Annotated in this window: 59 protein-coding genes and 1 pseudogene (2 of these 60 only partly in view); 31 read left to right on the top strand and 29 right to left on the bottom strand. The window is 66.4% G+C overall.

All coding sequences use genetic code 11. The features are described 5' to 3' along the window. Together ACFTSA_RS15380 and ACFTSA_RS15375 are read left to right on the top strand one after the other, a co-directional pair. A protein-coding gene (locus ACFTSA_RS15380) for an ABC transporter permease (RefSeq protein ID WP_377952355.1) crosses the window boundary here: on the top strand, window positions 1-59 show its 3' portion. Its footprint begins 805 nt before the window's first position; 59 of the gene's 864 nt are visible here — the last part of the coding sequence; the start codon falls outside the window, past its left edge; its stop codon occupies window positions 57-59. Continuing rightward, entirely contained in the window at window positions 56-1,105 is a 1,050-nt protein-coding gene (locus tag ACFTSA_RS15375) for a sulfate/molybdate ABC transporter ATP-binding protein (protein WP_377952354.1), read from the top strand. The genes ACFTSA_RS15380 and ACFTSA_RS15375 overlap by 4 nt, the downstream gene beginning before the upstream one ends. Before the next feature lie 180 nt (window positions 1,106-1,285). Here the strand turns inward: ACFTSA_RS15375 and ACFTSA_RS15370 are convergent, their stop codons facing one another. The 6 genes from ACFTSA_RS15370 to ACFTSA_RS15345 all read right to left on the bottom strand — a co-directional run bounded on the left by ACFTSA_RS15370 (window position 1,286) and on the right by ACFTSA_RS15345 (window position 8,639). After that, window positions 1,286-2,824 carry an alpha-N-arabinofuranosidase gene (locus ACFTSA_RS15370; protein ID WP_377952353.1) on the bottom strand — a complete coding sequence of 513 codons (1,539 nt, stop codon included), beginning with the start codon at window positions 2,822-2,824 and terminating at the stop codon, window positions 1,286-1,288. 65 nt (window positions 2,825-2,889) lie between these two features. Continuing rightward, on the bottom strand, window positions 2,890-3,783 hold the full coding sequence (locus tag ACFTSA_RS15365) for a carbohydrate ABC transporter permease (protein WP_377952391.1): 894 nt from the start codon (window positions 3,781-3,783) through the stop codon (window positions 2,890-2,892). A 2-nt stretch (window positions 3,784-3,785) separates the two neighbouring features. Further along, window positions 3,786-4,772 carry a carbohydrate ABC transporter permease gene (locus tag ACFTSA_RS15360; RefSeq protein WP_377952351.1) on the bottom strand — a complete coding sequence of 329 codons (987 nt, stop codon included), beginning with the start codon at window positions 4,770-4,772 and terminating at the stop codon, window positions 3,786-3,788. A gap of 36 nt (window positions 4,773-4,808) precedes the next feature. Beyond that, entirely contained in the window at window positions 4,809-6,140 is a 1,332-nt protein-coding gene (locus ACFTSA_RS15355) for an extracellular solute-binding protein (protein WP_377952390.1), read from the bottom strand. A gap of 247 nt (window positions 6,141-6,387) precedes the next feature. Next, window positions 6,388-7,389, bottom strand: a complete 1,002-nt coding sequence (locus ACFTSA_RS15350) for a LacI family DNA-binding transcriptional regulator (RefSeq protein ID WP_377952350.1) — start codon at window positions 7,387-7,389, stop codon at window positions 6,388-6,390. A 32-nt stretch (window positions 7,390-7,421) separates the two neighbouring features. Next, window positions 7,422-8,639, bottom strand: a complete 1,218-nt coding sequence (locus ACFTSA_RS15345) for a hypothetical protein (RefSeq protein WP_377952349.1) — start codon at window positions 8,637-8,639, stop codon at window positions 7,422-7,424. A gap of 120 nt (window positions 8,640-8,759) precedes the next feature. Between ACFTSA_RS15345 and ACFTSA_RS15340 the strand changes: the two genes are divergently transcribed. From ACFTSA_RS15340 to ACFTSA_RS15325, 4 genes are all read left to right on the top strand, one after another. Continuing rightward, entirely contained in the window at window positions 8,760-9,404 is a 645-nt protein-coding gene (locus tag ACFTSA_RS15340) for a VOC family protein (RefSeq protein WP_377952348.1), read from the top strand. Window positions 9,405-9,438: 34 nt separating this feature from the next. After that, window positions 9,439-10,350: an NmrA family NAD(P)-binding protein gene (locus tag ACFTSA_RS15335; protein WP_377952347.1), complete on the top strand. Its 912-nt coding sequence runs from the start codon at window positions 9,439-9,441 to the stop codon at window positions 10,348-10,350. 299 nt (window positions 10,351-10,649) lie between these two features. After that, entirely contained in the window at window positions 10,650-11,579 is a 930-nt protein-coding gene (locus ACFTSA_RS15330) for an alpha/beta fold hydrolase (protein ID WP_377952345.1), read from the top strand. A gap of 116 nt (window positions 11,580-11,695) precedes the next feature. Next, window positions 11,696-12,370 carry a helicase associated domain-containing protein gene (locus ACFTSA_RS15325; protein ID WP_377952344.1) on the top strand — a complete coding sequence of 225 codons (675 nt, stop codon included), beginning with the start codon at window positions 11,696-11,698 and terminating at the stop codon, window positions 12,368-12,370. Between the two features lie 23 nt (window positions 12,371-12,393). On the opposite strand, the pseudogene ACFTSA_RS15320 reads toward ACFTSA_RS15325, so the two are convergent. From ACFTSA_RS15320 to ACFTSA_RS15295, 6 genes and pseudogenes are all read right to left on the bottom strand, one after another. After that, window positions 12,394-12,668: pseudogene (locus ACFTSA_RS15320) on the bottom strand (polyphosphate kinase 2); the annotation flags it as partial. 82 nt (window positions 12,669-12,750) lie between these two features. After that, window positions 12,751-13,227 carry a universal stress protein gene (locus tag ACFTSA_RS15315; protein WP_377952343.1) on the bottom strand — a complete coding sequence of 159 codons (477 nt, stop codon included), beginning with the start codon at window positions 13,225-13,227 and terminating at the stop codon, window positions 12,751-12,753. Between the two features lie 78 nt (window positions 13,228-13,305). After that, window positions 13,306-13,710: a VOC family protein gene (locus ACFTSA_RS15310; protein ID WP_377952342.1), complete on the bottom strand. Its 405-nt coding sequence runs from the start codon at window positions 13,708-13,710 to the stop codon at window positions 13,306-13,308. Window positions 13,711-13,757: 47 nt separating this feature from the next. Continuing rightward, window positions 13,758-14,015 (bottom strand): hypothetical protein, encoded by a 258-nt coding sequence (locus ACFTSA_RS15305; protein ID WP_377952340.1) that lies wholly within the window; start codon window positions 14,013-14,015, stop codon window positions 13,758-13,760. 77 nt (window positions 14,016-14,092) lie between these two features. Further along, on the bottom strand, window positions 14,093-14,977 hold the full coding sequence (locus ACFTSA_RS15300; protein ID WP_377952338.1) for an aminoglycoside phosphotransferase family protein: 885 nt from the start codon (window positions 14,975-14,977) through the stop codon (window positions 14,093-14,095). Between the two features lie 22 nt (window positions 14,978-14,999). After that, window positions 15,000-15,797: an IclR family transcriptional regulator gene (locus tag ACFTSA_RS15295; RefSeq protein ID WP_377952337.1), complete on the bottom strand. Its 798-nt coding sequence runs from the start codon at window positions 15,795-15,797 to the stop codon at window positions 15,000-15,002. 122 nt (window positions 15,798-15,919) lie between these two features. On the opposite strand from ACFTSA_RS15295, the gene ACFTSA_RS15290 reads away from it, so the two are divergent. From ACFTSA_RS15290 to ACFTSA_RS15255, 8 genes are all read left to right on the top strand, one after another. Beyond that, window positions 15,920-16,423: a tripartite tricarboxylate transporter TctB family protein gene (locus ACFTSA_RS15290; protein WP_377952336.1), complete on the top strand. Its 504-nt coding sequence runs from the start codon at window positions 15,920-15,922 to the stop codon at window positions 16,421-16,423. 2 nt (window positions 16,424-16,425) lie between these two features. Further along, the gene (locus tag ACFTSA_RS15285; RefSeq protein WP_377952335.1) at window positions 16,426-17,928 is read left to right on the top strand and encodes a tripartite tricarboxylate transporter permease; all 1,503 of its coding nucleotides are present in this window, start codon (window positions 16,426-16,428) and stop codon (window positions 17,926-17,928) included. A gap of 53 nt (window positions 17,929-17,981) precedes the next feature. Next, entirely contained in the window at window positions 17,982-18,986 is a 1,005-nt protein-coding gene (locus ACFTSA_RS15280; protein ID WP_377952334.1) for a tripartite tricarboxylate transporter substrate binding protein, read from the top strand. Window positions 18,987-19,059: 73 nt separating this feature from the next. Continuing rightward, window positions 19,060-19,686, top strand: a complete 627-nt coding sequence (locus ACFTSA_RS15275; protein WP_377952389.1) for an RraA family protein — start codon at window positions 19,060-19,062, stop codon at window positions 19,684-19,686. A 15-nt stretch (window positions 19,687-19,701) separates the two neighbouring features. After that, window positions 19,702-20,487 (top strand): DUF1932 domain-containing protein, encoded by a 786-nt coding sequence (locus ACFTSA_RS15270; RefSeq protein WP_377952332.1) that lies wholly within the window; start codon window positions 19,702-19,704, stop codon window positions 20,485-20,487. Between the two features lie 79 nt (window positions 20,488-20,566). Further along, the gene (locus tag ACFTSA_RS15265) at window positions 20,567-21,901 is read left to right on the top strand and encodes a TRAP transporter large permease subunit (RefSeq protein ID WP_377952331.1); all 1,335 of its coding nucleotides are present in this window, start codon (window positions 20,567-20,569) and stop codon (window positions 21,899-21,901) included. A 12-nt stretch (window positions 21,902-21,913) separates the two neighbouring features. Beyond that, complete coding sequence (locus tag ACFTSA_RS15260; protein WP_377952329.1) at window positions 21,914-22,171, top strand: hypothetical protein; 258 nt, start codon at window positions 21,914-21,916, stop codon at window positions 22,169-22,171. Next, window positions 22,168-23,157 (top strand): cyclase family protein, encoded by a 990-nt coding sequence (locus ACFTSA_RS15255; RefSeq protein ID WP_377952328.1) that lies wholly within the window; start codon window positions 22,168-22,170, stop codon window positions 23,155-23,157. Before ACFTSA_RS15260 ends, ACFTSA_RS15255 begins: the two co-directional genes overlap by 4 nt. 94 nt (window positions 23,158-23,251) lie before the next feature. Here ACFTSA_RS15255 and ACFTSA_RS15250 read toward each other — a convergent pair whose 3' ends face one another. The 3 genes from ACFTSA_RS15250 to ACFTSA_RS15240 all read right to left on the bottom strand — a co-directional run bounded on the left by ACFTSA_RS15250 (window position 23,252) and on the right by ACFTSA_RS15240 (window position 25,905). Further along, window positions 23,252-23,866, bottom strand: coding sequence for an AAA family ATPase (locus tag ACFTSA_RS15250; RefSeq protein ID WP_377952326.1), 615 nt, complete (start codon window positions 23,864-23,866; stop codon window positions 23,252-23,254). Window positions 23,867-23,900: 34 nt separating this feature from the next. Beyond that, window positions 23,901-25,196, bottom strand: a complete 1,296-nt coding sequence (locus tag ACFTSA_RS15245; protein ID WP_377952325.1) for an MFS transporter — start codon at window positions 25,194-25,196, stop codon at window positions 23,901-23,903. A gap of 61 nt (window positions 25,197-25,257) precedes the next feature. Next, window positions 25,258-25,905, bottom strand: coding sequence for a bifunctional 4-hydroxy-2-oxoglutarate aldolase/2-dehydro-3-deoxy-phosphogluconate aldolase (locus ACFTSA_RS15240; RefSeq protein ID WP_377952323.1), 648 nt, complete (start codon window positions 25,903-25,905; stop codon window positions 25,258-25,260). 91 nt (window positions 25,906-25,996) lie between these two features. Here ACFTSA_RS15240 and ACFTSA_RS15235 point away from each other — a divergent pair, with 91 nt between their 5' ends. Continuing rightward, entirely contained in the window at window positions 25,997-26,794 is a 798-nt protein-coding gene (locus tag ACFTSA_RS15235; protein WP_377952321.1) for a DeoR/GlpR family DNA-binding transcription regulator, read from the top strand. Window positions 26,795-26,813: 19 nt separating this feature from the next. Here ACFTSA_RS15235 and ACFTSA_RS15230 read toward each other — a convergent pair whose 3' ends face one another. Next, window positions 26,814-27,683, bottom strand: a complete 870-nt coding sequence (locus ACFTSA_RS15230) for a helix-turn-helix transcriptional regulator (RefSeq protein WP_377952320.1) — start codon at window positions 27,681-27,683, stop codon at window positions 26,814-26,816. A gap of 198 nt (window positions 27,684-27,881) precedes the next feature. Then, window positions 27,882-28,769 carry an aldo/keto reductase gene (locus ACFTSA_RS15225; RefSeq protein ID WP_377952319.1) on the bottom strand — a complete coding sequence of 296 codons (888 nt, stop codon included), beginning with the start codon at window positions 28,767-28,769 and terminating at the stop codon, window positions 27,882-27,884. A gap of 102 nt (window positions 28,770-28,871) precedes the next feature. On the opposite strand from ACFTSA_RS15225, the gene ACFTSA_RS15220 reads away from it, so the two are divergent. Then, window positions 28,872-29,753 carry a helix-turn-helix transcriptional regulator gene (locus ACFTSA_RS15220; RefSeq protein ID WP_377952318.1) on the top strand — a complete coding sequence of 294 codons (882 nt, stop codon included), beginning with the start codon at window positions 28,872-28,874 and terminating at the stop codon, window positions 29,751-29,753. Between the two features lie 93 nt (window positions 29,754-29,846). Further along, entirely contained in the window at window positions 29,847-30,206 is a 360-nt protein-coding gene (locus ACFTSA_RS15215; RefSeq protein ID WP_377952317.1) for a hypothetical protein, read from the top strand. Window positions 30,207-30,228: 22 nt separating this feature from the next. On the opposite strand, the gene ACFTSA_RS15210 is transcribed toward ACFTSA_RS15215, so the two are convergent. Both ACFTSA_RS15210 and ACFTSA_RS15205 read right to left on the bottom strand, forming a co-directional pair. Continuing rightward, on the bottom strand, window positions 30,229-32,235 hold the full coding sequence (locus tag ACFTSA_RS15210; RefSeq protein WP_377952316.1) for a VWA domain-containing protein: 2,007 nt from the start codon (window positions 32,233-32,235) through the stop codon (window positions 30,229-30,231). A 43-nt stretch (window positions 32,236-32,278) separates the two neighbouring features. After that, on the bottom strand, window positions 32,279-33,667 hold the full coding sequence (locus tag ACFTSA_RS15205; RefSeq protein WP_377952314.1) for a sigma 54-interacting transcriptional regulator: 1,389 nt from the start codon (window positions 33,665-33,667) through the stop codon (window positions 32,279-32,281). A 92-nt stretch (window positions 33,668-33,759) separates the two neighbouring features. Here ACFTSA_RS15205 and ACFTSA_RS15200 point away from each other — a divergent pair, with 92 nt between their 5' ends. Together ACFTSA_RS15200 and ACFTSA_RS15195 are read left to right on the top strand one after the other, a co-directional pair. Then, entirely contained in the window at window positions 33,760-34,446 is a 687-nt protein-coding gene (locus ACFTSA_RS15200; protein WP_377952388.1) for an MSMEG_4193 family putative phosphomutase, read from the top strand. A 7-nt stretch (window positions 34,447-34,453) separates the two neighbouring features. Further along, complete coding sequence (locus ACFTSA_RS15195) at window positions 34,454-35,155, top strand: SCO1664 family protein (protein WP_377952386.1); 702 nt, start codon at window positions 34,454-34,456, stop codon at window positions 35,153-35,155. Between the two features lie 18 nt (window positions 35,156-35,173). Here the strand turns inward: ACFTSA_RS15195 and ACFTSA_RS15190 are convergent, their stop codons facing one another. The 4 genes from ACFTSA_RS15190 to ACFTSA_RS15175 form a co-directional block, all read right to left on the bottom strand. Continuing rightward, complete coding sequence (locus tag ACFTSA_RS15190; RefSeq protein WP_377952313.1) at window positions 35,174-36,646, bottom strand: NAD-dependent succinate-semialdehyde dehydrogenase; 1,473 nt, start codon at window positions 36,644-36,646, stop codon at window positions 35,174-35,176. A gap of 108 nt (window positions 36,647-36,754) precedes the next feature. After that, window positions 36,755-37,312 carry a cysteine hydrolase family protein gene (locus ACFTSA_RS15185; RefSeq protein WP_377952312.1) on the bottom strand — a complete coding sequence of 186 codons (558 nt, stop codon included), beginning with the start codon at window positions 37,310-37,312 and terminating at the stop codon, window positions 36,755-36,757. Then, window positions 37,309-38,739 (bottom strand): purine-cytosine permease family protein, encoded by a 1,431-nt coding sequence (locus ACFTSA_RS15180; protein ID WP_377952311.1) that lies wholly within the window; start codon window positions 38,737-38,739, stop codon window positions 37,309-37,311. Before ACFTSA_RS15180 ends, ACFTSA_RS15185 begins: the two co-directional genes overlap by 4 nt. A 102-nt stretch (window positions 38,740-38,841) precedes the next feature. After that, window positions 38,842-39,780 (bottom strand): flavin reductase, encoded by a 939-nt coding sequence (locus ACFTSA_RS15175; protein ID WP_377952310.1) that lies wholly within the window; start codon window positions 39,778-39,780, stop codon window positions 38,842-38,844. A gap of 141 nt (window positions 39,781-39,921) precedes the next feature. Between ACFTSA_RS15175 and ACFTSA_RS15170 the strand changes: the two genes are divergently transcribed. From ACFTSA_RS15170 to ACFTSA_RS15135, 8 genes are all read left to right on the top strand, one after another. Beyond that, entirely contained in the window at window positions 39,922-40,602 is a 681-nt protein-coding gene (locus tag ACFTSA_RS15170; protein ID WP_377952309.1) for a GntR family transcriptional regulator, read from the top strand. Window positions 40,603-40,655: 53 nt separating this feature from the next. Then, a complete protein-coding gene (locus tag ACFTSA_RS15165; protein ID WP_377952308.1) occupies window positions 40,656-41,267 on the top strand; it encodes an amino acid synthesis family protein in 612 nt (203 codons plus the stop codon). After that, window positions 41,264-41,818 (top strand): amino acid synthesis family protein, encoded by a 555-nt coding sequence (locus ACFTSA_RS15160; protein ID WP_377952307.1) that lies wholly within the window; start codon window positions 41,264-41,266, stop codon window positions 41,816-41,818. The genes ACFTSA_RS15165 and ACFTSA_RS15160 overlap by 4 nt, the downstream gene beginning before the upstream one ends. A 12-nt stretch (window positions 41,819-41,830) precedes the next feature. Then, on the top strand, window positions 41,831-42,568 hold the full coding sequence (locus ACFTSA_RS15155) for an alpha/beta fold hydrolase (protein WP_377952306.1): 738 nt from the start codon (window positions 41,831-41,833) through the stop codon (window positions 42,566-42,568). After that, on the top strand, window positions 42,558-44,045 hold the full coding sequence (locus ACFTSA_RS15150) for an aldehyde dehydrogenase (RefSeq protein ID WP_377952305.1): 1,488 nt from the start codon (window positions 42,558-42,560) through the stop codon (window positions 44,043-44,045). Before ACFTSA_RS15155 ends, ACFTSA_RS15150 begins: the two co-directional genes overlap by 11 nt. Window position 44,046: 1 nt before the next feature. Next, a complete protein-coding gene (locus tag ACFTSA_RS15145; RefSeq protein WP_377952303.1) occupies window positions 44,047-44,262 on the top strand; it encodes a 4-oxalocrotonate tautomerase family protein in 216 nt (71 codons plus the stop codon). After that, window positions 44,262-45,329 (top strand): LLM class flavin-dependent oxidoreductase, encoded by a 1,068-nt coding sequence (locus tag ACFTSA_RS15140; RefSeq protein ID WP_377952302.1) that lies wholly within the window; start codon window positions 44,262-44,264, stop codon window positions 45,327-45,329. The genes ACFTSA_RS15145 and ACFTSA_RS15140 overlap by 1 nt, the downstream gene beginning before the upstream one ends. Window positions 45,330-45,445: 116 nt before the next feature. Then, entirely contained in the window at window positions 45,446-46,861 is a 1,416-nt protein-coding gene (locus tag ACFTSA_RS15135; protein WP_377952301.1) for an MFS transporter, read from the top strand. Window positions 46,862-46,869: 8 nt separating this feature from the next. Here the strand turns inward: ACFTSA_RS15135 and ACFTSA_RS15130 are convergent, their stop codons facing one another. Together ACFTSA_RS15130 and ACFTSA_RS15125 are read right to left on the bottom strand one after the other, a co-directional pair. After that, window positions 46,870-47,253 (bottom strand): hypothetical protein, encoded by a 384-nt coding sequence (locus ACFTSA_RS15130; protein ID WP_377952300.1) that lies wholly within the window; start codon window positions 47,251-47,253, stop codon window positions 46,870-46,872. 92 nt (window positions 47,254-47,345) lie between these two features. Beyond that, entirely contained in the window at window positions 47,346-47,687 is a 342-nt protein-coding gene (locus tag ACFTSA_RS15125) for a YgjV family protein (RefSeq protein ID WP_377952299.1), read from the bottom strand. Between the two features lie 252 nt (window positions 47,688-47,939). On the opposite strand from ACFTSA_RS15125, the gene ACFTSA_RS15120 reads away from it, so the two are divergent. Together ACFTSA_RS15120 and ACFTSA_RS15115 are read left to right on the top strand one after the other, a co-directional pair. After that, window positions 47,940-48,863, top strand: a complete 924-nt coding sequence (locus tag ACFTSA_RS15120) for a LysR family transcriptional regulator (protein ID WP_377952298.1) — start codon at window positions 47,940-47,942, stop codon at window positions 48,861-48,863. A gap of 238 nt (window positions 48,864-49,101) precedes the next feature. Next, the gene (locus ACFTSA_RS15115) at window positions 49,102-49,251 is read left to right on the top strand and encodes a lmo0937 family membrane protein (protein WP_104137503.1); all 150 of its coding nucleotides are present in this window, start codon (window positions 49,102-49,104) and stop codon (window positions 49,249-49,251) included. Between the two features lie 21 nt (window positions 49,252-49,272). Here the strand turns inward: ACFTSA_RS15115 and ACFTSA_RS15110 are convergent, their stop codons facing one another. Together ACFTSA_RS15110 and ACFTSA_RS15105 are read right to left on the bottom strand one after the other, a co-directional pair. Next, entirely contained in the window at window positions 49,273-49,653 is a 381-nt protein-coding gene (locus ACFTSA_RS15110) for a hypothetical protein (protein ID WP_377952297.1), read from the bottom strand. Window positions 49,654-50,029: 376 nt separating this feature from the next. After that, window positions 50,030-51,601 (bottom strand): amino acid permease, encoded by a 1,572-nt coding sequence (locus ACFTSA_RS15105; protein ID WP_377952296.1) that lies wholly within the window; start codon window positions 51,599-51,601, stop codon window positions 50,030-50,032. A gap of 259 nt (window positions 51,602-51,860) precedes the next feature. Between ACFTSA_RS15105 and ACFTSA_RS15100 the strand changes: the two genes are divergently transcribed. Further along, window positions 51,861-53,264 (top strand): DUF6421 family protein, encoded by a 1,404-nt coding sequence (locus ACFTSA_RS15100; protein WP_377952295.1) that lies wholly within the window; start codon window positions 51,861-51,863, stop codon window positions 53,262-53,264. Continuing rightward, entirely contained in the window at window positions 53,261-54,016 is a 756-nt protein-coding gene (locus ACFTSA_RS15095; RefSeq protein WP_377952294.1) for an SDR family NAD(P)-dependent oxidoreductase, read from the top strand. The genes ACFTSA_RS15100 and ACFTSA_RS15095 overlap by 4 nt, the downstream gene beginning before the upstream one ends. Before the next feature lie 63 nt (window positions 54,017-54,079). On the opposite strand, the gene ACFTSA_RS15090 is transcribed toward ACFTSA_RS15095, so the two are convergent. Continuing rightward, a complete protein-coding gene (locus ACFTSA_RS15090; protein WP_377952293.1) occupies window positions 54,080-54,706 on the bottom strand; it encodes an MBL fold metallo-hydrolase in 627 nt (208 codons plus the stop codon). A gap of 462 nt (window positions 54,707-55,168) precedes the next feature. Continuing rightward, on the bottom strand, window positions 55,169-55,221 hold the 3' end of the coding sequence (locus ACFTSA_RS15085; protein WP_377952291.1) for a right-handed parallel beta-helix repeat-containing protein. It continues 1,288 nt past the right edge of the window; the window shows 53 of its 1,341 coding nt (coding positions 1,289-1,341); its start codon lies beyond the right edge, outside the window; its stop codon occupies window positions 55,169-55,171.

Genomic DNA, 55,221 nt, shown 5'->3' with positions numbered 1-55,221 from the left:
TCGTCGGGCTTTCCTTCCGGCGCCCCCGGGCGCTGGCGGCAGAGTCGGGACCAGAATGACCTTCGAACTCAATGCCGCGCTGCGCGCGCGCAACTTCGACGTCTCCCTCACCCTCGGGACCACGGAAACCGTTGCCGTGCTTGGCCCTAACGGCGCCGGCAAGTCGACGCTGCTGGGGATCATCGCCGGGCTCCTCCGCCCGGACAGCGGGCACGCCATGCTCGGACAGAAAACGCTGTTCAAGCTCGACGGCGGGACAAACCACTTCCTGCCGCCGCACACACGTGGAACAGCGCTGCTCGCACAGGAACCGCTGCTGTTTCCGCACATGAGCGTGCTGGAGAACGTCGCCTTCGGCCCCCGCGCGGCCGGCGCGAACCGCGCAAGTGCGCTGCGGACGGCGCAGCACTGGTTGGCCGAAGTGGAAGCCGCGGAGTTCGCGGACCGGCGGCCCGGCCAGCTCTCGGGCGGCCAGGCGCAGCGCGTCGCGATCGCCCGTGCGCTGGCCACAGACCCCGAGCTGCTGCTGCTCGACGAGCCCATGGCGGCCCTCGACATCCATGCCGCCCCCATGCTGCGCCGGCTGCTCAAACGGGTCCTCGCCAAGCGCCGGGCCATCATCATCACCCACGATGTCCTGGACGCGCTCATGCTCGCCGACCGGGCCATCGTCCTCGAAGGCGGACGGATCACGGAGGAAGGGCCCACCCGCGGGGTCCTGGAAAAACCGCGCAGCAGGTTCGCCGCGGGGCTGGCGGGCATGAACCTCCTCCCCGGCACCATCACGGACCGCGGGCTTAGGTCCGACGGCGGACTGGAGATCGCCGCGCACCCCGAGGACGGTGCCGTGCCCGGCCAGGACGGCGTCGCCGTCTTCCCGCCGACGGCGGTCTCGGTCTTCCTCGGCGCCGAGCACGGCAGCCCGCGGAACGCGTTCGCCGTCACCATCACGGATCTGGAACCCCACGGCGACCAGATCCGCGTCCACGCCGCCGGCCTGTCCGCGGACATCACCCCGGCCGCCTCGGCGGACCTCGGGCTCACACCCGGCATGACCGTCTACTTCGTCATCAAGGCCACCGCCATCGCGGTCTATCCGGCGTAGCAACTCGGGGCGGCTGCAGGATCTTTCAGTCCTGGGCAGCCCGGAGAAACTTCACCGGCGGCTGGGGGCCGTACACCATCGCGGGGAACTGACCACGGGCAAAGGGGACGGACGACGGCGGGAGCCTCCCGCCGTCGTCGTCGTCCGTTCAGTCGTCCTTCCCTTCAGTCGTCCTTCGGATCAGTTCTTGACCACGTCCAGCTCGACGACGGCCCAGGACAGCGCGGGCAGGCTCAGCCGAAGCTCGGAGCCGCTGGCCTTCACCCCGTCGAGCGGCTTAAGGCCAACGCGGTCCGGGCTGCCCTGGCTGTTGATGGTGAAGCGGTCACCGCCCTCCGGGATTTCCAGGACCTCGGCGCGGAGCACCTGGCGGGCGTCGAAACCGCGCAGGGCCACCTCGACGTCGGTCGCCTCCTCCAGGCCGCGGTTGGCGAGGAACAGGGCCACGCGGCCGGTTTCCTCGTTCCATGTGGCGCTGACGTCCACCAGGTCGGTGTCGCCAAAACGCGCATTGCCGTACTTGTCCGAGTCGACGGACAGGCGCAGGATCTGGCCCTTCGCCAGCTCCGCCATCCGGGCAAACGGGTGGAAGATGGTCTGCCGCCAGGCCGGGCCGGTTTCCTCGCTGAAGATCGGCGCAATCACGTTGACCAGCTGCGCCTGGTTGGCGATCTTGACCCGGTCGCCGTGGCGCAGCAGCGAGTTGAGCAGCGTACCGACGACGACGGCGTCCGTCACGTTGTACTTGTCCTCGATGACCCGGGGGTGCTCGCGCCAGCCGGCCTTGGAGACGTTGTGCGGCTGGTCCTCCGAGTCGAGTCCGCGCTGGTACCAGACGTTCCATTCGTCGAAGGACAGGTTGATGTGCTTCTTGTGCTTGCCCTTCGCGCGGACGGCGTCGGCCGTGGCGATCACCGATTCGATGAAGTAGTCGGTGTCGACGGCGCTGGCCAGGAAGCTGCCGACGTCGCCGTCGTGCTCCTGGTAATAGGCGTGCAGCGAGACGTAATCCACCTCCTCGTAGGCGTGGGCCAGGACCGTCTGCTCCCAGGCGCCGAAGGTCGGCATGCCCGAGTTGGAGCTGCCGCAGGCCACCAGTTCGATGTCCGGGTCCACGAACCGCATGGCTTTGGCGGCTTCCTGCGCCAGCCGGCCGTATTCCCCGGCGGTCTTGTGGCCTATCTGCCATGGGCCGTCCATCTCGTTGCCGAGGCACCACAGCTTGATGTTGAACGGGTCCTTGTGCCCGTTCCTGGCCCGCAGGTCGGACAGGTAGGTGCCGCCCGGGTGGTTGGCGTACTCCACGATTTCACGGGCCGCGTCCACTCCCCTGGTGCCCAGGTTGATGGCCTCCATGATTTCGGTGCCCGCCTGCCGGGACCAGTCGACGAACTCGTGCAGGCCAAAGGCGTTGGTTTCGAGCGTGTGCCAGGCGCCGTCGAGCCTGCGGGGGCGGTTTTCCCGCGGGCCGATGCCGTCCTCCCAGTTGTAGCCGGAGACGAAGTTGCCGCCGGGGTAGCGGATGACGGTGGCGCCGAGCTCCTTGACGAGCTTCAGCACGTCCTGCCGGAACCCGTTCTCGTCGGCCTCCGGATGGCCGGGCTCGTAGATGCCGGTGTAGACGCAGCGGCCCATGTGCTCAACGAAGGAGCCGAAGAGGCGGCGGGGTACTTCCCCGATGGTGAAGTCGCGGTCGAGGGTGATCCTTGCGCGGGACATGTGGGGTATCTCCTTGGTTGTGGTTCTAATCCGTTGAAAAATGAGGTGAAAGCGAAGATGCCGGATCAGGTGCCGGCGAGTCCCGTCGTCGCAACGCCCTTGATGATCTGGCGCTGGAAGAACAGGAAGACGAGGATGAGCGGCAGCGCCGCGAGCAGCGCGGAGGCCATGTTCTGCGCGTACTGGATGCCGTAGGCGCTCTTGATGGTCTGCAGGCCCACCGGCAGGGTCAGGATGGAGCCGTCGTTGGTGGAGATGAAGGGCCAGAGGAAGTTGTTCCAGGCGCCGATGAACACGAAGATCGCGACGGCGGCCAGGATGGGGCGCGAGAGCGGCAGGATGATCTGGGTGAAGATCCGCATCCGGCTGGCGCCGTCCATCACCGCTGCCTCCTCGAGCTCACGGGGGATCTGGTCGAAGAACTTCTTGAGCACGAACACCATGGCGGGGTGGATGACCTGCGGCAGGATGATGGCCCACGACGTGTCGATCATGTGCAGCGCCACCATCTGGTAGAACAGCGGGATGATGAGCACCGGCGGCGGGATGATGATGGAGGCGATGATCACCGTCATCAGCACCTTCTTGCCGCGGAAGTCGATGCGGGACAGGGCATAGGCCACCAGCGCGGAGATGGCCAGCGTGATCACGGTGATGGCGGCGGAGGTGTAGAGCGAGTTCCAGGTCCACAGCGGGATGTTGCCGTCCTGGAACACCTTGATGAACGCGTCGGCGGTGAAGCCGGACGGCGGGATCCAGCTGACTTTCGGCGCCGCGGCGTCCGTTTCGCTTTTGAAGGCGGTGACGGTTGCCCAGGCGAAGGGGATGAGCCAGAGGACAGCCAGGAGAGCGGCGACCGCCAGGACGGCGGCCCTGCCGGCCGTCATTTTCTTCCCGGTCTGGCGGAGTCTGGCGGACGCGGTTGGCGGTGCGGGTCGCGTGAGGGTCTGGATTGCCATGGTCATGCGCTCCTGCGGCGAGTGATGAAGAACTGCATGGCCGAGACGGCCACGATCAGCCCGAAGAAGATGTAGGAGATGGCTGCGGAGTAGCCCAGCCGGTAGCCGGTGAACCCGGTTTCGAAGATGTACTGCACAACCGGCCGGGTGGATCCTGCCGGGCCGCCGGCCGTCATCTGGTACACCTGATCGAAGATTTTCAGCGAGGCCAGGATCTGCAGCAGCACGATCATCACGGTGGTGGGGGTGAGCTGCGGCAGGGTGATGGAGAAGAACTGCCTCCAGGCTCCGGCGCCGTCCAGCGATGCCGCCTCGTAGTGCTGGGCGGGGATGTTCTGCATGGCGGCCAGGTAAAGCAGGAAATTGAAGCCCACCGTCCACCAGAGGGTGGCGATGACGATGGCCCACATGGCCACGTTCGGGTCGTTCAGCCAGGCCACCTTGGGCAGCCCGATCTTCGCCAGGGAATCGTTGATGAGGCCCAGCTGCGGGTTGTACATCCAGGAGAAGAACAGGGACACCACGGTGGAGGCGAGCAGGTACGGGGCGAAATAGGACAGCCGCCACAGCCACTGCGCCGGCAGCCCGACGTTGACCAGTGCGGCCATGACGAGGGCCACGAGCACCAGCGGGACCGTGCTGATCACCGTGAAGTAGAGGGTGTTGCCAAGGGAATGCCACATGTCGGCGTCGGCCAGCGCTTCGGCATAGTTGGCCAGACCGATCAGGCTGTCGTTGGCGCCGGTGAGGGACTTGCCGGTGAGGCTCATGTACAGGCCGTACAGGAGCGGCCACACGAGGAACACCAGGAAGAACGCCAGGAACGGAGCGGCGAAGCCCCAGCCGTTGAGGTTGTTCCCGGTCCGGCGCGGACTGGACTGGGCCTGGCGTTTGTAGGAAGGGTTTCCACGGGACTGGTTTCGGCGGGGCTGGCCGGGCAGGGACGGCGCTGTCTGCTCCGCGCCTTGGGATGTTGCTAAGGAACTCATCGGGGGACTCCTTTGTCGCTCAGTGCTCTCGGATGCTCAGACCGGGTTGGGCCGGGAAAGAAGGGTGTTGGTGCGCCGCACAAAGGCGTCCCAGCCGTCGGCTGCCTTGTCGCGGCCGAGGAGCACGTTCTGCACGTTTTCCGCAAAGTAGGTCTGCCAGTCCGAGCCCGAGCCGCTGAACCAGGCCTCGGGGTCGTAGGCGATGATGTCCGCGGCGTTGGCGTAGTGGATCTGCGGCGTCAGCTCCCGGTAGGCCTGTGACTGCACCACCGGCTGGTATGCCGGAATATGGCCAGCCTCGGCCCAGGACAGCGAACCCTTGAGGATGTCGCTGACGAACTTGTACACGTCGCGCCGCTTTTCGTCGTCGACGTTCAGCTGCCGCGGCAGGACGAAGGAATGCGAGTCCGCGTAGGACGCCGGGGTGCCGTAGAGCGTGGGGATGGTGGCGGCGTCGACGGGCAGCTCCGCTTTCTTGAAGGTGGGGAGTTCCCAGACGCCGCTGAACAGCATGCCCGAACCGCCGCGGGCGAATTCCGCGATGCCCGTGCCGATGTCGCCGCTTTTCGCGGCGACCGTGTCGTCGAACAGTGAGGCCATGAATTCCAGGGATTCGACGGCGGCCTCCCGGTCGGCCTTCATCGGCTGGCCCGGGGTGAGTTCCATGTCCGCCCCGTGCTGCTTATAGAGCGTGTAGAACAGGCGCCACATCTGCGATCCGCTGCCGAGGTAGCCGAAGGACAGCCCGTGTGCCTGCGTCACCTTCTGCATTTCACGGGCCATCGCGAGGAAGTCCGGCGGGGAAGTCACTTCCTGCAGCTGGCCGTTCGCGCCGAGGACCCCTGCCTTGCCGGCCACCTCGGTGTTGTAGAACATCACGAAGGGGTGGGAGTCCAGCGCGATGGAGAACACCTTGCCGCCGTGCTGGCTCTTGTCCCAGATCCTCGGTGCGAAGCTCTCCGCCGTCACGCCGTGTTCCGCCAGCAGAGACATGTCCCACGGGTCGATGAGCCCGCCCGGTGCGTAGCCGGGGACCCGGCTGGCGTGCATGATGGCAAGCTCCGGCGGGCGGCCGCCGGCCGAGGCCATGGCCAGCTTGGTGTAGTACGGCGGGCCCCAGGCCAGGACGGTCGGATGGACTGTGAAACCGGGGTTGGCCTGGTTCGCCGCGCTGATCATGGCCTGCATCTTGATGCCGTCGCCGCCGGACAGCAGATGCCAGAACGCAATGTCCCGCACGGCTGCCGCTGAGGCGGTTCCGCCGCAGCCCGTGAGGCCAGCCGCGGCAAAAACGCTGCCCAGGGCCGCCGTCCCCGCAAGCAGCTGCCTGCGGGACACCTGCCTGCCGGCCGGCCGTCCGCCTGATATCTGCTCTCCCGGAAACTGCTTCCCGGCGAAAAATTCAAACTGCTTCACCCGTCACTCCTTTGGATGGGTCCGCTGAAAGTAATCCTGCTGGCACACCGCGCCAGCCGTTCCGGTTCGCTTCCTCCGGGTCCAATGAAGGCTGGCGTGTGACGCAGACCTCACATTACATCGTTGTAAAATGTGGCACAAGGAAAAATTGTTAGCGCCAACAATCCGATGCGGCAGTCTCGTTTAGCGGCAGTTTCCCCTAAGGCCCGGTGCTGTCCCGCTCAACGATCCTGTAGTCCACCGTGACCACCCGCTGGCCGCCGGCCCGGTCCGCCATCCGCTCGGTGAGGAGGCGTAGCGCCTCGGTTGCCACCTGGCGCTTGTCGAAGGAAACGGTGGTGAGAGACGGCACGGCATACTGCCCGTCGGCGATGTCGTCGAAGCCGGCCACTGCGACGTCGTCCGGGACCCTGATTCCCCGCTTCCAGAGCACGCTGAGCGCACCGATGGCCATGGAGTCGGTGAAGCAGAACAGTGCCTCCGGGAGCGGGTGCGCGTCCAGATACGAAGCGAGCGCATCGGCCGCCGCCTGGGGCGTCCACTTCTCGCAGGGGATAAGCAGCGAATCGTCGCGGCTGATGCCGAGTTCCTCGAGCGCGGTCTGGTAGCCGCGGGTGCGCAGAACTGCCGCTGCCGCGTGCCGGCCTTCGGCAGTTCCCAGCACGGCAATGCGACGGCGGCCGGTCCGTGCCAGTGCCAGGGTCATGTCGCGGGCGGCGGCAACGCTGTCCACCCACACCCGGTCTGCCAACTGTTGGGACACCTCGCCCAGCAGGACCACCGGCGGCAGGGAGACCCCCACTTTGACGGCGGTCTCGTCCAGCACCACGGGGTTGAGGATCAGTCCGTCGATGAGGTTGGACCGCGCCCGGGACATTAGTTCGTATTCCCGCCGGGGATCGGATCCGGTTTCCTCGATCTGGACGCTCCAGCCTTGCTCGTGGGCCACCTCCACCACGTGGTGCGCGATCTCGGCAGAGTAGGGGGTGGCCAGGTCCGGCAGCGCCAGGGCAATGACGCCGGACCTGCCGTTGCGCAGGCCGCGGGCGGAGAGATTGGGCACGTAGTCGAGTTCGTGGATGGCCTGCTCCACCTTGAGCCGCGTGGCTTCGCTGACCTGCACCACACCGTTCATCACGTTCGAGACGGTCTTGGGTGAAACCCCGGCGCGGCGCGCGACGTCCTTGACCGTTGCGCGCACTGCTCCCCTTTCAATGACGGATGTGAACGATGTTACAGCCCGCTAGTCGCCTGGCCGGCGCCGGCAGCCAGCCCGACCCTCCGGCGTCGGGCGTTCACCAGAATCCAACCAACGACGCCGACGACGGCGGCCGCCACCCCGCCGGCAACGGCGGGGAGAGCGTTCCACGAGCCGGAGGATGGCTGGGCCGCGGCTTCACTGGCCGGGACGGCAGCCGGCGCTGCGGACGCAGGTGGCGTTGCCGCCTTCGAACCTTGCGACGCCGCTGCCATGGATGCTGCGCTGAACCGGGACACCGAGCCGCCGTCGGCACCGGTTCCCGGGCTGATCACGATGACCGAGCCGTCCGGGGCCACCGCCAGGTGACCCGGGCCGCCGTCGGTGGGGAGGGATCCCGACACGTCCGTAGCGTCCGGACGGATGACGGACAGCTTCTGGGTCAGCAGGCTCGTCACGTACAGCGAGCCGTCCGCTGCGATGGCCACGTCCTGCGGGCCGCCCTCGACGAAGATCCGTTCAGCCACGGTGCCGGCGCCGGGTTTGATGACCGCGATGTCGCTGGACTTGATGTTGGCTACATAGACGGTTCCGTCGGGGCCGGCGGTGATGCCGTGCGGCTCCTGCGAGGTTCCGGTGTCCGAGACCATGTCGATGGTCGTCGAGACGGCGTCCGCCCCGGCCGGGATCACAGAGACGGTGCCGGCGGTCTGGTTGGTCACGAACGCGGTTCCGTCCTTGGCCACGGCTACCTCCGCGGGGCCCGCACCGATTTTGATGGTCCGGTCCACCGCTGTCCCGTTCGGCGCAATGACGGAGACGGTGTTCCCCGCGGGGTTGGCGACGTACACCGTGCCGTCGGGTCCGGCGGCGAGCGGGTGAAGCCCGGAGGACACCGGCATGGTCCGTGCCATGGCTGCGTCTCCTGCCGGGACAACGCCGACGACGTTCTGATCGGCGTCGTCCGCCGTGGCCACGTAGAGCGTGCCGTCCGGTCCGAGCGCGAGCCCCGTGGTCCGGTGGCCTCCCGTGCTGATGGTGCGGGACGCCCTGGAGGCACCGGCGGGAACCACGAAGACACCGCCGCCCTGGCCGTAATTGCCGAGGTAGGCCGTGCCGTCGGCGGCAATGGCCACGCGGACCGGGATGCCTACGGCGTGGATTGCCTCGTCAGGTGCCGCCACAGCCGGCTCCGCGGCCAGGCCCAGGATTGCGCCGAAAACGGCGGTGAACGTGGCCCAGCGGTACTTCATGAAATTTTCCCCCAGCAGATTTCCCAATGATGCGTCGGCGTAAAGCCAGCCGGAAGAAGCCTACTGGTTACCGGGACAGGACCCATTGACCGGCGGCTCCGGAGTCCGAATAGTGGGGGCATGGCAACCGCGATTTCCGATGCAGACTTCTCATCCGCCGACGGCGTCGCGGAGTGGCGCGTGCTCTTCTGGGGTGCGAAAACCCTGTACGAAACCGGCGACTTCGCCACCGGCGCCCGGTTTGTTTCCGGGATCGCGGACGTTGCCGAATCACTCGGCCACGCCCCGCTGGTGGACCTCAGGCCGGACACCGTCACTGTCCAGGTCATCACGCCCGGCGTGGGGCTGAGCGACCGCGACCTCGAGCTGGCCCGCAGCATCTCCGGCGTAGCCGCCCGGCTGGGCCTTAAATCGGACCCGTCGGCCGTGCAGCATGTGCAGCTCGCCTTTGACGCCGCCGACCGGCCGGCCATCATGGAGTTCTGGCGGGCGGCTCTGGGCTATGTCGCCGTCGGGGACGAGGACCTGATCGAACCCAACCTCATCGGGCCGCCCGCGTGGTTCCAGGACAAGGAGTTCGTCCCGCCGCGCAACCGGATCCACATGGACGTCTCGGTCCCGCATGACCAGGCGCAGGCGCGCATCGACGCGGTCGTTGCCGCCGGCGGCCGCGTCCTGGGCGACCGCTACGCGCCCGCGTGGGTATCCCTCATCGACCCCGAGGGGAACGTGGTGGATATCTGCACGTGGCAGGGACGCGACTGATGCTCACCCGTCCACCAAGCAGTAAGGAAACACAATGAGTAACGAGGGTCCAGTACTGGTCGTGGGCGGCACCGGCATGCTGGGCGGCAAGGTGGTTTCCGCCCTGCAGGCCAACGGCAAGAAGGTACGGGCGTTGGTCCGTCCCGGTTCGGACGCTGCCGGGCTCCAACGCGGCGGGGTGGAAGTTGTCCGCGGGGACATGATGGATCCGGAATCCCTGCTCCGCGGCATGGAGGGTTCGGACGCGGTCATCACCACGGCGGCCGGGTACACACGGCACAGCAAAGGTGACACCGCAGACATTGACATCACCGGCAACGCCAACCTCGCGGACGCCGCCGCCCGCGCCGGCGTTCGCAGGTTCGTCCTCACCAGTATTCTCACGTGCGACCAGACGCCCGGCGTGCCGCATTTTTGGCACAAGAGGCTTGCCGAGGACCGGCTGGAGGAACAGCACGTGCCGTTTGTGGCGCTCCGTCCGGGCGCCTTCCTTGATCAGGTCGCCCGGTTCGGCGGTGACCCGTTCGCGAAGCGACGGCTGACGTGGTTCGGCTCCGACCAGGTTCCGATGACCTTCGTTCTGATGTCCGATCTCGCCGGGTACCTGGCAGCCGCCGTCGACGCGGACGCGGCGCCCGGAACGCGGATCGACATCGGCTGGGACCGCCCGGTGTCCATGCACCAAATCGCGGACATTTCCGGCCGCCTCCTCGGCGAGCGCATCAGGGTCCGCTCCATCCCGGCGGGCCTCCTGCGTACGGCCGGCAGGGTCCTCGGACCTGCGGTTCCCTTGGCCAGGGACATGAGCGCCATGATCGACTGGTTCCAGACCGGCAAGTACGTCGCCGACACCACCCGCCAACACGAGGTCTTTGTCCCTCCTCCTACAGCGGAGGACGCCGTGGCCCGGCTTCTGACCGGCCTCGGGCACACCGTCCGGAAGTAGCAGCTGGCCGAATCTCAAACGGAACGGACGACGGCGGGAAGTTCCGCCGTCGTTCTCTCTCGCCTGTGCGTCCGGGAACGGGAGGGCCGCGAGCATGGGCTGCAGGTCGCCGTTGCTGGTGGCGGGTTCGCCGAGGTAGGTGCCGTGGCCGCCGGGCACGATCAGCAGCCGGGCATCAGGGTTGGCACGGTGATCCTGCCGGGATCCTGTTCGGACCAGCCAGGGAAGCCGGTGATGCGCTGGTTCCCATCCGGCCCTCCCGGTGTTCCGAATGCTTTTCAGAGCCACAGGAGCAGCAGATGACCGTAAGCATTCAGCAGGACGCCTTGATTCAGCAGGAAACCGCCCGGTCCGGAGCATCAGCGCTGGAGCGGCGCGAGGTGTCTACGGAGCTGGGTCCCGTCACCGTGCGTGTCCAGCAGGGCTTGCAAGCGGCGACCAGCGAAGCGACGGTCTACCTGCACGGCGCCGCGGGATCGTGGACCACCTTCCAGCCGCTGCTGTCCAAGGTGCCGGACATTGACCGCGTGCTCATCGACCTGCCCGGCTGGGGTGAATCCACGGCGGGCGCCCGTCCGGAGGAGCTCAGCGTCGAAGCGATGGGGCGCGCCGTCGTCGGAATACTGGACTCCCTCGGCTACCGGCGCTGGAGCCTGGTGGGCCATTCCATGGGCGGCTTCCTGGCACTTCACCTGGCCGCGAAGTGGCCGGATCGGGTTGCCAGGGTTGCAGCCATTTCTCCCACCACGTTCGCGGTGGCCGAGGCGGCGCGGGGTCCGCTGCGAAGCCTGTTCGGGTTCCCTGCGTTTGTCGGGATGCTGCTGGCCATGCGCTCCATGGCAGCCTTGGGCCCATCGGGGTCGGCACTGATCAGGGCAACCGGCGCCACGCCGCTGATGGGGCTGGTGCTGTCGCCGCTGTTCGCCGACCTGTCAGCCGTCCCCCGCCACGTGATCCGCGGGCTTGCGTCCGATGCCCGGCCAGCAAGCTTCGCCGCAGCCGTCCGGGCTGCCGCGGACTATGACTTTGGCCAGTGGTGCGCCATCCGTTGTCCGGTGCTGGCGACGCGCGGGGACAGCGACGTGTTCACGCCGGCGTCTGACTTTTCCCGGTTGGTTGACCTCGTCCCGCACGTCTGGTTGGAAGCGATCCCGGATTGCGGCCATTTCGCCAACATCGAACAGCCTGCAATTGTGCAGCGGCTGCTCGATGCCCTTCGGTCTACGTGAGGCTCAAGCCGTCAGCCGGCTGCCTTTCCTCACCGTCCCTGGGGTCAAGATGAAGGGTGGATGAATGGTTGGGGAAACCAGGTCCGGCACGAGGTTCCGCTGGCTATCCTTGGCCAATGGTTCTCGATGCAAAGGGCTCCGAGGATGCGCATCCGGAGTGGACCCTGCTGTACCGCAGGGGCATGTCCCGGAAGAAAATCGCCGAACTGGCGCGGGTCAAGGTCTCCGCCGTCACGTCCCACCTCGAGGCTGCCAAGGCCGCGGAGCCCGGCCTGAGAACGGACCACCGGGCAGCAGCCGCAGCGGCGACCAGCCAAGCGGCGCCCGGCATCAAGCGCCTGTATCAGCTGCTCGCCATGGTCGAGGCAACAGGACGCTACCCCTCCCGCAACGCCGAGGACAAGGCAGAACGGGAACTCGCTCAATGGCTGCGCCGCCGACGCCGTGATGCGGATGCCGGCATCCTGAACCCTGTGATCGAGGCGGGCCTTTCAGTGCTGCCTGACTGGCGGCGCAAGCCCCGCGAGGCCAGGGAGGACGAGAAATGGCAGGACCACCTGCAGCAGCTGGCCGCCTATCTGGCGGCGGGGAATCCCTGGCCCCGCACCACGCCCGGTGTGACCGGGCTGGAAAAGGAACTCGGCGGGTGGCTGCGCAACCAACGGTACAAATTCCGCCACGGGGACCTGCCCTCCGCACGGGCAGACGAACTGGACGCCGCCCTGCCGGGATGGCAGACCGGCCGCAAGGCACCTGCCGAAGCTTCGCCGCCAGACGGCGGGACCACCTGACCGGTGTGCGGCCGGAATTCACTGTCCCGTGATGTCAGGTCCATGGGCGAGAGTTTCCAGCGCTGGACGGGGTCGATCTGGCGGATCGCGAAGCGCGTGCGCTGCTCGCGGCGGGTCACGCAAAACCAGGACTTGTTCAGGTGGACGCCGGAGTCCACCAGCATCTTCTCGAACTCCGGGACCTGCCACATGAAGCTGCCGTAATCCTCGTCCGTGCAGAAACCCATGACGCGTTCCACGGTGCGCGGTTGTGCCAGGAGCGGACGAACATCACGATCTCGCCCGGCGTCGGAAGGTGCAGCGCCCTTGGCGACAGGGCTGCAGGCGGCACCGGGAGGGCCGCGGCTATTACGTGGTTCGGGGACATCCAGATACCGAGGTTAGGGCCGGGACTCCCGGGACGGGGCCGGGACAACAATCACCGGGCGGCGCTGGATGCGCATGAGACGGCCAGATACGGACCGTTCCAGCAGCCTGCTGAAGCTGGCGCGTGCGCCATACCGGGGGCCTCCGACGACGATGGCAGAGGCTCCGGCGCTGTCAGCCAGCCGTACCAGTGCCTCCGGGACTGACCCGTTCAGCACGCGGAGAGACCAGGTTTCCCCCGGCGCGCCCAAGACGGCTTGCAGCGCCGACCGTACCTCCGTTACCGGGAACAGGGACTCCCCGTTGGGCTGCGGGTCGATTGAGCCCGCCGTCTTCGTGCGCGCGGCGTCGAATTCGGCCAGGTACCCGGACGGGTCCACGAAGGCACAGACGAGGTGCACGCCCAGCCCGTCAGCGAGTTCGGCTGCATACGCAATCAGCCGCGGCAGCGGGTCCCATGGCACGCCAACGATCAGGGGACCTGTGTCCACGCGGACCCTACGTCCCGGTCGAAGGAAATATCACCCATGGCGCAAGCAGGTTAGAAGAGTCGTGATGGCGCCTCGCCGCTACGAAGCGGCCGAATCCAGGTGCGCTCCCTTGACTTCCGGAGCGGTTGCGCCCTGAAGGACCCAGCGGTTGCCGTCCGGGTCGCTGAGGAAGGCGAACTGCACCCCGCCCATGTCCTGGACCTCGCTGATGCCAGCGCCGCGGTCCAGAAGTTCGGCGCGTACAGCGTCAATGTCGGGCACTACGAGCTGCAGCCCCTCCAGGCTCCCCGGTGCCATGCCGGTCATGCCAGTGCCGATGACGATCGAGGCAGCGGAACCGGGCGGGGTCAGCTGCACCACCCTCATGCCGGGGACGTGCTCCACGTCGTGGTCCAGGACAAAGCCCAGCTTCTCCACGTAGAACGACTTCGCCGCGTCAACGTCGGCTACCGGCACTTGCACAACTTCGAGGCGCATCTCCATGCGCCCACCCTACCGCCGACCGCCCACCGGACACACATAGCTCAGGCTCAGCTAGAGGACGGGAGCGCCGGCGGCTTCGACTCGGAACGGCGCCGTGCAGCTTTGAGCCCACGCTTCCGGGCCAGAACAGCCCGCCTTGGGACATGGTTTTTGTGGTTCTGGCGCTCCTTCATGCGCAGCGCCTTCCGTTGCTGCCTCACGGCCCGCCGCGCGTCCCGGTTGATCCTCGAGAGCAACATCACCGGAACAACGAGCCAAAGCAGCGCCACCGCGAACACCAACATGATCGACACCAGCGGTTCCATGCAACAAGTGTAGGGTGGTTCCGGAGAAATAATAAGCAGCCTTATCAACTCGTTATAAGGCGGCGGGTGAACGCCGCTCAGCCCGCCAGGACCTGCCGGATGCCGAACTCCCCCACCGAAGACATCCTCGGATTGTCGTCGGAGTTGCTCAGCATGGCGGTGGACAGGACGAGGGCCCAGCCCCGGGCGCGCGCCCAGGTGTCCCGGTCCACTGCGGGGCCGAAGGCGTCGATGAAGCGCTGCCGCGTGCCGGCGTCGAACATTAACCAGCCGGCGGCGAGATCGACGGCGGGATCCCCTGCCCCGACATCGCCGAAGTCGATCACGCCGGCCAGCGACCCGTTGGCGGCCAGCAGAATGTTGGCCGGATGCAGATCGCCGTGGAGCATCATCGCCGGACCATCCCAGGCGGGGGCTGCGCAGGCCCGCGCCCACACCGCCTTCAGCTCTGCTGCCTGCGGGTAGCGCTCCCGGTCCCTGAGCCTTTCCAGCACCGCCGCCCCACGGCCCGGCAGCGGCACCCCGCGGACAGGATTCACCGGGACACCGGCGTCGGCGGGTACATGAAGGGCCATCAGAAACTCGGCCAGGCCTTCGACGGCGTGAGCGCGGCCCGCCGGTCCGGCGTCCACCGCGGCGGTCCCGGGAACCCACCGCACGATGCTCCACGGCCAGGGGAAGTCCGGCGCCGGCCGGCCGGCATGGATGGGCAGGGGAACCGGAACCGGGGACCGGCTGGCGATGCCGGGGAGATAACGCTGCTCGTGCAGGATCAACGGCACGGCCTCGTCCCGGCGGGGCAGCCGGACCGCCAGATCGACACCGAGCCGGAAGGTCGCGTTGTCCCACCCGTTGGCCACGCGCACCACGGGGCGGCCGGCAAGGTCGGGCCGCTGGTCCCGGATGAGGGCATGGACGACGGCGGCACTCACCTCCACTGTGGGCGGCGGCATTCCTGCCATCGGGATTTCCGCCTTTCCTGCTTTAGTAGACGGCGCCTTCAAGCAGTTCCGCGAGCCGGGCGGCAGCGCGGCGCAGTTCGGGCACGGCCGCCTTTAACCCGTCCTCGGTGGCTGCTTCCACGGGACTGGTCAGCGCCATCGATTCACTGGGTAGCCCGGACCTGTTGATGGCGATCGCAACCGAGAGCACGCCGGTGGCGCGTTCGTCGGCCGAATAGGCGTAGTCCGTTCCCGGCTCGGGCAGGCGGCTCTTGAGCTCGGCCAGACTGAAGGTGGGCTCCTCATGTCCGGCCGCCACCGCCCCCCGGACCACTTCCTGGAGATGTTCGTCGGGCGCGCCCGCCAGCAGGATCTTGCCCGCCGCGCCGACCGTGAGGGGCAGCCGCTTGCCCAGGGGCATGTCATATCGGAGCGGGGCGTCACCGTCGACACGGGCCACCAGGATGCGCTCGAAGCCGAGGCGGGTGTAGAGGGACGCCGTCATGCCGGTCTGCGCGGCCACCTGCTGGAGCACAGGGCGGGACGCGGTCACGAGGGGATCGTTCTCGATATAGCTGCGCGCCGCGGGCAGCACCGCCGGCCCGATCCGGTACGTCTTATCCGTCTGGCTGACCATGCCGAAGTCCTGCAGCACCCGCAGGATGCGCAGCGTGGTGGGCAGACTCATGCCGCAGTTCCTCGCAAGATCGCTGAGGCGCTGGGGCCGGTCGGCCCGCTGCAGCTCCGCGAACACTTCCATCGCGCGCGACAGCGAGCGCATGTTGGAGGGCTTGCCGCCGTCGTCTGCCGCAGTGCCCGGCTGCGCATTGGTGACCGTCATTCTTTCATTCTATGTAACTTCTTCTCCCACTCACGCCGCTTGACAGGGTCTGTGGGCCGTGTCACTATTTCTTCTGACGTAAGAGACTTTCATTCTATGAAAGCAATTGGAAGGCAATTTTGATGACAACGGAGTCGACCATGACCCAGTCCCCCGCCCGGACGAGGCCCGCGCGCAGCGTCCTCGCGGGGATCGCCGCTTTCGCGGCACTGGGCGTCTACGTACTTGTGAGCTCGGTGGGCCTGGGCCTGTGGACCTCCCTGGGTCCCGGCCCGGGGCTGTTCCCGTTCGCCATGGGCGCGGTGCTCGCGTCGATGGCGGTTCTGTGGCTGCTTCAGGAGCTGAAGAAGCCCAGCGCCGCCGGTGAGGGGGCCGACGGCGGCCTGGTACTCGCCGTTGTCGTCAGCCTCGTGCTGCTCGCAGCAGTGCTGGATCTGCTCGGCTTCCAGCTGAGCATGTTCCTCTTCCTGATGTTCCATCTGAAGATCCGGGGGAAGAGGAGCTGGCTGACCGCCCTGCTGACAGCGCTGGCCGGGAGCGTCGGAGCCTTCTACGCCTTCAACTACGGCCTGAACGTGGCCCTGCCTGTCTCATCCATTCCCGTCCTGAACCTGATCGGACTCTAGACATGGACACCCTCAACGAACTGCTGGGCGGCTTTGCCACCGCCATGACGTGGCAGAACCTGATATTCGCCTTGCTCGGATGCCTCCTCGGCACCATCATCGGCGTCCTGCCCGGCGTGGGCCCGGTGGCCGGCGTCGCCCTGCTGATCCCGCTGACCCTCAACCTTGACCCCGCCGGCTCAATCATCATGCTGTGCGCGATTTTCTACGGCACCCAATACGGCGGCACGATCACCAGTGTCCTGCTGAACACGCCCGGTGAGGCTTCATCGGCGATCACCACCATCGACGGCTATGCCATGACCAAGCTCGGCAGGGCCGGAGCCGCACTGACGCTGGCCGCTGTGGGCTCATTCATCGGCGGCACCATCGCCACCGTGGGGCTCGTCGTGGCCGCCAAACCGCTGGGCGAACTCGGATTGCTCGTCGGTCCGCCGGAGTTCTTCGCGCTCATGGTTGTCGGCATCTCACTGCTGGTCGCTCTAGCAGGAAAATCCATGGTCAAGGCCCTGATTTCCGGAGCCCTGGGCCTGCTGATCTCCATGGTCGGCATTGACCCCGTCGCCGGCGCGCCCCGCTTCACCTTCGGCATGGACCGGCTCCTGGACGGTCTGAGCTTCGTGGCCGTCATCGTTGGCGTTTTCGGCCTCTCCGAAATCCTCTCCTACCGGAAGAACGCCGAGACTCCCCTGGTCCACGCACCCGGCTTCCGTTCGCTCTTCCCCTCGCGGACCGAATGGCGCCGCAGCGCGCCGGCCATGGCCCGCGGCACCGGCGTCGGCTTCGGCCTGGGCCTGATCCCGGGAATGACCGGATCGGTGTCCTCCCTGCTGTCCTATGCCTCCGAAAAGAAGTTCTCGCGCTTCCGCCATGAGCTCGGAAAAGGTGCCGTCGAAGGTGTTGCCGGACCGGAAACGGCCAACAACGCCCACGCCAACGCCGCGCTTATCCCGCTGTTCACCCTCGGCATTCCCGCCTCGCCCACCATCGCCGTCCTCATGGGGGCCTTCCTCCAGCAGGGTTTGACTCCCGGACCCAGCCTGTTCACCGAACACTCAGAGATCGCGTGGGCGATCATCGCCAGCCTGTTCATCGGTAACGTGCTCCTGCTACTGCTGAACGTCCCCCTGGTCGGCCTCTGGACCTCGATCCTGCGCGTCCCCGCTCCAATCCTGACAGCCTTGATCCTGCTGTTCATGGTCATCGGCGCGTACACCATCAACTTCAGCGTTTTCGACGTCTTCGTCATGATCGGCTTCGGACTCCTCGGCCTGGCCCTGAGGCACCTCGACATCCCGCTGGCCCCGATGGTCCTCACCTTGGTCCTGGGTCCGCTGATGGAACGCTCGCTGCGCGAATCGCTGGAGATCTCCCAGGGCGACTTCAGCGTGTTCCTCAACCGCCCCATCTCCGCGGTGCTGATCGGCCTGGGCGTGCTGATCATCTGCAGCCCGCTGCTCAAGTTCCGCAAGCCCAAGGCCCTCACCGAGGACCCCGAAGCGTAAACCAACCCGAGCCACCTTCAACAACCCACCAACCTCTTCGAAGGAGAAGACACATGTCACGCAAGAAAGTAACCGCGGCCATCGCCGCAGCGGCCCTGCTCGCCCTCACCGGATGCGGCGCCAACGCCGGCGCCACCTCAGCATCCTCCGGGGACGACTTCCCGAAGAAGGGCAAGAGCATTGACCTCATCGTCGCCTTCTCCTCAGGCGGCGCAGTGGACACCGCAGCCCGCCTGGTCCAGCCCGTGCTGGAAAAGGAACTCGGCACCAACGTCGAGGTCATCAACAAGCCGGGCGCCGGCGGCCAGATCGGCTACACCCAGCTGACCAGCGCCAAGCCGGACGGCTACACCATTGGCGCCACCGGTTCACCGTCCGTCGTCGTGTCCCCGCTGGACCCGGCCCGCGGCGCCAAGTACACCCGCGCCAGCTTCCAGCCGCTGGGCCGCCAGGTCATTGACCCCGCCGTCATCGCCGTCCAGCCGGACAGCCCGTACAAGACGCTGAAGGAGCTGCTCGACGCAGTCAAGGCCAAGCCCAAGTCCCTCACCGCCAGTACCACCGGCCTGCAGACCGGCGAGCACTTCGCACTGGCCCAGATCCTGGAAACCACCGGCGCCGAGTTCGCCCCGGTCCACTTCTCCGAGGGAGCCTCCCAGGCCACCACGGCGTTCCTCGGCAAGCACGTGGACGTCCTCGTCGCCAACGTCAGCGACGTCACCGATCTGACCAAACAGAACAAGGCCCGTGTCCTGGGCATCATGACCGCCGAGCGGTCCCCGTCGCTGCCGGACGTCCCCACGTTCAAGGAAAGCGGGTACGACGTCGAAGCCGGCACTGCCCGCGGTTACTCCGCCCCCGCCGGACTGCCGGACGCCGTCGCCAAGAAGCTCGAGGCCGCCCTGCAGAAGGCCATCGAGGACCCGGAGGTCGTCAAGAAGATGAACGACCTCGGCCTGCAGACCAGCTACCTCTCCGGCAAGGACTACCAAACGTTCTGGGCAGGACAGGAAGAGGACTTCAAGAAGGTCCTGCCGCTGGTTCAGAAGAAGGACTAGCCGAGGAAAAGGACCAGTCCGACCGCGCATGACCCTCCCAGCCCCCACCAACACCACCAGGGAAGACACCGCCATGACCACCCCCGCCCTTCAGGACACCTCCCCCACCCGCCCGGACCAGGAACTGATCGACAGGCTGGCCAAGCTGCCCGCCGCGAACATCGGTGACGCCATGGACCGGCTGGGCGTCGCCGACTCCGCGATCCAGGCAATCTGGCCCGGGGCGAAAATCGCCGGGCCCGCCTTCACCGTCTGGACCCGTCCCGGGGACAACCAGGGCATCCACGAAGCACTGAAGCTGGCCAAGCCGGGGGACGTCATCGTGGTCTCGGGCGGTGGCGACGAGTCCCGCGCCCTCCTGGGCGAGCTGATCGGCGAGCGCGCCATCAACCTCGGCATCGCGGGCTTTGCCCTCGACGGTGCAGCCCGTGATGCCGAGGCCCTCGGCGAGATCGGCATGCCGGTCTTCGCCCGGGCCGTCACCCCGGCCGGACCGTACAAAAACGGGCCGCACCGGCTCGGCGGCCCCGTCGCCTTCGGCGGCGTTCCCGTCCTGCCCGGCGACATCATCATCGGCGACTCCGACGGCGTCGTCGTCATCCCGGGCGGACGGGCCGAGGCCGTGGCGGATGCCGCCGAAGCGGTCTTCGCCGACGAAACCAACCGCCGGGCCTCGATCATCGCCGCCCGCGGCCAGTAAGTAAGGAAGAGTTTCATGACAAAGTGCACCATCATTGGCCTGGGCGAGGCAGGTGCGGCCTACGCGGAAGCACTCGCCGCGGCAGGCCACCAGGTCACCGGGTTTGATCCAGTAGCCACTGCCACCCCGGCGGGAACGAAGCGGGCAGCCACGGCCGCGGAAGCCTGCGAAGGCGCCGAGATCGTCCTGGTGCTCACCGGCGCGGCCGCTGCCCGCAGCGTCGCCAAGGACTGCCTGCCGGTGCTCCCGGCGGGCAGCACCTACGCGGACTTCACGTCGTCGTCCCCTGTTGTGATGCAGGAGCTCGGCCAGCTGCCCACCCAGGCGAGCTTTGCCGACGTCGCGATTCTTGGGCCCGTCGCCGCCTTCGGCGTCAGGACGCCGCTCATGGCCAGCGGTCCCGGATCCGCCGCGGTGGCGCAGCTGCTGACGCCGCTGGGTGTCGAGGTCGAAATCGCCGACGGCGGGCCGGGGGCGGCCATGTCCCACAAGCTGCTGCGTAGCGTCCTGATGAAGGGCATGGCATCGGTGGTGGTCGAAGCGGTCACCGCCGGCCGGGCGGCCGGGCTGGAAAGCTGGATCCGGGAGCAGATCTCCCGGCAGCTCGCCGGCGACGGCCAGGCCGTGATCGACAGGTTCCTCGCAGGAACGTCCAAGCACGCCCTGCGCCGCTCACGGGAAATGCAGGACACCGCGGAGTATCTATCCGAACTCGGCGTCCCTGCGGAAATGACGGAAGCCTCAGCCGCGGCGCTGACCCGGATCGCTGCGGCACCGGCACCGGAGGCCGCCCTGCGCTGAACGCGCATGAGGCAGAATCAATGAACAGGGAGTCAACGATGAGCCCGCAAGGAAACCAACACCCCGAAGGAGCAGCCCGATGATCGGCATCTGGGCCTTGGGAGCCTACCTGGCTGTCATCCTGCTCTGGACGACTGTCATCAAGCGAAGCGTCGGCGAAGCGATGCTCCTCGGGTTCCTCGTTGTCCTCCCGTTCACCGGTACCGCCGCCCAGACCGGCTGGGACGCATTCTACGACGCCATCACCGATGAGATCGTCTATGCCACGATGGCGTTCGTCTTCATGGGATATCTGCTGGAGCGGACGGGGGTGCTGGACCGGCTCATCGACCTGTTGAACTCGCTTATCGGCGGGGTCAAGGGCGGCCCCGCCTGGGTCTCCACCGTCGCGTCGGCCGGGCTGGGCGGCGTGGTCCACAACCAGGCCGCGATCGCCGCGACCGTGGGCTCGGTGACCATCCCGTGGATGGAGAAGTCCCGGCTCGACAAGCCGTCCGCGGCAACGCTCGTGGCAGGCAACGCGGGCATGGGCATCACCTTCCCGTTCAGCGCGTCCATGTTCGTCCTCGTGGGATCGACCACGGTCGGGCCGCTGCTGAAGGTCAACGACCTCGTCCTTCCCCTGCTGCTCGGCGGCCTGTGGTGCTTCCTGCACCGCCTGATCGTCACCTACGTGCTGATCCGCAAGAGCAACATGGCACCCCTCGATGCGGCGCACCGGACACCCGTCCGCCGGGCCTTCGGCCAGGGCTGGGCCACGATGATCCTGTTCGTCGTGGTGGCCGTCCCGCTGATCATCACCTCCGGTGCCATCGCCAACGCCCTCTCCGACTGGACGGGCTCGGACGTGACCAAGTCCGTCAGCGTCATCGTCTGGATCCCCGTTGTCTTGATCATCACCGGCCTCATCCTGGGAAGGAAGCGACTGCCGCGCAGCAGGAAGGCCTACTGGGATTTCCTGCAGCAGTCCGCCCCGCGTTTCGGCGTGGTGGGCGTCACGGTGGTCTTCGCCTTCGCCGGCGCCAACGCCCTGGCCGCGACCGGGCTGCCCAAGCAGATGACGGCACTGCTGAACCAGCTCAACCTGCCGCTGTGGCTGCTGGCCATCCTGATCGGCCTTATTGTGATCGCCGTTGCTGCGCCGCTGTCCGCGACGGCGACCATGGCCGCCGTCGGAACCGTGGGGGTGGCCACCCTGGTGGCCGCCGGCGTCCCGGCCACCACCGCGGCAGTCGCCGTGCTGGTTTTTTCCTCCTGCGAGGCGGCGGTCCCGCCGGGCGGCGCCCCGCTCTACGTGGCATGCGGCATCGCCGACGTTGACCCGTACAAGACGTTTGCCCGCCTGTTCGTCCTCTACGCCCTGCCGCTGCTGGCCATCGGCGTGCTGATCGCCGTCGGCGTTTTGCCCATCTAAGGAAGCGTGGAAATGCAGAAGCTACGACACATTATCAACGCCATCTTTGTGATCAGCCTGGCGGCACTGCTCATCGCCGGAATCGTTTTCGTCGCTGGGCAGGCCCTGGCTCTGGTCATTGGGCAGGGCGGCTGGCTGGCAGTCCTAAACGAAGCCGTCAAAGGCCCGGCGTGCATCGCCGCATCCGTCTGCGCCATCGCCGGCTTCCTGCTCAGCTACAGGAACCCCGCGAAACAGAACAGCCCGCAGCAGGAAGCCCGCACACCATGACATCCACGGAATCCGGCACAACCTATCCCTCCTACGCGGCCCTCCTGGAACGGGAAGGGCAGCTTTCCGGCACGTCCTGGGGCCTCCTTCCCGACGCCGGGCGGGGCACCCCGTCGTTCATCGAGCCCGGTTCCGTCCGGGATGCTGCCGGCTGCGTCAGAACCGGCACCGTCTTCGGCCTCGACTACCCCGCCGACGCGTTCGACCCCGGAATGTCCCTGACACGGCGGGCACCCCGGCACACGATCTACTCGGCGCACCCAGCGCACCGCGACGACTACCTCGACGGGTATTACCTGCAGGGGTCCAGCCAGATCGACGGCCTGCGGCACCGCCGGGCGGACGACGTCGGCTTCTACAACGGCACCCCCGACGACGACATCCGGGAAGGAACCTCCGCCCTGGGAATCCAGGTGTGGGCCGAGCAGCCCATCGTCGGCCGGGGCGTGCTGGTGGACATCGACGGATATTGCCGGGAACAGGGCACGCCCATCGACCACGCGGCCGGGCAGCCTCTTGGCCTCAACCTGGTCCAGGCCGCGGCCGAGGCCCAGGCCGTGGCTCTCCGGCCCGGCGACATTCTCATGCTGCACACGGGCTGGTGCGAGTGGTTCCTCGCGCTCCCGTCCGCAGACAAGGAGCGCCTCCGCGACAGCAGGCGGGCCAGCGGCATCGAGCAGTCGACGGAGTTCGTCGCCTGGGCCTGGGACAACCGGCTGGCAGTTATCGCCGCGGACAACTTCGCCGTCGAATGCCTGCCGCCGGTCCCGTCGAGTCCGTTCCGGGACACGGCACCCAACGACCACGGCATGATGCACCAGCAGCTCCTCGCCAAACTCGGCCTGCCCCTGGGCGAACTCTGGCAGCTCGGCCCGCTCAGCCGGCACATGAAGGCGACCGGCAGCTGGGACGCACTTGTCACCATTAAGCCACTGAACGTCACCGGAGCAACGGGGTCACCGGCGAACGCCACGGCGCTGACGTAACCCGCTAACGAAGATAGCGCCGAACTGCGGACCTTCACCGCGTCAAAACATGGGATGACGACGGCGGGGAAGTCCCGCCGTCGTCATCTCTCGACTAGCTGTGTTCAGTTAGCGCAAGGCCGGGGCCCGTCGCTTCCTCCAGCGCGGCTGCGAACGCCGTGATGTCCGGTGTACGGGCGCTGTTGTCAAACTCAAGGTGCCGGGCACCGGCCCATTGGCACGAGTTCGCCTGCGCGCCGGACCAGAATGATTCCCAGTTCGCCAGCTTCCATTCGTCCCGTGGGTAGCCCCGGGCGATCAGGCGCTCCCGGAGTGCCTCGCCCGTCAGTTTGACGTGCACCACCACCAGTTCGGCGTCCGGCCACTCGTGGCGGACACGGACCTTGGCGAGGTAGTCGTCGTCAGGAAAGAACTTCCCGAACGGCGCGTCCAAGACCACCGAGTTCCCGGCCACCAGGTTGTCCCGCGTGAGGTCCAGGATGGACGCGTATTCGAGCGGCATGATGGTCGTTTGATAGAACTCGTTGTTGTCCCGCTCGTTCGGGTCCGCATTGTTGAGTTTGAGCAGCAGCTCGGTGAACCGGATGGTGGCCGTGTCCTTGTCGATGTACGCGGCCCGGAACCGGCCGGCAATCAGCCGGCTGACGCTGGACTTCCCGGACCCGGCCGGGCCGACCACAAAAAACACTTTGGGGAGGGTGGTAGTCAACGGACTGCTCTTCCTTGGACGTTGCGGGTGGAGGTCAGGCTGTGACTGCCGGCCTGCGGTCCTTGACGAAGAGGCCGTAGGACAGGGCGCCGACGATCAGCAGTACGCCGCCGATCACGAACACCAGTGTGTAGTTGCCGCCCGTTTCGGTCAGGATGTATCCGGTGACGATGGGAGCAACGGCGGCACCGAGGAAGCCGCCGAAGTTCTGGATAGCCCCCAGGGACGCGACCTGGTTGGAGTCCGCGATGTCCGAGGCCAGAGTCCAGAGCACGCCGATCGGCACCTGGGCGGCGAAGTAGCCCACGGAAAGCAGCACGACCGCCAGGGCAGTGTTCTCGACATAGGCCACCGGCAGCACGGCGGCGGCGGCAAGCAGGGCACCGCCGACGATCGGGATCTTGCGGGCGGTGACGGTGGGCACGCCGCGCTTGATCAGCCGGCCGGAGAGGATGCCGCCAGTGAGGACACCGATGATGCCGCAGAGGAAGGGCAGTCCGGCCAGCCAGCCGATCTGGCTCAGGCTGAAGCCGCGAGCAGTCTGGAGGTAGCTCGGAAGCCAGGTGAGGTAGACCCATACGGTGTAGAAGATACCGAAGGCGCCCAGGACCATGAACCAGGTGTTCTTTTTCTTCAGCAGTTCGCCCCAGCCGGCCTGCTTCTCCTTGGGCTGCTGCTGTTCCTCCAACTCGTCACCCTTGATGATGAACTGTTCCTTCAGCGTGGGGTCACGATAGATCCGGAGCCAGACGAGGGCAACAACGATGCCCAGGGCGCCGATCACGAGGAACATGCCCCTCCAGCTCATGGTGAGCATCAGGAACGTCAGCAGCGGCGGGGCGATCGCGTTGGCGAGCTGTGAACCGGTGTTAATGACTGATACAGGCAGGGCGCGTTCGGTTTTGTTAAACCACTTGTCGGCTACTTTGAGCCCCGAGGTGAAGAACGGGGACTCCGCGATGCCCAGCGCCACGCGGGCGGCGTAGAGGAAGCCGAAGGAGTTGGCGAGCGACGAGAGCATCGACACGATGGACCACAGTCCTGCGGCCCACGCGAACATGCGCTTCGGGCCGAACCGGTCCACCAGGTAGCCGGCGGGCAGGTTCGCGATGGCGTACGGCCAGGAGAACGCAGACAGCAGCAGGCCCATCTGCAGCGCGTTCAGGCCGAACTCCTTGGCGATCGTGGTGTTGGCGATGCTCAGGTTGTTGCGGTCCAGGTAGTTGACGATGCCGCCGATCACGAGCAGGGCGACCAGGTACCACCTGATGCGCACGCTCTTCGCGGGCTTCACCTCGGATGTTGCGATATCTGCGGAAGCGTTGCTCATGCAGCTCACTCCTTTGTGTTCTGTCGACAGTGTCTGTCGGAAATAAGTTGGATGCCAGGCCCTACTGCCGGGCGTTGTCAATCGCGTCAAGGAACGTCTGGGCAGCACGGGCAACCAGCCCGTAGTCGCCGTCGTTCTGGGCAGCCTTGGTGACAAAGCTTCCGACGCCGACGGCCGTGACGCCGGCCGCGAACCAGGCACCGACGTTCTCCGGGGTCACCCCGCCGGACGGCATGATGGGCGCCTGCGGGAGCGGCGCCAGAACGGTCTTGACGTAGGCAGGGCCACCGAGTTCAGCGGGAAAAAGCTTCACGATGTCGGCCCCGGCCTCCAGCGTGTTGAGGACTTCAGTAGGGGTATAGGCGCCGCTCGCGGTGACCGTCTGGTAGCGGTTGCCCGCGGCGATCATGTTGGGGTTGAGCTGCGGGCTGACGAGCAGCCGGGCGCCGGCGGATACGGAGGCATAGGCAGCCTCGGCGTCGAGCACGGTGCCCGCACCCACGACGATGCCCTGGTCGCTGTACTTGTCAGCCAGCCGTTCGATGACGCCGAGCGCCCCGGGGACGGTCAGCGGTACCTCGACGGCGCGGATGCCACCGTCGATCGCGGCCTCCGCCACCCGGTAGGCCTCGTCGGCGGAGTCCAGCCGTGCGATGAGGAGGGCGCCACTGCGGACGATCGTTTCGAGAACTTCGAACTTGGTTAACATGATTTAAAAGATTAGCCCAAATTTTAACAAACGGGAACACGCTGTGAAAAATTGTTAGAGTTACGGTGTCCGCATCCAGAAGGAGCCCCGAGTGAACCCGCCAGCTCGACCACTCATCCCGGAACAGCGCCACCAGGAGATCCTGCGGCTGCTGCGGCGGGAAGGGGTTCTCAGCATCCGCAGCCTCACGGACTACATGAACGTCTCGCACATGACCGTGCGCCGGGACATCACAGCGCTGGAGGAGCTCGGCCAGGTGTCGTCGGTTCCCGGCGGCGTCCGGCTCACCGACTGGACCAGCCAGGAGCCGCCGCGCGAGCGGGAATTCCGGGCTCAGCTGGAACTGCCGCGCAAGCAGGCCATCGCCGAACTCGCCGGCCAGTTCGTGGAAGATGACATGGTGGTGTTCCTCGATGCCGGAACCACCTGCCAGTCTGTGGTACCGCATCTGGCCGCCCGCAAGAACATCACGGTGGTCACCAATGACTTTTACGTGGTGACCAGCCTCTTCGCCCACCCGCACGTGGAGACGATCCACACCGGGGGCACCGTGGACCCGTCCAGCGCCTCCAGCTGCGGCCGGATTGCGGCGGAAGCGGTCAAGGGGATCAACATCGATCTGTTCTTCCTCAGCACCGGAACATGGAACCTGTCCCGCGGCGTAACAACACCGTCAATGGACAAAGTGGAGGTCAAGCTTGCCGCACTAGAGGCGTCGTCATCGTGCTTCCTGCTGGCGGACAGCACCAAGTTCGGCACGGTCTCGAAATTCCGCGTCACACAGCTGGACAAGCTGGACGCCGTGGTTACCGACGACCAGCTCCCGCCGGAAATGCAGGAGAGCATCCGCGAGCTGGGCGTCAGCGTGCACGTGGCGCCACTGTCCTAACACGGCGGCGGTGACGTAGCTAGGCCTCCAGCGCGGAGCGGCCGGAGCCAAACTCCTGGGTCGCAGCCCACGCGGCGAGCAGGATGAGTTTGTCGGCTGATTCCGAGCCCTCGTCAGGGGTGTACGTACTAATGGACAAGCCCGGCTCCCCGGGCATCTCAAACACGTCGTACGTGAGCTCAAGGCCGCCGACCTCGGGGTGGCCGTACACCTTCCGGCCGGTGCGGTGCTCGTGCACGTCGTGGTCCGCCCAGTCCTTCCGGAACTGGGGGCTGCGGGTGGCGAGTTCGCCGATGAGCTCCGTGATCTCGGCGTTGAGCGGGTCACGGCCGGCCTCGTAGCGGAGCATCGCGGCGGTCAGGCTGCAGGCGAGCGGCCAGTCGGCGTAGTAGTCCTTCGCGCGGGAGTCGAGGAAGATGAAGCGGGCCATGTTGGGACGGTCGGAGTCGAAGTGCGGCGAGAACAGGGCCCGTCCCAGCAGGTTCGACGCAACGAGGTCCTGGCGGGCGTTATAGACGACGGCGGGCACGGCCAGGCTGTCCAGCACCCGCTGGACTGACGGGCGCACGGTGACGGCCGCCGTCGTTCTTCCCGGAACGCTGCTTGCGGAGGCGGGCCGTGCGAGGTCCAGCAGGTGTTCGCGTTCGACGTCGGTCAGGTGCAGTGCGCGGGCGATGGCGTTGAGCACGCTCTCGGACGCGCCGTGGATGTTGCCGCGCTCCAGCCGGGTGTAGTAATCGACGCTGACGCCGGCGAGCTGGGCGACCTCTTCGCGCCGGAGCCCGGGCACGCGCCGCTCGTCGCCGAAGTCGGGCAGCCCGGCCTGCGCGAGGGTGACGTTCGCCCGCCGGGAGACGAGGAACTTCCGGATGTCGTCTTTGTTGCTCATGTGATCACGCTATGCCTAAGTGTCGAGGGGGCAAGGGCCAAGCCCTGCTCTTGTCATTAGACCGCGGCGGCCACCCGTTCCGGGAGGCCCGGACAGGGCCTCCCGGAACGGAACGGGCATGCATGTCCCTACTTGTCGTCGGCGAAGACCTGCCTGGCGACGCCCATCGCGGACATGCCCGTCGGCCAGTTTCGGGGTTCAGGCTTCGGGGATGACCATGGCGAAACGTTCCTCGCGGGCTTCGTCCGGATCGGGTCCGTTGCGCACGCCGGCGTCGAGGGCGTCGATGGCAGCGAGCTCGCCCGTGCTGAGCTCGAAGTCGAAGACGTCGAAGTTTTCGGCGATGCGTGCCGGGTTCGTCGATTTGGGGATGGCTGAGCGGCCCTGCTGGAGGTGCCAGCGCAGCATGACCTGGGCGGCGCTCTTACCGTGCACCTCCCCGATGGCCGCGATCGCGGGATCTTCCATCACGTTCCGGCGGCCCTCGCCCCAGCCGGGGTAGAAGGTGATGCCGCCGATCGGCGACCATGCCTGGGTGAGGATGCCGTGGTCTGCGTCGGCGGTCTGGACGTCGGGCTGGGTGAAGTACGGGTGCAGTTCGATCTGGTTCACTGCCGGGACCACATCGGTTGCGGCGAGCAGCCGTTGCAGGTGGTGCGGCATGAAGTTGCTGACGCCGATCGCCCGGACGCGACCGTCGGCGAGCAGGGTTTCCAGCGCCTTGTACGCGGCAATGGTCTTCTCGAACCTGTCGGGTGCAGGCTGGTGCAGGATGAGCAGATCAAGGTAGTCGACGCCGAGCTTGGCGGCTGCCTTCTCCCAGGCGTGCAGCGTCCGGTCATAGCCGTAATCGCTCACCCAGACCTTGGTCTCGATGAACACTTCCGAACGGTCAACGCCGGAGCGGCGGATGCCTTCGCCCACCTCCCGTTCGTTGCCGTACGCTGCGGCGGTGTCGATGTGTCGGTAGCCGGCGGACAACGCGGCCTGGACGGCCGCCGTCGTCTCCTCCGGCGGGCTCTGGAAGACGCCCAGTCCGAGGGCGGGCATCGTGACACCGTTGTTGAGCGTGAGTTCTGGTTTCATGACTTCAATGCAACCGTGATCTGCCCACGGCCGGGAGTTCCTGCTGTTCCAAGTACTGCCAGTGCCTCCCTCGCGCTTCAGCCGCCGGGTAGCGTTGGTGCAATGACACACAGCGACGACGTGCGGAAGTTCCTGACGTCCCGCCGGGCCCGGATCACGCCCGAGGAGGCCGGACTGCCGGTCTACGGCGGCAACCGGCGTGTGGCGGGCCTGCGCCGCGAGGAGGTCGCGATGCTCGCCGGGATGAGCGTTGACTACTACATCCGTCTGGAGCGCGGAAACCTCTCCGGCGCCTCAGACGGCGTCATCGAGGCACTCGCCCGCGCACTGAAGCTCGACGACGCCGAAACGGCGCACCTTTTCGATCTCGCCCGTGCTGCCACTGCCTCCCCGCGCGTGCGGCGCAAGCGCAGCCCGCAGACGGTGCGGCCCAGCGTGCAGCGCGTCATTGACGCGATCACGACGGCGCCGGCCTGGGTCCGCAACGACCGCGGCGACGTGCTTGCGGCCAACGAGCTCGGAGGCGCCCTTTACATGGACCTGATGGCCGAGCAGGTCACTCCGCCGAACAGCGCACGGTTCACCTTCCTGAACCCCAAGGCGCGGGAGTTCTTTGCCGACTGGGAGCGCTCCGCGGACGACATCGTCGCCGTCCTGCGGTCCACAGCCGGGAAAAACCCCTACGACAAGGACCTCACGGATCTGATCGGCGAACTCTCCACCCGGAGCGAGGAGTTCCGCACCCGTTGGGCCCGGCACGACGTGAAGTACCACCGGACCGGGCGCAAACGGCTGCACCACCCCATCGTCGGCGACCTGGACCTGAGCTTCGAGGCCCTGGAGCTCCCCTCAGACCCGGGGATGCGGACCAACGTGTACACGGCAGATCCCGGAACACCGTCCGAGGACGCGCTGAAAGTCCTGGCCAGCTGGGCCGCCACCCAGCGTGAAACGGCCCAGGCCGCAGTCACGGAGAAACAATAAGCCACAGCCCCGGCTTGTTACCCGCGTCACATTCGTCTATCGTAGTCGGGGGCCACAGCGTGGTGGCCCTTTCTAAATTGGGGAGACAACTTAGTGAATGAGAAGCTGCGGGTGCTGGTCAGCGTTGACCTCGACGGCGCCAAGGCCCAGGTAAAGACCCAGGGCCACGTAACTGTTCAAAGCATTCAGGGCCTGTACGACGTCATGAAGCGAGCCGACTCCCTGGTTCCGGGACTGGCGCTGGAACTGGATATGACCCTGGCCGATGTGGAGCCGCAGGCCATGGAGGAGCTCCGCGGCTGCGCCCGTTCCCATCACCTTCCGCTGCAGGTCGATCCGCTCCAGCGCGACTACCGGTTCAGCATCCTGACGCCGAACATCACGGCGGCGAACACCGCAGCACCCATGCTGGCGGCACTCCCGGCCGTGCCGGCTGAACTGGCAGCCGCGTGACCCTCACCGCACGAAGCCGGAGCTAAATCCCGGCGGCCCAGTCCTCGTCGTAATAGCGACCGCGGAAGTGGGCACGGAGGTACTCCCCCACAACGGCGGCCCCCAGGTCACCGGTGTCGGGGGCCACCACCCGGCCGTCGATCCGGCGGGCCAGCCGCTGCACGAACCGTTCCAGGCCCGGGTCATCGCCGAGCCGGAAGAAGGTGGCCTGCGTGCCGGCGCGTGCGAGCCGGTCCAGCTCCGCGACGGTGACGCGGATGGTCTCCGGATCCGGCGGCCAGCTGAACCACGATTCGCCGTCGGCCAGCAGGTGCGCAGTAGGCTCGCCGTCGGTCACCACCAGCAGGACGGGCTGCATCGACGGATGCTGGCGGAAGAAGCGGCCGGCCAGCAGCAGGCCGTGGTGCAGGTTGGTTCCCTGCTCGCGAAACGGCGGCAGGGCAGTGAGCTCGCCGATGTCCATGGACTGCGCGTAGCGGCCGAACGTGATCAGCTGCAGCCGGTCCCCGCGGAAGCGGGTTGAGACGAGGTGGTGCAGGGCGAGCGCCGTGCGTTTCATCGGCACCCACCGCCCCTCGGCTGCCATCGAGAAGGAGACGTCGGCAAGGAGGACGACGGCGGCCTGGGTGCGGGCCTCCGTCTCCGTCACCTCGATGTCTCCCACAGCGAGGCGCAGTCCCTGGCCGGGATCGCCGCCGTCGGCCATGGTGCGCCGGATCGCGTTGGTCATGGTCCGGGTGACGTCCCATGGCTCCGCATCTCCGAACTCCCACTGGCGGCTGGAGCCGGTCTGCTCGCCGGCGGCCCCGGCGACGCGCGTGTCCCTGCCGCCCTGCCGGCCGGACAGCTGCCTGGCGGTATCCCGCAACAGTGACTTCCCAAGCCGCCGCATGGCCTGGGGCGACAGCCTGAGGTCGCCGTCGGCCCCGCGCCGCAGGTAGCCGCCGTCCTGCATCGCCCGCTCGATCTCCGCGAGGGTGCGGGCCGTCACCGCGGCGTTCTTCCCGAGCTGCCGGGCCAGGGCATCGAGGTCCAGGTCGTCCAGGGTTGACCCGTTGTAGGACTGGGAAAGCTGTTCGGACAGTTCGTCCAGCTCGGCGATGTCCTGCAGCACGCCGGTGCCGTCGCCCAGCCCAAGCCCCTCCTGGCCTTGGAAGCGTTCGGAGCCGCTCCAGTCCTCGCCGGGACGCAGGGCCCGCAGGCTGTCGTCGAGCTGGTAGAGCTGGGCCATGAGTTCCGCCGAGCCGAACGCCTGGGCGGACAGCCGCATCAGCTCCTCGCGCTGCTCCGGGGACATGGACTGCAGCATCCGCTGGGCCGCGGCGGCACGCTTGGCGAGGGCGTCCACCAGCTCCTCGACCGACTGCGGATTCTCCGGAAAGTAGTCACCGTGCTTGCCCATGAACTCCCGGAAATCCGCGTCGGTGTCCTCACCGCGGCGGTGCTTGCCGAGCAGCTCGTTGAGGTCGCGCAACATCTCGCTCACAGCTTCGCGGTCCTCTTCGGTAGCGTTCTCGAGTGCCTGCTTCATGCCGGCAAACCGCTGGTCAAGGACTTCGCGGCCCAGCAGGTCCTTGATCCGCTCGTACGCTTCCCGGGCGCTGCCCGATTGCCAGTCATAGGACGCGAGCTCGTTGACCGCAGCCGCCGTGGACGGGGGCAGGTTCTGCAGCTGCATCTCGCGGAAGGCGCGGTCGTTGTTGTCCATCATGGCGTCGCGGGCCAGCTGCTTGCGCTCCTCCAGCACCGCGGTATCCAGCAGCTTCTTGACTTCGTTGAGCGTGCCGTCCAGCCGGTGCCGGCCCAGCAGTTCACTCCGCCGCTGCTGGACGCGCCGGGCCAGGTTGTCCAGCCCCTCGCGGTTCTGGCCGCCGCGCCGCAGGAACTCCTGCAGGGCATGCCGGGGCGAGTACCCCGCCATGACATCCTCGGCGATCGCGTCCAGCGCCTCCGCCAGGTCCACCGGCGGCGCAAGCGGGTCCGGGCCTCCGGCGTACCGGCCGTACCTGGACCGGTTGTGAAGGGTCATGATGCCTCCTGTACTGGCTATCTGTACCCGGCGGGAACTGGGCTTAGCCGTAGACCGTTTCCTCGTCGTCGGACTCCTTGGAGATCCGCCGGGCGAGGTAGAGACCCTCCAGCGCAAGTTCGACGGCGGCCGCCCGCTGCCCGTCGTTTGTCGCGCCAAGGCGTTCACCGATTTTGTCGTAGAGACTTGAGCCGTTCAGGGACGGAAGGTTCTCGAGGAACTCCCGTGCCGTGACCTGGTCCCCGGTGGTCACGGTGGTGTGGCCGTCGAGGGCGGCCACGAGCGGGCCCATGTCGATGCCCTGGAAGTGCGCCCGGACGGCTTCGGCGGTGGCAGTACGTAGGAGATGGTCTAGAACGCCCTGTTCACGGCCCTCTTCGCCGGACTCGAACTCGATCTTTCCCGTGAGGACCTCGACGGCGGTCTCGAGGTCGATGATCCGCGCCACGGCTGGGTCCTCGCCGCGCACGCTGGCCCGGCGCAGGGCGGCGGCGGCGACGGTTTCGGCACCGGCGATGGCGAACCGCGCGGATACCCCGGAGGTCTGGTTAATGGCCGGCGACTGCCGCAGCGCCCGGGTGTAGCGGGCCAGGATCTCGAGGATGACGGGCGGCACGTCGGCCACCAGCTTCCCCTCCTGCCGGATGACCGAAACCTCATCATCGAGCTCGATGGGATAGTGGGTCCGGATCTCGGCGCCGAAGCGGTCCTTCAGCGGCGTGATGATCCGGCCGCGGTTGGTGTAGTCCTCCGGGTTGGCCGACGCGACGACCAGCACGTCCAGCGGCAGGCGCAGCACGTAGCCGCGGATCTGGATGTCGCGCTCCTCCATCACGTTGAGCATCGATACCTGGATCCGCTCGGCGAGGTCCGGGAGTTCGTTGATGGCGATGATGCCGCGGTTGGAGCGCGGGACGAGGCCGTAGTGGATGGTCTCCGGGTCCCCGAGGCGGCGGCCCTCGGCCACACGCATGGGGTCGACGTCGCCGATCAGGTCGGCCACGGAGGTGTCCGGCGTCGCGAGCTTTTCGACGTACCGTTCCGAGCGGTGGCGCCAGGCCACCCGCATCCGGTCCCCTTCCGTGAGGGCGCGGGCGCGGGACTGCTCGGTGATCGGCTCATAGGGGTGTTCGTTGAGCTCGGAATCCTCGATCACCGGCGACCACTCGTCCAGCAACCCGGCCAGCGTCCGGAGCAGCCGGGTCTTGCCCTGCCCGCGTTCTCCGAGCAGGACGACGTCGTGCCCGGCGATCAGGGCACGTTCGAGCTGCGGCAGGACGGTCCGGCTGAAGCCGAACAACCCTGGCCACGGATCGCGTCCGGCGGCGAGCGCCGCTATCAGATTGTCGCGGATTTCGTGGCGCAGGTCCTTGTGGACGTGGCCGGACGCACGCAGTTCGCCAACGGTGAAGATATCGGGACGATCACTCACCCCTCTACCGTAGTCCTCGGGGGTGCGGGGAATCGAGCAATCTGCCCGGATTCCTGCCCGTTCGCATATGCACCACCTACGCTTAGATCTTGATGACCATAGGAACGCCCACGGCGCAGGCTTCGGAGGAACCACCGGGACCGCCGTCGAAACCGGAAAGCACGCTCCTCCTTTTGGTGCGCCACGGGGAAACGCCCACTACGGGCATGGTGCTGCCGGGCCGGGCACCGGGGCTCCACCTGTCCGACCGTGGCCGGGCCCAGGCCGAGCGGGTCGCGGAACGGCTCACGGGCCTGACGGTGGACGCCGTCTACTCCTCGCCGCTGGAGCGCACCCGCGAGACTGCCGAGCCAACCGCGTCCGGCTTCGGCGTTGAGGTGCTGGAGGAGGCCGGCCTGGTCGAATGCGACTTCGGCGAGTGGACCGGCGTCGCGCTCTCCGAACTGGCCGGCCTGCCCGAATGGCAGACCGTGCAGCACAACCCGTCGGCCTTCCGCTTCCCCGACGGCGAGAGCTTCCAGGAGATGCAGGAGCGGATCGTCGGGGCGCTCGAGGTGCTGGGAACAGCGCATGCCGGGGGCGTCGTCGTCTGCTTTTCCCACGCCGATCCCATCAAGGCTGCCGTCGCCCACGCCTTGGGCACGCCCCTGGACCTTTTCCAGCGGATCGTCATCAGCCCGGGGTCCGTTTCGGCGATCTCCTTTTCGGACGGCCAGGAGCCCGCCGTGCTCATGGTGAACTCCACGTCGGAGCCCCTGAGCGGCCTGAGGGCGTCCTGACATGGCTGTGTGTGCACGCGAGCTGACGCTGCTCACCGGGGGCGGGATCGAGCTGCTCGGACGCATCCCGCGCAGCAGCAACGAGACGTTCCTGGTCGAGGTCTCCGCCGGGGACGACACCGGATTTGCGGTGTACAAGCCCGAGGCCGGAGAGCGGCCGCTGTCCGATTTCGAGCCCGGGCTGTACCGGCGGGAGCGCGCGGCGTACCTGCTCAGCGAGTCCCTGGGCTGGGGATTCGTGCCCACGACGGTGATCCGCGAGGAGGCACCCCTGGGGGTCGGGTCGCTGCAGTGGTTCATCGACTGCGACTTCAGCGAGCACTACTTCACGCTCTACGCCGACGTCCCGGAAACGCACCGCGACCTGGCCCGGATCGCCTTGTTCGACTACGTCGCCAACAACACGGACCGCAAGAGCGGGCACGTGCTGCGCGGCGACGACGGGCGGGTGTGGGGCATCGACCACGGGCTGTGCTTCTCGGCGATCTTCAAACTGCGCACCGTGATCTGGGACTTCGCCGGCGACCCCATCCCCGAGGCCCTGCTGGAGGACATCGCCCCACTCGCCGAATCCGTGCCTGACGACGTGGCGGAGCTCCTCGACGGCTCGGAGGTCACCGCCCTGCAGCGCCGCGTCCGCCGCCTGCTGCACGAACCCGTGCTCCCGGTGGACCGCACCGGCATGAGGTATCCCTGGCCGCTGGTGTAGGCACGTTGGAAGCGCGATCTACGCGTAGGGGTCGGCGATGCCGATGTACTGCGTGGTGGTGTACTCGGCGATGCCCTCGGAGCCGCCTTCGCGTCCGAGGCCGGACTGCTTCACCCCGCCGAAGGGTGCTGCGGCGTTCGAGATGACGCCGGCGTTGAAGCCGACCATGCCGAACTCGATCTGCTCGGAGACGCGCAGGAGCCGGTTGAAGTCGCGGCTGTAGAGGTACGCGGCAAGGCCGTACTCGGTGGAATTCGCCATGGCGATGGCCTGCTCCTCGGTGCTGAACATGGTGATCGGGGCGACCGGGCCGAAGATCTCGGTGCGCAGGATCTCCGCGCTGTTGGATACTCCCGCCAGGACTGTGGGCTGGTAGAAGTAGCCGGGGCCATCCACGGGCGCGCCGCCGGTGACGACAGTTGCGCCGGCAGTCACAGCGTCCTCCACCAGAGCGTGCACGTCCTTGCGCGCGCCGCCGTCAATCAGCGGTCCCACTGTGATGCCGGATTCGGTGCCACGGCCGGGACGCAGGGCTTTCATCGCCTCGGCGAACTTGGCCGTGAACTCCTGTGCCACGGTCTCGTGCACGAGGAACCGGTTGGCGGCGGTGCAGGCCTCCCCCATGTTCCGCATCTTCGCCGCCATCGCGCCCTGCACTGCCTTGTCCAGGTCGGCGTCCTCAAACACGATGAACGGGGCGTTGCCGCCGAGCTCCATCGAGGTGCGCAGCACGTTCTGGGACGCCTCCGCCATCAGCTGCTTGCCCACGGGCGTCGAACCCGTGAAGGACACTTTCCGGAGCCGGGCATCCTTTAGCAGCGGCCCGGAGATGGACGAAGCCGACGACGACGAGACGACGTTCAGCGCCCCGGCCGGGAGGCCCGCCTCGATCATCACCTGCGCGAAAAGCTGCGAGGTCAGCGGCGTGAGCTTTGCCGGCTTGAGCACCATGGTGCATCCGGCCGCCACGGCAGGCGCAACCTTGCGGGTGGCCATCGCCAGCGGAAAGTTCCACGGCGTGATCAGCAGGCACGGCCCCACCGGTTTGTGCTGCACCAGGATCTTGTTCTTGCCCTCGGGCGTGGTCAGGTACCGGCCGTAATCGCGCACCGCCTCCTCGGAGAACCAGCGCAGGAACTCGGCAGCGTAGGTCACTTCACCCCGTGCCTCGGCCAGCGGCTTGCCCATTTCCAGAGTCATCAGCAGGGCAAAATCCTCCGCGCGTTCGGTCACCAGTCCGAAGGCCCGGCGCAGGATCTCGGCCCGTTCGCGCGGCGCGGTCCGTGCCCAGGACGCCTGCACGGCGTCCGCTGCGTCGAGCGCGGCGAGCGCGTCTTCGCTGGTGGCCGAGGCCAGCGTGGCCAGGACTTCGCCGGTTGCCGGGTCCTCGACGTCGAACGTGCCTCCGCCGGAGGCGGCCCGCCATTCGCCGTTGATCAGCAGCCCGGTGGGCACTGACGCCAGCAGTGCGGCCTCACGTTCGGTGGTCACAGTGTTTCCTTCAGCCACATCGGGCTCCTTACTATGCGTAGCTCATTCGAGAAACGAGCGTGGGTGCTGGACGGCGGTCCATTCGCGGGCCTGCTTGGGCAGGCATGCTCATCGGGCGAGGAATTCCCGGCTCGTGACCACCTCGCACATCGGCGAGAGCAGTTCCAGGAGGGCCAGGGTCTGCTGCTGGGCTTCGTCGCTGACTGCAGCGCAGGCGTCGGAAACGACGGTGACGAAGCGTCCGGCATCGACGGCGCCGAGGGCGGTCGAGAGGACACAGCAGTCCGTGGCTACTCCAGCGAGGACCATTTCCGCGCCCTCGGGCACCAGGGCGGCGAGCTCCGGTCCCCACTTGGAGAACGTCGGGGCATCGATCACGGTTGCCTCGCCTGGGACATCCATGGTGATGTCCCAGGCCCCGGAGCCGGACGGGAACCGCATTTCGTCCCAGCGCTTGTAGTAGGCGGCCCAGGCGCCGGTCTCCGCTTCGTCCCGGATGAACCGGGTGAAGACGGGACCGGAGCCGAGCGACTGCTGCAGCCTGCTGATCACGGGCACGATCTCCCTGTACCGGGGTACCTGCCATTGGCCCGCGTCACGGAACGCCCGCTGCATGTCGATCACCACGAGCGTGGCCCCGTCCCGCCGGGAACCGACGGGTTTCACAGGGTCTGGGCCGCGGTGCTGCGGTCGAGCATTTCCCGTCCGGAGAGGCGCTGGCGCCGGTGGGTGGCAAAGTAGACACCCGCTGCGACGGCGGCACCGACGTAGTAGGACAGGTCACCGATCTGCGGGAAGGCGGCCGCAATGGGGCCGGTGTAGACCGAGGACATCCAGAACGGTGAGGAGAGAACGACGCCGGCAGCCCAGGCCACGAAGCCCCATTCGAACTTCCGGCTCTTGTCGAAGAGCTCCCGCAGGCCCCGTTCGGTGCGCCGGCCGCCGAACAGGTAGTCGCACACCAGGACCGCGACGTACGGGGCGATGCAGTAGGCGGTCAGGTTGAGGAAGGCGGTGAAGCCGCTGTTGAAGCCAGTCTGGCCCCACAGTGCCACAAGGTAGGAGGCGACGCAGATGAAGACGACGGCGGTGTGGCGCTTCACGGGGACGCCCATGGTCTGGATGGAGATGGCCCCGCCGTAGACGTTCAGGAAGTTCTGGGTGAAGGAGGACAGTGCGACGACGCCCAGGCCGACGGCGGCCCAAGGGCCCATGAGCTCCTTGAGGGCGCCGATGCTGTCGGAAGCGGTGGTGGTCGATCCGAGCAGGGTGCCGAGGATGCCCATCCAGACGAGCGTGACGAAGTTGCCGGACATGGTGGCCCAGCCGGCGCCGCGACGGTTGCCGGGAGTGTTGGGGAGGTAGCGGGAGTAGTCGGAGGCGAACGGCATCCACGCGACGATGAAGGAGAAGAACCAGCCGAAGAAGATGATCCAGCCGCCGATGCCGTCAAAGCCGGGCGCGGATTCGTTGGCGGTGTTGACCACCTTGCCGTTGGCCGCTGCCACGATGGTGATGAAGACGAAGCCGACCACCAGGACGAACGACAGGATGCGCTGCAGGAAGTGGATCAGGTTGTAGCCGATGACGGCCACGCCGAGCTGGATGCCCATGAGGATCAGTGAGGAGACCCAGAACGGAATGTCGGTCAGCAGCGCGATGGCCTGGCCGCCGAGGATGACGGTCACGGCGGCCCAGCCGATGCCGGCGAACACGTTCACGTAGGCCACAGGAAACAGGTTGCCGATGAAGCCGAGCGGTCCGCGGCCCTGCATCTGCTGGGGAACACCCAGCCGGACTCCCATGGCTGACAGGTATCCCATGCCTGCCGACGAGGTCACGCCGGCGAGGACGATCGCCAGGACTGCGGCCCAGAACGGAAGGCCGAAGTAGGTGGCGCTGAAGCCGAGGACGACGATGGGGAAGTTCATCCCCGCGGCGAACCAGAGGAAGAACTGGGAGCGGGGCTTCCCGTGGCGTTCGACGTCGGGGATGTGCTCGATGCCGTATGGCTCGATTTTGGTGAGGCTGTCGCGGTAACCGCGGTCTTCTGCGACGCTGTTTTCAGCGGCGCTCATGGTTTCTGGGCTCATTGTTGTCCTATTGTGGGAGGCGCACCTCGGTGCGCTGCTTGAGAGCAGATTGGGTCGGCGCGGCTGGTTTCCTGTGCGAGGGTGGTCAGCCGCGCCGGAACTTTAGAGTTGGGCGAGTTCAGCGCCGTCGAAGAAGCGTCCGGCCTTGTAGACCATGGGTGCGGTGCTGCTGGTTTCCGCGTGGCGGACCCGGCAGATGAAGACCGTGTGGGTCTTGGCTTGGAACCGTTCCTGGATTTCGGCCTCCAGGGAAGCTGCAGAGCCGTCCAGGAGGGGGCTTCCCTTGGGCCCTTCATGCCAGTCGAGCTCGGCGAACTTGTCCGAGGCCTTCGAGGCGAAGACCTTCACCGTGTCCAGCTGTTCAGTCCCCAGGATGTTGATGCCGAGGTGGCTTGAGGAGAAGAGCGCAGGGTAGGTGCTGGACGTCTTCTGGACGCATACCAGCACCAGCGGCGGTTCGAGCGAGACAGAGCAGTAGGAGTTAGCCGCGAGCCCCTTGGGAGTTTCGCCTTCCTTGGTGGTCACAACGGTTACGCCGGTGATGAACTGCCTGTTGAAGGCCTTCATCAGGTCCGGGTCGAGTTCCGGGAAGTCGTCGCCGTCGGAAACAGCGGGAGCCGCGATACCGCGCAGTGGCCGGATGCCGAGGCCGGCGAGCAGTTCGCTGCCGTCCCAGGTCACTGATTCCCTGACGATCCGGCCTTCTTCGAGGACCAGGATGTTCGAACCCCGGGTCTGGACGGTGAGTCCCGTTGCCGGAACTCCAAGGTATTCATTGGTGTGCGTGCCGGTGGAGGTCCAGAAGACGGCGACGGTGCCGTCCCCTTCGACGACGTCATCGACCGTGGTTCGCAGGTCGGGGAAAGATTCCCGGACCGCAGCGATCTCTGACTTAAGGCCCGCAAGGTCGACAGTTGCACCCGTCGCCTTGCTGGTGCGCGTGTAGCCGGCGGCTACGAGGCCATCGAGGGCATCAAGGTCTCCCTTGTCCCAGGCCGCGAGCCAAGCCGATGTGATGAGCGGTTCCAAGGTCTGTTGCATACCAATGACGGTAATCCAGCTCACAACGCGAGGTCAAGAGGGAGATGCTAAATCCGCGGATTCATTGAAAAATCGGCGGTTTTCAAAAACATAGTCGAAGCCTGTTGACGCTTCTGATGCATGCAACATACGCTTTCATGTATGCAAGATGATCTCGAAGTAGCCAGCGAAGCAACTGACAGGGACGGGCTCCTGGACCGGATCCGCCGCCTCGTCCTGGGAGGCGACTTCCCCCCGGGCGCCGTGGTCCCCGAGGCGTTCCTCGCGCAGGAGTTCGACGTGAGCCGGACCCCGATCCGGGAAGCGCTGAAGCAACTGCAGCATGAGGGCCTGGTGGAAATCCGGCCGAAGGTCGGCACGTTCGTGCGGGAACCCACCCGCAGGGAGATCATCGAGCTCTTCCAGCTCAAGGAGTCCCTCGAGGGACTGGCGGCATCCCTGCTCGCCCGTCGCGGCGAGGTCCAGGAACTGGCCGTCCTGCGGCGGAACCTTGAGGAGTCAGAAATGACTTCGCTCACCCATGACACGGACGCCTATGCCCGGCTGGTGCATGAATTCCACTGGACGATCGTCCGCGGCTCGGACAACCGCAAGCTTGTTGAGCACTACGAGCGGCTCATGAACCAGCTCGCCTACCAGCGGCTGGTCCTGCGGACGGTTGAGCATCCGGGCCGGCTCGAAGCCTCCACCCGCGAACACCGCGCCGTCCTGGACATGATCGAACACAAAGACCCCTTCGGGGCCGAATCCGCCATGAGGAATCACGTTCACGCCTCATCGCGGGAGGCCCTGACCGATCCGGCGCAAGACCGCCGGAACTGAACCAACGACCCACGAAAGGAAGCCATGCGCTTCTCCATGATTGAAGTGATCCAATGACGAATGACCACGGGTTCGGCATCCGCAAGATCGTGTACTACAGCGAGGAAATCCTGCTCGAGAACGGGGCCTCCCCCGCCGTTCCCGCAGTCCGCGCCACGGCAGCAGCCGTCGTCCCCAACCCCTGGCTGGGCGGCAACCCCACCGACGACCTCAGCGACAAAGTGGTGCAGCTGGCCCCGGTGCTGGCCCGCAAACTTACCGAGGTGCTTGCTCACAACCTCGGCGGCGTCGACGCCATCGAGGCCTTCGGCAAGGCCGCGATTGTGGGCACGGACGGTGAAATCGAGCACGGCGCAGCGCTCATCCACACGCCGTTTTTCGGCAATCTCGTCCGCGAGTTCTTCGAAGGTGAGTCCATCATCTGCTTCGCCGATGACCGCGGCGACGCCGGCGCCTCCCTTGTTGTACCCCTGTGGCACAAGAACGCCGCGGCAACACGGACCCACTACCAAACCATCACCACGCGCATCGGTGACGCACCCCGCCCGGGTGAGATCGTCGTCGTCCTCGGTGCATCAACCGGGCCCCGCCCCCACTCCCGCATCGGTGACCGCCTCACCGATCCCATCGTCAAAGCAGACACACTAGGAGAACTTGTTTCATGAGCATCCGTAAGATCGTCACCCTGACCGAAGACGTCCTCATCGAAGGCGGCCGCGAGGTCAGCCCCGCAGCACGGGTCGCCGTCGTGGCAGCCATCGTCAAGAACCCCTGGGCAGGCCAGGGCTTCGTGGAGGACCTCTCCGCTGGCATCGACGGCAACGCCTCCGACATCGGCGCGCTGCTGGCGCCCCGCGTCCTTGAAGCCCTCGGCTCCCCGGCCGAGGCGTACGGCAAGGCCGCCATCGTGGGCCTGAACGGCGAAATCGAGCACGGCTCCGGGCTCATCCACACGCTTGCCTTCGGAAACCACTTCCGCGACGCCGCCAACGCCACAACGCTCCTGCCGGCAGTGGAAAAGCGCGGCCCGGCAGGTGTTGTCTTCGACATCCCGCTCAAGCACATCACCGACGCCACCATCCGCTCGCACCACCAGAGCATCGAGGTGCGGATCAACGACGCCCCGCACGCCGACGAGATCGTAATCGCCCTCGCCGCCGCTGCCCAGGGACGGCCCCAGCAGCGACTGGCAGCGTTCGCCACCGAAACGAACTAGGTGCCAGCCGCCGTGAGCCGCGACCGCATAGCCCTCATCCACGGCGTCGGCCTCGATGGGTCGATGTGGGGCCCACTCCGCGAATTCCTTGAACCGGAATACGACGTCCAGGTCCTGGAACTCCTGGGCCACGGGAACCGGCCCAAGGCTCCCGAGGGGGTAACGCTGGCCGGGCTCGCGGCGGACGTCGCCGAACGGCTCGAGCCAGACACACACCTGGTGGGCTTCTCACTGGGCGCCCTCGTGGCCCAGCACGTGGCCAGGTTCCGGCCTGACCTGGTCGCCACCCTGGTATCGGTCGCCTCGGTCTGCGCACGCACCTCCGAGGAGCACGCCGCCGTCATGGTGCGGCTGGCCTCGGCGGGATCCGACTTCCCGGCAACCGTGGAGGCATCGATCCGCCGCTGGTATCCGGAAGGGTCCTCCGTCCCGGCGGAGACGGTCGAAGCGACGCGGGAGGTCCTGCTGAAGAACGATCCGCAGTCCTTCCTCGCCTGCTACCAAGTGTTCGCCACCGCAGACACGGAAATCGCCGCCGAGCTGCCCCTTATCACCGTTCCTTCCCACGCCGTGACCGGCGAGCTGGATCCGGGGTCGACGCCCGGGATGAGCGCCCGGCTGGCCGCGGCCATCCCCGGCTGCACCTACTCCGTCATCAGCGGCGCCCGCCACATGATGCCGGTGGAACGCCCCCACGAGCTCGCCAACACGCTTACCGCTTTCATCAAGGAGCATTCACATGTCCGTTGAACGCCGCTACAACCACTTCATCAACGGGGAATTTGTCCCGCCGTCATCCGGCGAATACTTCGACAGCACCAACCCGGCGACCCTCGACGTGCTCTACCAGGCCGCACGGGGCAACGCGGCCGACGTCGAAAGGGCAGTCTCTGCGGCATCCGCGGCCTTCGAGAACCCGAACTGGCGGAGCCTGAGCCAGACCAAGCGCGGGCACCTGCTACGCCGCCTCGGCGACCTGGTCGGTGAGCACGCCGACGAGCTCGCCCGGATGGAAAGCCAGGACAACGGCAAGCTCCTGCGGGAGATGCGGGCGCAGCTGGCGTCCATGCCGGAGTATTACTACTACTACGCCGGGCTGGCCGACAAGATCCAGGGCGACACCATCCCCGCTTCCACGCCCGCCATCCTGAACTACACGCTCCGCGAACCGCTGGGCGTAGTGGGTGCCATCACACCGTGGAACTCACCGCTGACACTGACCACCAGCAAGCTGGCCCCTGCCCTCGCGGCCGGCAACACCATCGTCATCAAGCCGTCCGAATACACCTCGGCCACCGTCCTCCGGCTGGCGGCCCTTGCCGATGAGGCAGGCTTCCCGGCCGGCGTGATCAACGTGGTCACCGGCTTCGGCGCAGAAGCCGGCGCGGCCCTGGTGGACGACGCGCGGCTGGCCAAGATCTCCTTTACCGGCAGCACCAGCACCGGCGCGCGGATCGCCTCGTCCACGGCATCCCGCTTCATCGGCTCCACCCTGGAGCTGGGCGGCAAGTCACCGAACATCGTCTTCGAGGACGCCGACATCACGAACGCGTCCATGGGTGTGGTGGCAGGCATCTTCGCGGCGGCGGGCCAGACCTGCATTGCGGGCAGCCGCGTCTTCGCGCACAAGTCCGTCTACGACGAACTGCTGGAACGCGTCGCCAACCGTGCCCGCAGCATCGTGATCGGCGATCCGTTGCTCGACGCCACCGAGCTCGGCCCGCTGGCCTTCCAAGACCAGCGCGACAAGGTGGCCAGCTACGTTGACCTGGGCGTCTCGGAAGGAGCCACCGTCCTGACCGGCGGCGGCCGTCCCAACATCCCGCTCGGCGGGTACTTCTTCGAGCCCACGGTGCTGACCGACGTCGACAATTCCATGCGCGTGGTGCGGGAAGAGATCTTCGGCCCGGTCGCGGCCATCATGCCCTTCGAAACGGAGGAGGAGGTGCTCCAGCTCGCCAACGACACCACGTACGGCCTGGCCGCCGGCGTCTGGACCACCAACCTGGCCCGGGCGCACCGGATGGCCAGCCGGCTGGAGGCGGGAACGGTATGGGTCAACACCTACCGCGCCATGTCCCCCGCGTCCCCGCGCGAAGGGTTCAAGACCAGCGGCGTCGGCGTCGAGCACGGCACCGAGAGCATCCGCGAGTACACCAGGCTCAAGAGCATCTGGATCAACACGGACGAGTCCCCCATTGCCGATCCCTTCATCATGAGGAGCTGAAATGCCTCTTATCGAAGTTTCCATCGCCCGGGGCCGGACCCCCGAGCAGCTCCGCGCGCTTATCGCCGAGCTGCACCGCGCCGCCGAAAACGCCGTGGGCGCAGTCCCAGACAACACCACCGTCATCATCCGCGAGATCGAGCATGAACACTGGTCCCGCGGCAACCAGACCATCGCCGAACGCAACGCAGCGGCCGCAGAAAGCAGGAGTTCGTAATGCGCTTTTCCCTCTTCGTCCACATGGAGCGCTGGGACGAGTCCGTCTCACACCGCGAGTGCTTCGAGAACCTGACGGAACTCGCCCTCATCGCCGAGGCCGGCGGCTTCAGCACCGTCTGGATCGGTGAGCACCACTCGATGGAGTACACCATCTCTCCCAGCCCGATGCCGCAGCTCGCCTACCTGGCAGCCCGCACCTCGCGCATCCGCCTGGGTGCCGGCACCATCATCGCGCCCTTCTGGAACCCGCTCCGCGTGGCCGGCGAAGCGGCGCTGCTGGACGTCATCAGCAACGGCCGGATGGAAGTGGGACTGGCCCGCGGCGCGTACCAGTTCGAGTTCGACCGCCTCATGGGCGGTATGTCAGCGGTCGACGGCGGCAAGCACCTGCGCGAGATGGTGCCGGCCGTGCGCGCGCTCTGGGAGGGTGACTACGCGCACGACGGCGAGGTCTGGCAGTTCCCGACCTCCACCAGCGTGCCGAAACCGCTGCAGAAGCCGACCCCGCCCATGTGGATCGCGGCCCGCGACATCTCCTCGCACGAGTTCGCCGTCGCCAACGGCTGCAACGTGATGGTGACGCCGCTGATGAAGGGCGACGAGGAGGTGGAAGACCTTGCGCGCAAGTTCGACACCGCCGTGGAGAACAACCCCGGCGTACCCCGCCCGGACCTCATGGTGCTCCGCCATACCCATGTCCACCCCGCCGACGAGCCCGAGGGCTGGCGCCGTCCGGCCGAGGGGATCCAGAAGTTCTACCGGACGTTCGATGCCTGGTTCGGCAACAAAACCACCCCGAAGAACGGATTCCTCGAGCCCAGCCCCGAAGAGAAGTTCGCCGACCGCCCCGAGTTCACGCCGGAGTCCCTGCACCAGACGGCGATGATCGGTACGCCCGAGGAGGTCATCGAGCGGCTCCGCCACTACGAGGCCCTCGGCGTCACCGAGTTCAGCCTCTGGTCCGACAACAGCCTCACCCACGAGGAGAAGAAGCGTTCGCTGGAGCTCTTCATCGAGCACGTGGTGCCTGCCTTTCAGGAGCAGCCCGTAGCCGCGGCGCGCTAAGTCGAACCAAGTAGCGCGAACGGACACCTGTGGCCCTGGGGAGATGTTTTCCCGGGGCCACAAGTGTCCGTTCGCGCTCGTGACTGTGCCCGTCAGCGGTCAGTACACTGGGACGCATGACCGAGCAGGAACCGGCCCCGGTCCAGGATGCCGAGGCTCCCCGTCTGACCGATCCCGACGCCGTCGATACCTCCCTGCGCAGCCCTGAACAGCGGTCCCGCACCTTCGCCGGAATCCTGGTGAACACGGCGCTGGCCAACATCACCACCAGCTACCTCTGGTTCGCGCTGACGTTCTGGGTGTATCTGGAGACGCGCAATGTGATCGCCACCGGAGTGGTGGGCGGCGTCTACATGTTGCTGATCGCCCTGTCCAGCATCAGTTTCGGGACCTTCGTGGACCGCTACCGCAAGCTCGCGGTGATGCGCTTTGCCGCCGGCTTCACCCTGGTGATGTTCGTGTTGTCCGGAGTCATGTTCCTGCTGGCACCCACCTCGCTGATCCTGGACCTCGCCCAGCCCTGGTTCTGGCTCTTCACGCTGATCATCCTGGTGGGCGCGGTGGTGGAAAACATGAGGAACATCGCACTGTCCACCACGGTCACCATCCTTATCGAACCGGACCGGAGGGCCAACGCCAACGGGCTGGTGGGCATGGTGCAGGGCCTGATGTTCATCGTCACCTCCCTGCTCTCCGGGCTGTCCGTCGGGCTGCTCGGCATGGGGTGGACCATCGTCGTCGCACTGGTCCTCACCGCATTGGCGTTCGCCCACCTGCTCACCCTGCGCATGCCCGAGGAAGTGCGCGCGGCCGCCTCGGATGCACAGGGCGGATTCGATCTGCGCGGTTCGCTCGCTGCCGTGCTGGCCATCGCCGGGCTGTTCGCGCTCATTCTGTTTTCCACCTTCAACAACTTCATCGGCGGCGTCTACATGGCGCTGATGGACCCGTACGGACTGGAAATGTTCTCCGTGGAGATGTGGGGCGCCGTCTTCGCGCTCGGCTCCACCGGGTTCATCGTGGGCGGCGCACTGATCGGCAAATTCGGACTCGGCCGGAACCCGCTGCGGACCCTGCTCATCGCTGTGGCTGTGATGGGGCTGCTCGGCGCGGTGTTCACACTGCGGGAGTGGGCCTGGCTGTACGTCGCAGGCATCTGGCTCTACCTGGTGCTGATACCGTTCGTGGAGGCGGCCGAGCAGACAGTCATCCAGCAGGTGGTACCGCTTCCCCGCCAGGGCCGGGTATTCGGGTTTGCCATGGCCTTCGAGTCGGCCGCCGCGCCGGTCACCGCATTCCTCATCGCGCCGATCGCCCAGTTCTGGATCATCCCGTACGCGCGGTCCGCCGAGGGCGCCGCGCAACTGGCCCCGCTCCTGGGCGGGGGCACCTCCCGCGGCATCGCCCTGGTGTTCCTCGTGGCGGGAATCATCATGATCGCCGCTGCGCTGGCGGCTTTTCTGACGCCGGTCTACCGCCGGGTTTCGGCCTCGTATACGCAGGCGGCCGGCGGCGCGGCAACCTCTGCGTGAGCAGCTCTTTACGGCGTGCTGCCGTCTGCTTCCGTGCCTGACCTTTGGACCATGCCTGACCTTTGGACCATGGCGACAGACCGGCTGATGGCGACGATCCGGACGGTCACGCCTGCCAGGACCAGAACGACGCCCAGCGCAACCAGGATCCAGGTGGGAACCGCGGCTGCCCCGATGCTGCGGTAACAGCTTGCCGCCGCTCCGGCGCCGCGGTGGAGCGCGTCGAATGCTTCAGCGGCGCGGCTGTCCGGCATGAGCGGGCTGCCACAGAGCGGGCCGGTCTTCTGCAGGCCGAAGACGATGCCGCCAAGCAGCGCGGCGAAGCCGGCTCCGATCAGCCAGAGCCAAGCCTGCCATGGGGCGGTTTTCCGCCGGACCGTTGTACCTCGCACGTCACTCCCTAGAAAACGGCGGTACCGAAATCATAAGGGGAATCGTACTCAAACGGACGACGGCGGGCCGTCCCGCCGTCGTCGTCTTTCAGTTAGGCGCAGCGAGCCTGGGGTGCCTCAATGATGGCCAGCTGGCCGGTTTCGGGGACGCCGGGGAACTGCACCGGCGCAGGCTCGACAGCCGCCACCGGGGGCTCCTGCTGGGAGCGCATGCGGACGAGCGCTACCGCGGAAATGAGGAACCACGCGACGTTCGTGACCACGGAGGGCCAGGCTTCATGGAAGGCGCCATTGACAATGAAGGCGCACGAACCGAGGAGATTCGCCATCTGGAAGCCTTTGCCGGCCTTCAGCCAACCCATGGACACAGCCAGGTAGGCACTCAGAATGGCGACCGCGCCTGCCCAACCGGAGATTTCCCACAGCAGTTCCATGATGTCCTTTCAGGGTTGATGCCCGGCTGCCATTCACTGGACGGAGTGGAGATGAGGGCTGTATGTAAGTGTTTCGGGAGTGGCTCCATTGCCAAAGGATCAGTGGTGGTTTGACCAGCATCTGCTCAGCCGTCCGCCCATGATGGACGGCCGGGGTGTATCCCTTACCTGTACTTTTAACAGCAATTATGGGGAAGAAGTAACTTTAGATCAATTGCATTCCGCTGAAGATATGGTTTAGAACTACTTAACATGGATATCGATCCGCGCAGGCTGCGAGTTCTTCTTGCCGTTGCCCGCACCGGCGGGGTGCTCGCCGCGGCCGACGAACTGGGGATTACGCCCTCGGCGGTGTCCCAGCAGCTCAATAAATTGGAGGACGAGACGGGGCATGCGCTGGTCGTGCGCACACCCAAAGGCTCCATCTTGACACCCGCCGGCCTGGCCATCGCAGAAGCCGGCGAGGAGATCGAACGCGCACTCAGCGTGGCCCGCGCCCGGATCGAAGGCGGGGCCAAGATCGCAGGCGTGGTGCGGGTGGGCGGATTCACCAGCTTCGTCCGCACGGTGGTAATCCCGCGCCTGCCCGAGTGGCGCCTCCAGTACCCGCAGTTGCAGATCCGGATGATCGAGGACGACTTCCCGGCCCTGATGCGGCTGCTCCGTCAGCGCGCGCTCGACGCCGTGGTGGTGGAACTCGATTCGACGACGGCCGGGAACCGTTCGCTTACCGCCGGGATGACCGAGGAGCCCCTGCTGGACGAGCCCTGGAAACTGGTGGTTCCCGCGGGTGCCCTGCTCAGCACCGAGAACATAGACCTTGGCCGCCTGCCACTGCCGTGGCTCGGCGTCGACTCATCGGCGGCCAACGCATCGGTGCTCGGCCGGCTGCGTGAGTCAACGGGCGCCCAACTGGAGACCGTGCACCAGTACCAGGACACGCTGACCGCTCTGGCACTTGTCGCTGCGGGCGAGGGCGTTGCCATCGTGCCCACGCTGGCGTTGAGCGGCATCAACCAGGCCGGGGTGGACATCCTGGACGTCCCGGGGCTGGGTACGCGGCGCATCGTTCTGCGGCGGTTTGACCGGCGGCGGTCTGCCAGTACCCCGGTGGACACGGTCGCGCGCCTGCTGCGGGAATCGGCTGCGGCGTTCGACACGCGGTCGACGTCTTGAGCTTTATACCTGAGGAACGCCGCCTGGCCCACCGTCGTCGGGAATCCCGATGGCGTTGATGTGGCGAAAAGAGCTTTTGTGCGCCGCTGAAGGTGTCAGTCGATGCCGCAGCACGATTGCCTGAGCGGGGCATGGCTATTTCCGCCGACCCGATTCGGGCATAGTGTGGAACCACCACCGATGGAGCGGCAGGGACGCGAAATTAGCGTTGCCACCCGCGACAACAAAGGAGACTGTCATGTTGCTTTGGATAGCCATCATTATTGCGGTTCTCTGGCTTCTCGGCCTGCTCGGCAACATCGGCGGCGGGCTGATTCACCTGCTTTTGGTTATCGCAGTGGTGGTCCTGATCTTCCACTTCGTCCGCGGCAGGTCCTCCCGCGTATAGCCTTGCGCCTGCACCCCGCGGCTACCAGGTCTTCTTCTGCGCCTTGACGACGTAGTGCCCGTCGCGTCCGGTGAACGTTACGAGATAGCCGCGCTTGGCGCCGTTGACCCGCGCCTGGCAATCGGTGTGGGTGCCGACCTTGATATTCGGGAAGTTCTTGCATTCCACGCCGGTGATCTTGACGCCGGCGTCCTTGGGGTGGGCGCGTGCCATGAGCCGGGCCGCGAGCAACTTGCCGCTGGCGGCTGCCGTGAATTTCTGAACCGCGGGCTTAGCTGCCGGTGCCGCCGTGGGCGCCGCGGTCACCGTGACTGTTGGCGCCGGGGTTGCCGGGGCGCAGCCGGCCATCGCCAGGGCCCCAAGCAGTGCCACTGCCGACAGGATAGTGCGCCTGATGTTCATTGCCGTCCTCCCGATCCGAAATGAAGCCCGTCCGGCCGCTACCAACTCTGCGGGGTATTCCTTGCGGAAAGGTTGGCGCGGGGGGACCCGCACCCTATGGGGCATTAGGGTAATGCCATGACCATGGGGGACAAGAAGTTGAACAGGCCTTCGCTCCGCCGCTGGCGGCGGCTGCTGGCGCCGGCCCTTGCCGGGCCGGATACGTGCTCATTGCTGTGGGCCTGCTGACACTGGCTTTCTGGTTCGGATACCGCCTGGGTGTCCGACGTACGGGCTAGTGGTTCGAAAAGGATTGCTGAACCGGGAAGCCGGGTGCAGTTCCCGCCCGGCTTCCCGGTGCCCGATCAATGCGTGGGGTAGCCCCGCGGCAGCATGGTCAGTGGATCTTGCCGCTGGGTTGGTCCTCGACGTCCTTGGGTGCCGCTAGATCCATCTCGTGCAGTGGCACCATTTTGGACTTGGTGATGTAGCGGTGACCCAGCCATAGGACTATGAAGACCGGCAATCCGATGTACGAGGACAGCACCTCCATCACTCGCCCGGCAAGCACAGCCTCGTAGTTCTGTCCCGCGATCACCAAGACCAGCAGGGCGAAGGCCAGGAGCGGGCCAACGGGGAAGAGGGACGCCTTGTACGGTAAGTCGCTGACCCTGTTCCCCTGGGCCAGGAAGCCTCGCCTGAAACGGTAGTGGGAGACTGCGATCCCCGCCCAGACGATGAAGCCGCACAGGCCTGACATGTTCAGCAGCCAGGAGTAGGCCGCGCCCTGGCCGACGATTGCGGAGAGGAACCCGAAGAGCCCCACGGCCGCCGTCGCCAGCAACGCCGGGATCGGCACTCCGCGTGCGTTGGTTCGCCCGAAGACCTTTGGGGCCATGCCGTCGTGGGCCATGGCGTAAAGCATCCGCGTGGAGGCGTACAGTCCGGAGTTTCCCGCGGAAAGGATGGCGGTCAGGATGACCGCGTTCATCAGGGCAGCGGCGAAGGCGATGCCGGCGCGTGAGAAGACCAGGGTAAACGGCGATGCCGCAACATCGGCCTCGCCGGAGGCCAACAGGCTCGGATCGGTGAACGGGATCAGGCAACCGACAATGAAGATGGCACCGATGTAGAAGAGCATGATGCGCCAGAAGACGGTGCGGATAGCCCTCGGCACTTCGCGGCGCGGGTTCTTGGCTTCGCCTGCGGCCACGCCCACCAGCTCGGTGCCCTGGAAGGAGAACCCGGCAATCATGAAGACCGAGATGATCGAGACCCAGCCCCCGTGGAACACTTCATCCCGGGTTTCCCAGTTACTGAGTCCAGGGGAGTTGCCGCCGAAGATGCCGAAGATCATCAGCACTCCGGCGATCAGGAAGAGCACCACTGCGGTGACCTTGATGAGGGAGAGCCAGAACTCTGACTCACCGAAGGATTTCGCCGAGAGGGCGTTGAGCCCCGTCAGCACCAGTAGAAAGATCCCGGCCCACACCCAGCCAGGGACCCCCGGGAACCAGAAGTCCATAATGATTCCAGCCGCGACCAGTTCGGCGGCCACCGTGATGGCCCAGTTGAACCAATAGTTCCAGCCGATCGCGAACCCAAAGGACGGGGAGACAAAACGCGTGGCAAAGGATTGGAAGGAACCGGCGACCGGAATTTTGGCCGACATCTCCCCCAGTGACTGCATCAACAGGAAGACCATCAGCCCGACCAGCGCGTAGGCGACCAACGCGCCGCCCGGGCCAGCCTGGGAAATAGTGCCGCCCGAGGCCACGAACAGCCCGGTACCGATCGCACCGCCGATGGCGATCATCTGCAAGTGGCGGCTGCTTAGCCCGCGCTTGAGTTCGTTGGCGGTTTCATTGGACCCGCGGGCCGGCCCTGTGGCTGGGGCGTATCCGGGTTGTGCCACTTCATCGTCTTTGATTTCTGTGGAAGTTGGTTGCGTGAGGGAGCTGAGTCCCATGATGCCTCCGGGAAGGTAGCTGCGGTGGATTGAGCTTTCCGGCGCGCCCGGCCGGGAAGGACGGTGATCAAGCTAACACATGGAAAGAACGAGCCCTCTTGCGAAGCGAATGTTGCCTGGCGAAACGCCCGAAGTCTTACGGATAGGTCCGGACGCAGCCGGACCGAGCACAAGAGTTTCTTATTCTTGTCGAAAAAACACATCATCCATGCTTAGCCATTGCTACGTTCTTCGGGACCCCTCAACGGAAGGAATGAACATGTCTGTCATCGCAAGCCCGGAAGTGACAACCACCCGGGCAGAAGATCTCAAGGCGCTCCCGGCATGGCAGGCTCTAAAGACAGCCACCGTTGCACTGCAGCAGGTTCAAGCCCAGGACGGTTCCGTTCCGGAACCCGCAGACCACGATCAGGCCCGTCAGAACGTCAGCACCATTACCGGCGCAATCGACGACCTGCGCCCCCACCTTCCCCACGACAGGAAATACCTTGAACTGCTCGTGCAGGACTTCCACCGGTGGGCGTTCGAGGGCTTCGCCGTCCCTGATTTCCTCGACTCGTTGGTAGCCTTCCACCCCGAGCACTGGCGCATCGATGGGCTGCCGCACCTGGTGGTGTTTCCCATGTACACGCAGAACGGGAGCACCAACCGTTACTTTGAGGCCGTCCTCATTGAGGTTATTTGGCCTGCTTTCGTCGCTGAACTGGAGGCAGGAAGTTACTCCAACAAGCTGTTCGTCCCCATCAGCTTCGTCGATTTCACGCCCGGCTATGACACGAACTCCGCAGTACTCTTCCCCGAAAGCGTGGCGGTCCGGAGCACCCCTGCGTTCACCTGGGGAGGCATTTTCGCGGATCGGGAAGCTGCCCGGTTCCGTCGCGTCCTTAGAGCTGCTGCAGGCATAACTTCCCTGGACCTGCCGGCTGACGCCGCGGAATTGCTCGAGGACCAACACCTCACGGAGAAGACCTTCGTGATGTGGGATCTGATCCATGACCGGACCCACATGCGCGGCGACCTTCCCTTTGACCCGTTCATGATCAAGCAGCGGATGCCATATTTCCTTTACTCCCTCGAGGAGCTTCGCTGTGACCTGACCGCCTTCCGCGAATCAGTCCTCATCGAGCGCGACGAAGCGGCTTCCGACGACGCCCGCAAGCACGCCAGGCTGGTCCAGTACGCCGTGATCTTCGATCGCATTTTCCGCTTCGCGATCACCGGGAACCGGGTCCGCAACTACGACGCCGTGGGCGGCCAGTTGCTTTTCGCCTGGATGCATCAGCACCGGGTCCTGCACTGGACCGATGGAAAGTTGAGCATCGACTGGAAGGACGTCGCCGGCGTGGTCGTTGAGCTGGGTGTCCGCATCGAGGAACTCTACTGGCGTTCGATCGACCGGCCAAAGACCGCACACTGGCTGGCTGCCTATCAGCTCGTCGCGGAAACCCTCACCCCCAGCCCGTCTTCCGTCTGGGCCAAGGGAACGGACGCCCTTCCGCTCGACGGGCCTCCCCGGGGACTGACGGACCAGGTCCTTGATGACGAATTTCCCCTGTCAATGTTCTACGAGGCACTGGAGAAGAAGATGCGCCCGGTCATTGCATCAACTGCCGGGATCACCGGTAAGAGCCCTGTGAAGACTGAGGGCGAGGCAGGCGCATGAGCCAGAACCTCTCGGGGCGTACGGTCGTCGTCGCCGGTTCGACAAGCGCTGCCGGCGTTGCGGTGGTTCGCACGCTCTCGCAGGCAGGGGCACACGTAGCCGCTGTGGACATTCTTGAGGACCGGGTGCAGGCGCTCTCGGGCACCTACGACAACGTCACAGGATATGTCTGCAACCTCGCGGACCTGCACGCCGTTGAAGACCTGGCGGAGTCTGTCCGACAGAATCTCGGTGCCGTGGACGGCCTTATTCATCTTGTAGGAGGGTGGCGCGGCGGTCAGGGCATCAAAGGCCAGGCGGACGACGACTGGGACTTCCTGCACACCAGCGTCCTCACCACCCTGAGAAACACCAGCCGCGCGTTTTACGATGACCTGGCTGCTTCCCCCGCCGGACGCCTGGCCATCGTTTCCGCGCAGTCCGCTTCCTCACCGACGGCGGATGACGCCGCCTATGCCGCGGTCAAGTCTGCCGCCGAGGCGTGGACCCTCGCCGTGGCCGACGGGTTCCGGCAACTGCAGGGAGGAAACGAAAGCCTCTCCGCCCAGCACTCAGCCGCCCTGGTCTTCGTCGTCAAGGCTCTGGTCGATGACCGCATGCGCGCAGCCCAGCCGGAACGGAAATTCCCGGGCTTCACCGATGTCAGCGTCCTTGCCGATGCTGTAGAACGGACCTTCCACTTGGAGGCAGAACAGATCAACGGGCAGCGCTTGCCCCTCACTGCCGGCCACCTTGTGGGCGCACCGTCCTGAGCGTCAGCGTCGATTCCAAGGCGGGCGTCCCGCGGTACTGGCGGGGCGTCTGCACGACGCGAACTACCGGGGCTTCGCCTCCGACCATGGCTTGTGCTGGTGCGCGAGCCAAACCATTTCAGGGTTCAGAGACCGCACCAGTCGCTGTCCCTCGGTGCGGGGGTTATCCAGTTCGTCGAACCAAACTGCTGTGTCTCCGGCGATAATAGTCGGGCCTTGGTCTCCGTCGATGACAACGATCTGTGAGCCCCGGGTGTGCCCTGGTGCCGAAAGGAGTCGTAGCCCGGGAAGCAGTTCGAAGTCGCCATCCACCGGTACGTAGTGCGTCCCGGGCGCGTCCACCCATTCGGGGATGGTGTAGTCATTCTGGTTGCGGGCGTCGTCGAGTTCCTGACGCTGGACGTATATGGGTTTGCCCGCGAAGAGGTGGTTTCCTCCGCAGTGGTCGAAGTGCAGGTGGGTGTTGACGACGATGTCGACACCTCGGATGTCGAAGTCCTGCTCGTTCAACGGCCAAAGGCGGGGATCCATATCAGCGACCGCCGGATGAAGTTCAGTCAGGCCGGTGTCCACCAGCACACGCGCTTCGGGGTGGTCAATGATGTGCACGTAGACGGGCATCGGCTCGCCTTCGGGAAGCAACTCGGCCACACGAACGGCGGTGACAGGGATGGCAGCGGCTGAATTCACTTTTACCTCAGTTCCAATAACCGGCGTTTCGTCAAATTATGCTTCAGGGGCTCGCCACGGTGAGAGCCGCGGCCACCAGCCTGGGCCATGCCCGTCAGAATAGCCGCACCGCACCGTGCTGTCATGGTTCGCGCCTTCACGGGCAGCTGGCGTGTGGAGCCGACGGCGGACTGGGTTAGGAAGCCAGGTCCCGGAGGGTGGACCACTGGGCCACCGCCGCCGGCCAGTTCCGAGTTTCCGCCCGGGTCCTTGGAGGAAGCATGGAACTCCTTGTAGCGGCACGCCCGCTCCAGTGGCACCGCGCTTTCATCCCAAGGCCGCCCAGGAATCTCCCAACACCCCGACGGCGGGACTGCTGCCCGTCACCGGTGCCTGACGCGGACATTCCTGCCGCACAGACCTCCGGAAACGGCAGAGGATTCCTGCCATGTGCGTGCGAGGCCGGGCCCTCTCATGTGCCGCCTAGCAACCGATCGCGGGTGTGGCCCTGAAGGCGTTAGCAGCCCTGTCGGCGA

Origin of the sequence: Arthrobacter sp. NPDC057013 (genome assembly GCF_042674585.1) — a bacterium.
Lineage (GTDB): Bacteria > Actinomycetota > Actinomycetes > Actinomycetales > Micrococcaceae > Arthrobacter.
The sequence above is the reverse complement of the archived record's forward strand: the minus strand, read 5'-3'. Positions and strand labels throughout refer to the sequence as shown.

Coding starts and splice junctions, on each gene's coding strand:
- ACFTSA_RS15325 (WP_377952344.1), top strand. CDS start 11,696: ATGGTTCTCGATGCAAAGGGCTCCGAGGATGCGCATCCGGAGTGGACC.
- ACFTSA_RS15120 (WP_377952298.1), top strand. CDS start 47,940: ATGGATATCGATCCGCGCAGGCTGCGAGTTCTTCTTGCCGTTGCCCGC.
- ACFTSA_RS15095 (WP_377952294.1), top strand. CDS start 53,261: ATGAGCCAGAACCTCTCGGGGCGTACGGTCGTCGTCGCCGGTTCGACA.
- ACFTSA_RS15220 (WP_377952318.1), top strand. CDS start 28,872: ATGACACACAGCGACGACGTGCGGAAGTTCCTGACGTCCCGCCGGGCC.
- ACFTSA_RS15340 (WP_377952348.1), top strand. CDS start 8,760: ATGGCAACCGCGATTTCCGATGCAGACTTCTCATCCGCCGACGGCGTC.
- ACFTSA_RS15175 (WP_377952310.1), bottom strand. CDS start 39,780: ATGCAACAGACCTTGGAACCGCTCATCACATCGGCTTGGCTCGCGGCC.
- ACFTSA_RS15105 (WP_377952296.1), bottom strand. CDS start 51,601: ATGGGACTCAGCTCCCTCACGCAACCAACTTCCACAGAAATCAAAGAC.
- ACFTSA_RS15310 (WP_377952342.1), bottom strand. CDS start 13,710: ATGGAGATGCGCCTCGAAGTTGTGCAAGTGCCGGTAGCCGACGTTGAC.
- ACFTSA_RS15170 (WP_377952309.1), top strand. CDS start 39,922: ATGCAAGATGATCTCGAAGTAGCCAGCGAAGCAACTGACAGGGACGGG.
- ACFTSA_RS15115 (WP_104137503.1), top strand. CDS start 49,102: ATGTTGCTTTGGATAGCCATCATTATTGCGGTTCTCTGGCTTCTCGGC.
- ACFTSA_RS15360 (WP_377952351.1), bottom strand. CDS start 4,772: ATGAGTTCCTTAGCAACATCCCAAGGCGCGGAGCAGACAGCGCCGTCC.
- ACFTSA_RS15150 (WP_377952305.1), top strand. CDS start 42,558: ATGTCCGTTGAACGCCGCTACAACCACTTCATCAACGGGGAATTTGTC.
- ACFTSA_RS15370 (WP_377952353.1), bottom strand. CDS start 2,824: ATGTCCCGCGCAAGGATCACCCTCGACCGCGACTTCACCATCGGGGAA.
- ACFTSA_RS15275 (WP_377952389.1), top strand. CDS start 19,060: ATGACCACCCCCGCCCTTCAGGACACCTCCCCCACCCGCCCGGACCAG.
- ACFTSA_RS15100 (WP_377952295.1), top strand. CDS start 51,861: ATGTCTGTCATCGCAAGCCCGGAAGTGACAACCACCCGGGCAGAAGAT.
- ACFTSA_RS15330 (WP_377952345.1), top strand. CDS start 10,650: ATGACCGTAAGCATTCAGCAGGACGCCTTGATTCAGCAGGAAACCGCC.
- ACFTSA_RS15345 (WP_377952349.1), bottom strand. CDS start 8,639: ATGAAGTACCGCTGGGCCACGTTCACCGCCGTTTTCGGCGCAATCCTG.
- ACFTSA_RS15145 (WP_377952303.1), top strand. CDS start 44,047: ATGCCTCTTATCGAAGTTTCCATCGCCCGGGGCCGGACCCCCGAGCAG.
- ACFTSA_RS15335 (WP_377952347.1), top strand. CDS start 9,439: ATGAGTAACGAGGGTCCAGTACTGGTCGTGGGCGGCACCGGCATGCTG.
- ACFTSA_RS15290 (WP_377952336.1), top strand. CDS start 15,920: ATGACAACGGAGTCGACCATGACCCAGTCCCCCGCCCGGACGAGGCCC.
- ACFTSA_RS15160 (WP_377952307.1), top strand. CDS start 41,264: ATGAGCATCCGTAAGATCGTCACCCTGACCGAAGACGTCCTCATCGAA.
- ACFTSA_RS15305 (WP_377952340.1), bottom strand. CDS start 14,015: ATGGAACCGCTGGTGTCGATCATGTTGGTGTTCGCGGTGGCGCTGCTT.
- ACFTSA_RS15110 (WP_377952297.1), bottom strand. CDS start 49,653: ATGAACATCAGGCGCACTATCCTGTCGGCAGTGGCACTGCTTGGGGCC.
- ACFTSA_RS15165 (WP_377952308.1), top strand. CDS start 40,656: ATGACGAATGACCACGGGTTCGGCATCCGCAAGATCGTGTACTACAGC.
- ACFTSA_RS15200 (WP_377952388.1), top strand. CDS start 33,760: ATGACCATAGGAACGCCCACGGCGCAGGCTTCGGAGGAACCACCGGGA.
- ACFTSA_RS15240 (WP_377952323.1), bottom strand. CDS start 25,905: ATGTTAACCAAGTTCGAAGTTCTCGAAACGATCGTCCGCAGTGGCGCC.
- ACFTSA_RS15210 (WP_377952316.1), bottom strand. CDS start 32,235: ATGACCCTTCACAACCGGTCCAGGTACGGCCGGTACGCCGGAGGCCCG.
- ACFTSA_RS15270 (WP_377952332.1), top strand. CDS start 19,702: ATGACAAAGTGCACCATCATTGGCCTGGGCGAGGCAGGTGCGGCCTAC.
- ACFTSA_RS15280 (WP_377952334.1), top strand. CDS start 17,982: ATGTCACGCAAGAAAGTAACCGCGGCCATCGCCGCAGCGGCCCTGCTC.
- ACFTSA_RS15225 (WP_377952319.1), bottom strand. CDS start 28,769: ATGAAACCAGAACTCACGCTCAACAACGGTGTCACGATGCCCGCCCTC.
- ACFTSA_RS15285 (WP_377952335.1), top strand. CDS start 16,426: ATGGACACCCTCAACGAACTGCTGGGCGGCTTTGCCACCGCCATGACG.
- ACFTSA_RS15125 (WP_377952299.1), bottom strand. CDS start 47,687: ATGGAACTGCTGTGGGAAATCTCCGGTTGGGCAGGCGCGGTCGCCATT.
- ACFTSA_RS15295 (WP_377952337.1), bottom strand. CDS start 15,797: ATGACGGTCACCAATGCGCAGCCGGGCACTGCGGCAGACGACGGCGGC.
- ACFTSA_RS15265 (WP_377952331.1), top strand. CDS start 20,567: ATGATCGGCATCTGGGCCTTGGGAGCCTACCTGGCTGTCATCCTGCTC.
- ACFTSA_RS15255 (WP_377952328.1), top strand. CDS start 22,168: ATGACATCCACGGAATCCGGCACAACCTATCCCTCCTACGCGGCCCTC.
- ACFTSA_RS15135 (WP_377952301.1), top strand. CDS start 45,446: ATGACCGAGCAGGAACCGGCCCCGGTCCAGGATGCCGAGGCTCCCCGT.
- ACFTSA_RS15365 (WP_377952391.1), bottom strand. CDS start 3,783: ATGGCAATCCAGACCCTCACGCGACCCGCACCGCCAACCGCGTCCGCC.
- ACFTSA_RS15260 (WP_377952329.1), top strand. CDS start 21,914: ATGCAGAAGCTACGACACATTATCAACGCCATCTTTGTGATCAGCCTG.
- ACFTSA_RS15300 (WP_377952338.1), bottom strand. CDS start 14,977: ATGGCAGGAATGCCGCCGCCCACAGTGGAGGTGAGTGCCGCCGTCGTC.
- ACFTSA_RS15230 (WP_377952320.1), bottom strand. CDS start 27,683: ATGAGCAACAAAGACGACATCCGGAAGTTCCTCGTCTCCCGGCGGGCG.
- ACFTSA_RS15375 (WP_377952354.1), top strand. CDS start 56: ATGACCTTCGAACTCAATGCCGCGCTGCGCGCGCGCAACTTCGACGTC.
- ACFTSA_RS15180 (WP_377952311.1), bottom strand. CDS start 38,739: ATGAGCCCAGAAACCATGAGCGCCGCTGAAAACAGCGTCGCAGAAGAC.
- ACFTSA_RS15140 (WP_377952302.1), top strand. CDS start 44,262: ATGCGCTTTTCCCTCTTCGTCCACATGGAGCGCTGGGACGAGTCCGTC.
- ACFTSA_RS15245 (WP_377952325.1), bottom strand. CDS start 25,196: ATGAGCAACGCTTCCGCAGATATCGCAACATCCGAGGTGAAGCCCGCG.